At 70.5% G+C, this 57,671-nt stretch carries 47 protein-coding genes, 1 tRNA gene, 1 rRNA gene and 1 pseudogene (1 of these 50 running past the window's edge); 32 read left to right on the plus strand and 18 right to left on the minus strand.

From position 1 onward, the window contains the following. Together rrf and ABZY45_RS24420 are read left to right on the plus strand one after the other, a co-directional pair. Nucleotides 1-93 (plus strand): 5S ribosomal RNA (rrf, locus tag ABZY45_RS24415); the annotation flags it as partial. Between the two features lie 241 nt (nucleotides 94-334). Next, a tRNA-Thr gene (locus ABZY45_RS24420) sits at nucleotides 335-407 on the plus strand. A gap of 65 nt (nucleotides 408-472) precedes the next feature. Here the strand turns inward: ABZY45_RS24420 and ABZY45_RS24425 are convergent. Together ABZY45_RS24425 and ABZY45_RS24430 are read right to left on the minus strand one after the other, a co-directional pair. Next, entirely contained in the window at nucleotides 473-952 is a 480-nt protein-coding gene (locus ABZY45_RS24425) for a hypothetical protein (protein WP_356742978.1), read from the minus strand. Between the two features lie 121 nt (nucleotides 953-1,073). Continuing rightward, nucleotides 1,074-3,701: a SpoIIE family protein phosphatase gene (locus ABZY45_RS24430; RefSeq protein ID WP_356742980.1), complete on the minus strand. Its 2,628-nt coding sequence runs from the start codon at nucleotides 3,699-3,701 to the stop codon at nucleotides 1,074-1,076. Between the two features lie 402 nt (nucleotides 3,702-4,103). Here ABZY45_RS24430 and ABZY45_RS24435 point away from each other — a divergent pair, with 402 nt between their 5' ends. From ABZY45_RS24435 to ABZY45_RS24485, 11 genes are all read left to right on the plus strand, one after another. After that, nucleotides 4,104-9,536, plus strand: a complete 5,433-nt coding sequence (locus ABZY45_RS24435; protein WP_356742982.1) for a HAMP domain-containing protein — start codon at nucleotides 4,104-4,106, stop codon at nucleotides 9,534-9,536. A 245-nt stretch (nucleotides 9,537-9,781) separates the two neighbouring features. Beyond that, nucleotides 9,782-10,462, plus strand: coding sequence for a response regulator (locus ABZY45_RS24440; protein ID WP_356742984.1), 681 nt, complete (start codon nucleotides 9,782-9,784; stop codon nucleotides 10,460-10,462). Between the two features lie 123 nt (nucleotides 10,463-10,585). Then, complete coding sequence (locus ABZY45_RS24445) at nucleotides 10,586-13,360, plus strand: DNA translocase FtsK (RefSeq protein ID WP_356742986.1); 2,775 nt, start codon at nucleotides 10,586-10,588, stop codon at nucleotides 13,358-13,360. A 211-nt stretch (nucleotides 13,361-13,571) separates the two neighbouring features. Next, entirely contained in the window at nucleotides 13,572-14,372 is an 801-nt protein-coding gene (locus ABZY45_RS24450) for a RodZ domain-containing protein (protein ID WP_356742988.1), read from the plus strand. A gap of 156 nt (nucleotides 14,373-14,528) precedes the next feature. Continuing rightward, nucleotides 14,529-16,007, plus strand: a complete 1,479-nt coding sequence (gene rimO / locus ABZY45_RS24455) for a 30S ribosomal protein S12 methylthiotransferase RimO (RefSeq protein WP_356742990.1) — start codon at nucleotides 14,529-14,531, stop codon at nucleotides 16,005-16,007. Beyond that, entirely contained in the window at nucleotides 16,004-16,834 is an 831-nt protein-coding gene (pgsA, locus tag ABZY45_RS24460; RefSeq protein WP_356742992.1) for a CDP-diacylglycerol--glycerol-3-phosphate 3-phosphatidyltransferase, read from the plus strand. The genes rimO and pgsA overlap by 4 nt, the downstream gene beginning before the upstream one ends. Further along, complete coding sequence (locus tag ABZY45_RS24465; RefSeq protein ID WP_356742994.1) at nucleotides 16,834-17,343, plus strand: nicotinamide-nucleotide amidohydrolase family protein; 510 nt, start codon at nucleotides 16,834-16,836, stop codon at nucleotides 17,341-17,343. Before pgsA ends, ABZY45_RS24465 begins: the two co-directional genes overlap by 1 nt. Before the next feature lie 109 nt (nucleotides 17,344-17,452). Beyond that, a complete protein-coding gene (locus ABZY45_RS24470; protein WP_014153702.1) occupies nucleotides 17,453-17,836 on the plus strand; it encodes a helix-turn-helix transcriptional regulator in 384 nt (127 codons plus the stop codon). Nucleotides 17,837-18,060: 224 nt separating this feature from the next. Next, complete coding sequence (locus tag ABZY45_RS24475; RefSeq protein WP_356742997.1) at nucleotides 18,061-18,531, plus strand: DNA starvation/stationary phase protection protein; 471 nt, start codon at nucleotides 18,061-18,063, stop codon at nucleotides 18,529-18,531. A gap of 84 nt (nucleotides 18,532-18,615) precedes the next feature. After that, entirely contained in the window at nucleotides 18,616-18,807 is a 192-nt protein-coding gene (locus ABZY45_RS24480) for a CsbD family protein (RefSeq protein WP_356742999.1), read from the plus strand. 306 nt (nucleotides 18,808-19,113) lie between these two features. After that, nucleotides 19,114-19,332: a hypothetical protein gene (locus ABZY45_RS24485; protein WP_356743001.1), complete on the plus strand. Its 219-nt coding sequence runs from the start codon at nucleotides 19,114-19,116 to the stop codon at nucleotides 19,330-19,332. Nucleotides 19,333-19,372: 40 nt separating this feature from the next. Here the strand turns inward: ABZY45_RS24485 and ABZY45_RS24490 are convergent, their stop codons facing one another. After that, nucleotides 19,373-20,179: a DNA-formamidopyrimidine glycosylase family protein gene (locus ABZY45_RS24490; RefSeq protein WP_356743003.1), complete on the minus strand. Its 807-nt coding sequence runs from the start codon at nucleotides 20,177-20,179 to the stop codon at nucleotides 19,373-19,375. Between the two features lie 265 nt (nucleotides 20,180-20,444). Next, nucleotides 20,445-25,148: a DEAD/DEAH box helicase gene (locus tag ABZY45_RS24495; RefSeq protein ID WP_356743005.1), complete on the minus strand. Its 4,704-nt coding sequence runs from the start codon at nucleotides 25,146-25,148 to the stop codon at nucleotides 20,445-20,447. A 103-nt stretch (nucleotides 25,149-25,251) separates the two neighbouring features. Here ABZY45_RS24495 and ABZY45_RS24500 point away from each other — a divergent pair, with 103 nt between their 5' ends. Genes ABZY45_RS24500 through ABZY45_RS24510 form a run of 3 tightly spaced genes read left to right on the plus strand, consistent with a single transcriptional unit; the run spans nucleotide 25,252 to nucleotide 27,204 of the window. Next, nucleotides 25,252-26,112, plus strand: a complete 861-nt coding sequence (locus tag ABZY45_RS24500; RefSeq protein WP_356743007.1) for an AraC family transcriptional regulator — start codon at nucleotides 25,252-25,254, stop codon at nucleotides 26,110-26,112. Nucleotides 26,113-26,122: 10 nt separating this feature from the next. Next, nucleotides 26,123-26,902, plus strand: a complete 780-nt coding sequence (locus tag ABZY45_RS24505) for an AzlC family ABC transporter permease (protein ID WP_356743008.1) — start codon at nucleotides 26,123-26,125, stop codon at nucleotides 26,900-26,902. Beyond that, nucleotides 26,899-27,204 carry an AzlD domain-containing protein gene (locus ABZY45_RS24510; protein ID WP_356743009.1) on the plus strand — a complete coding sequence of 102 codons (306 nt, stop codon included), beginning with the start codon at nucleotides 26,899-26,901 and terminating at the stop codon, nucleotides 27,202-27,204. Before ABZY45_RS24505 ends, ABZY45_RS24510 begins: the two co-directional genes overlap by 4 nt. A 43-nt stretch (nucleotides 27,205-27,247) precedes the next feature. On the opposite strand, the gene ABZY45_RS24515 is transcribed toward ABZY45_RS24510, so the two are convergent. Beyond that, nucleotides 27,248-28,162 (minus strand): hypothetical protein, encoded by a 915-nt coding sequence (locus ABZY45_RS24515; protein WP_356743011.1) that lies wholly within the window; start codon nucleotides 28,160-28,162, stop codon nucleotides 27,248-27,250. A gap of 79 nt (nucleotides 28,163-28,241) precedes the next feature. On the opposite strand from ABZY45_RS24515, the gene ABZY45_RS24520 reads away from it, so the two are divergent. Together ABZY45_RS24520 and ABZY45_RS24525 are read left to right on the plus strand one after the other, a co-directional pair. Next, nucleotides 28,242-28,436, plus strand: a complete 195-nt coding sequence (locus ABZY45_RS24520; protein WP_356743012.1) for a DUF3046 domain-containing protein — start codon at nucleotides 28,242-28,244, stop codon at nucleotides 28,434-28,436. 222 nt (nucleotides 28,437-28,658) lie between these two features. Next, a complete protein-coding gene (locus tag ABZY45_RS24525) occupies nucleotides 28,659-29,780 on the plus strand; it encodes an AI-2E family transporter (RefSeq protein ID WP_356743376.1) in 1,122 nt (373 codons plus the stop codon). Nucleotides 29,781-29,793: 13 nt separating this feature from the next. Here ABZY45_RS24525 and ABZY45_RS24530 read toward each other — a convergent pair. Then, a pseudogene (locus ABZY45_RS24530) lies at nucleotides 29,794-29,904 on the minus strand (short-chain dehydrogenase); the annotation flags it as partial. Between the two features lie 428 nt (nucleotides 29,905-30,332). Between ABZY45_RS24530 and recA the strand changes: the two are divergent. Beyond that, complete coding sequence (gene recA, locus ABZY45_RS24535) at nucleotides 30,333-31,460, plus strand: recombinase RecA (RefSeq protein ID WP_356743013.1); 1,128 nt, start codon at nucleotides 30,333-30,335, stop codon at nucleotides 31,458-31,460. 3 nt (nucleotides 31,461-31,463) lie between these two features. Further along, nucleotides 31,464-32,159 (plus strand): recombination regulator RecX, encoded by a 696-nt coding sequence (gene recX, locus ABZY45_RS24540; protein WP_356743014.1) that lies wholly within the window; start codon nucleotides 31,464-31,466, stop codon nucleotides 32,157-32,159. A 403-nt stretch (nucleotides 32,160-32,562) separates the two neighbouring features. On the opposite strand, the gene ABZY45_RS24545 is transcribed toward recX, so the two are convergent. The 9 genes from ABZY45_RS24545 to ABZY45_RS24585 form a co-directional block, all read right to left on the minus strand. Beyond that, complete coding sequence (locus ABZY45_RS24545) at nucleotides 32,563-33,303, minus strand: hypothetical protein (RefSeq protein ID WP_356743016.1); 741 nt, start codon at nucleotides 33,301-33,303, stop codon at nucleotides 32,563-32,565. Between the two features lie 211 nt (nucleotides 33,304-33,514). After that, entirely contained in the window at nucleotides 33,515-33,928 is a 414-nt protein-coding gene (locus tag ABZY45_RS24550) for a rhodanese-like domain-containing protein (protein ID WP_356743378.1), read from the minus strand. Continuing rightward, nucleotides 33,919-34,500, minus strand: a complete 582-nt coding sequence (locus ABZY45_RS24555) for a cysteine dioxygenase (protein WP_356743380.1) — start codon at nucleotides 34,498-34,500, stop codon at nucleotides 33,919-33,921. The genes ABZY45_RS24550 and ABZY45_RS24555 overlap by 10 nt, the downstream gene beginning before the upstream one ends. Before the next feature lie 236 nt (nucleotides 34,501-34,736). Next, nucleotides 34,737-34,823, minus strand: coding sequence for a putative leader peptide (locus ABZY45_RS24560; RefSeq protein WP_311605579.1), 87 nt, complete (start codon nucleotides 34,821-34,823; stop codon nucleotides 34,737-34,739). Between the two features lie 32 nt (nucleotides 34,824-34,855). Continuing rightward, on the minus strand, nucleotides 34,856-36,490 hold the full coding sequence (locus ABZY45_RS24565; protein WP_356743381.1) for an FAD-dependent monooxygenase: 1,635 nt from the start codon (nucleotides 36,488-36,490) through the stop codon (nucleotides 34,856-34,858). Nucleotides 36,491-36,679: 189 nt separating this feature from the next. Then, the gene (locus ABZY45_RS24570; RefSeq protein ID WP_356743017.1) at nucleotides 36,680-37,594 is read right to left on the minus strand and encodes an amino acid ABC transporter permease; all 915 of its coding nucleotides are present in this window, start codon (nucleotides 37,592-37,594) and stop codon (nucleotides 36,680-36,682) included. Continuing rightward, entirely contained in the window at nucleotides 37,591-38,259 is a 669-nt protein-coding gene (locus ABZY45_RS24575; protein ID WP_356743019.1) for an amino acid ABC transporter permease, read from the minus strand. Before ABZY45_RS24575 ends, ABZY45_RS24570 begins: the two co-directional genes overlap by 4 nt. 102 nt (nucleotides 38,260-38,361) lie before the next feature. After that, complete coding sequence (locus ABZY45_RS24580) at nucleotides 38,362-39,204, minus strand: glutamate ABC transporter substrate-binding protein (protein WP_356743020.1); 843 nt, start codon at nucleotides 39,202-39,204, stop codon at nucleotides 38,362-38,364. Between the two features lie 65 nt (nucleotides 39,205-39,269). Next, the gene (locus ABZY45_RS24585; protein ID WP_356743022.1) at nucleotides 39,270-40,055 is read right to left on the minus strand and encodes an amino acid ABC transporter ATP-binding protein; all 786 of its coding nucleotides are present in this window, start codon (nucleotides 40,053-40,055) and stop codon (nucleotides 39,270-39,272) included. Between the two features lie 347 nt (nucleotides 40,056-40,402). On the opposite strand from ABZY45_RS24585, the gene ABZY45_RS24590 reads away from it, so the two are divergent. Then, nucleotides 40,403-41,095: a response regulator transcription factor gene (locus ABZY45_RS24590; protein WP_356743024.1), complete on the plus strand. Its 693-nt coding sequence runs from the start codon at nucleotides 40,403-40,405 to the stop codon at nucleotides 41,093-41,095. A gap of 15 nt (nucleotides 41,096-41,110) precedes the next feature. Next, entirely contained in the window at nucleotides 41,111-42,505 is a 1,395-nt protein-coding gene (locus ABZY45_RS24595; protein ID WP_356743026.1) for a HAMP domain-containing sensor histidine kinase, read from the plus strand. Between the two features lie 31 nt (nucleotides 42,506-42,536). On the opposite strand, the gene ABZY45_RS24600 is transcribed toward ABZY45_RS24595, so the two are convergent. After that, complete coding sequence (locus ABZY45_RS24600) at nucleotides 42,537-43,535, minus strand: TAXI family TRAP transporter solute-binding subunit (RefSeq protein ID WP_356743028.1); 999 nt, start codon at nucleotides 43,533-43,535, stop codon at nucleotides 42,537-42,539. Nucleotides 43,536-43,634: 99 nt separating this feature from the next. On the opposite strand from ABZY45_RS24600, the gene miaB reads away from it, so the two are divergent. Then, complete coding sequence (gene miaB, locus ABZY45_RS24605; protein ID WP_356743030.1) at nucleotides 43,635-45,155, plus strand: tRNA (N6-isopentenyl adenosine(37)-C2)-methylthiotransferase MiaB; 1,521 nt, start codon at nucleotides 43,635-43,637, stop codon at nucleotides 45,153-45,155. A gap of 14 nt (nucleotides 45,156-45,169) precedes the next feature. After that, nucleotides 45,170-45,889: a class III extradiol dioxygenase subunit B-like domain-containing protein gene (locus tag ABZY45_RS24610; protein ID WP_356743032.1), complete on the plus strand. Its 720-nt coding sequence runs from the start codon at nucleotides 45,170-45,172 to the stop codon at nucleotides 45,887-45,889. A gap of 169 nt (nucleotides 45,890-46,058) precedes the next feature. Here ABZY45_RS24610 and ABZY45_RS24615 read toward each other — a convergent pair whose 3' ends face one another. After that, the gene (locus ABZY45_RS24615) at nucleotides 46,059-46,304 is read right to left on the minus strand and encodes an antitoxin (protein WP_356743034.1); all 246 of its coding nucleotides are present in this window, start codon (nucleotides 46,302-46,304) and stop codon (nucleotides 46,059-46,061) included. Between the two features lie 140 nt (nucleotides 46,305-46,444). Here ABZY45_RS24615 and miaA point away from each other — a divergent pair, with 140 nt between their 5' ends. From miaA to hflX, 6 genes are all read left to right on the plus strand, one after another. Continuing rightward, nucleotides 46,445-47,383, plus strand: a complete 939-nt coding sequence (gene miaA, locus ABZY45_RS24620) for a tRNA (adenosine(37)-N6)-dimethylallyltransferase MiaA (RefSeq protein ID WP_356743036.1) — start codon at nucleotides 46,445-46,447, stop codon at nucleotides 47,381-47,383. A 107-nt stretch (nucleotides 47,384-47,490) separates the two neighbouring features. After that, nucleotides 47,491-47,928, plus strand: coding sequence for a hypothetical protein (locus tag ABZY45_RS24625; RefSeq protein WP_356743382.1), 438 nt, complete (start codon nucleotides 47,491-47,493; stop codon nucleotides 47,926-47,928). A gap of 57 nt (nucleotides 47,929-47,985) precedes the next feature. Continuing rightward, nucleotides 47,986-48,858, plus strand: a complete 873-nt coding sequence (gene dapF / locus ABZY45_RS24630; protein WP_356743038.1) for a diaminopimelate epimerase — start codon at nucleotides 47,986-47,988, stop codon at nucleotides 48,856-48,858. A 140-nt stretch (nucleotides 48,859-48,998) separates the two neighbouring features. Next, nucleotides 48,999-51,146: an HD domain-containing protein gene (locus ABZY45_RS24635; protein ID WP_356743040.1), complete on the plus strand. Its 2,148-nt coding sequence runs from the start codon at nucleotides 48,999-49,001 to the stop codon at nucleotides 51,144-51,146. A 99-nt stretch (nucleotides 51,147-51,245) separates the two neighbouring features. Then, nucleotides 51,246-52,736 (plus strand): M1 family metallopeptidase, encoded by a 1,491-nt coding sequence (locus ABZY45_RS24640; protein ID WP_356743042.1) that lies wholly within the window; start codon nucleotides 51,246-51,248, stop codon nucleotides 52,734-52,736. Between the two features lie 133 nt (nucleotides 52,737-52,869). Continuing rightward, nucleotides 52,870-54,390 carry a GTPase HflX gene (gene hflX, locus ABZY45_RS24645; protein ID WP_356743044.1) on the plus strand — a complete coding sequence of 507 codons (1,521 nt, stop codon included), beginning with the start codon at nucleotides 52,870-52,872 and terminating at the stop codon, nucleotides 54,388-54,390. Nucleotides 54,391-54,537: 147 nt separating this feature from the next. Here the strand turns inward: hflX and ABZY45_RS24650 are convergent, their stop codons facing one another. Beyond that, complete coding sequence (locus ABZY45_RS24650; protein ID WP_356743046.1) at nucleotides 54,538-55,758, minus strand: hypothetical protein; 1,221 nt, start codon at nucleotides 55,756-55,758, stop codon at nucleotides 54,538-54,540. A 337-nt stretch (nucleotides 55,759-56,095) separates the two neighbouring features. Here ABZY45_RS24650 and ABZY45_RS24655 point away from each other — a divergent pair, with 337 nt between their 5' ends. Then, nucleotides 56,096-57,487, plus strand: coding sequence for a diaminobutyrate--2-oxoglutarate transaminase family protein (locus tag ABZY45_RS24655; RefSeq protein WP_356743048.1), 1,392 nt, complete (start codon nucleotides 56,096-56,098; stop codon nucleotides 57,485-57,487). Between the two features lie 28 nt (nucleotides 57,488-57,515). Then, nucleotides 57,516-57,671 carry the 5' portion of an IucA/IucC family protein gene (locus tag ABZY45_RS24660; protein ID WP_356743050.1) on the plus strand. The gene runs 1,746 nt beyond the window's last position, so 156 of the gene's 1,902 nt are visible here — the first part of the coding sequence; it begins with the start codon at nucleotides 57,516-57,518; its stop codon lies beyond the right edge, outside the window.

The following is a 57,671-nucleotide window of genomic DNA, read 5'->3' on the forward strand; positions in this document are numbered from 1 at the left end:
ACGCCCGGTTACATTCCGAACCCGGAAGCTAAGCCTTTCAGCGCCGATGGTACTGCAGGGGGGACCCTGTGGGAGAGTAGGACGCCGCCGAACAAATATTACGGACTAGCCCCGTGCCCTTGTGGCACGGGGCTTTTCTGCATTCCATGGCAAGGCTCGACGGCAGTAGGCCGCCCTCAGCCTGTGGCGCCCACCGCCCGCCTGGCACAGCGGCGTTGGGCCGGCCCCGGTGCCCGGACCGCCGTTCGGCCCGAGGCGGACAGAAGGTCGAACCGATGGTTATGAGCACCCCGGAGTTCGGGGTATGCTTTACCTCGTTGCCGCAAGGTAGCAGGCCCCAATAGCTCAGTCGGTAGAGCGTCTCCATGGTAAGGAGAAGGTCTGCGGTTCGATTCCGCATTGGGGCTCAGCACAGAGAAAGGCCCCCGCCATCGGCGGGGGCCTTTCTGATTTCCAGGGCACCCCGGCCCGGCTACGAGGCCGTCTCCTGCTCGTCGGCAGGCATGAGCGACAGCACGTCGTCCGTGGTGCTGCCGTCCGGCCTCCGCCCGAAGGAGGCGGCAAGGACGGAGGGCAGGTCCGCCGCAGGGACCGTGGCGCGCAGCTCCTCGAGGACCCCCCGAAACTCCTCGTCACTTATCCCGCCCAGATACTCCTGCCGCAACCCGTGGACGACCTCGACGATCTCGGGGCGCAGCCGCATCCAGTAGCGGGACGTGCGGATCTCCGACTCGACGTGGTCCATGAACCGGCGCATCACCCGATACGGGATGTCCGCATGAGGTCCCGGCGAGTCGAAGCACACGGTGGGTTCACGCGCCGGGTCCTCGTCGGGGACGATCGCGGTCACCAGTGTTCGTCCAAGGCCGGTGAGCTCCAGCTCGACGTACCAGGCGTCGTCGGGCACCGAATAGATCGTGGTGATCGAGTAGTCGCTGTCGGGGCTCGCCATGGGGGCATGATGCCAGCCCGCACGGAGCCGATCCGCTCGATTTCCGCACCGGACGAGGGCAGGAGCCGGAAGGAGGCCGAGGCGGCGGGTGCCGGGGCCCGTGCGGGCCCCGGCGGAATCTCTAGAAGTTCTGCGGCTCCGGTACACGCATGGCCAGGATGGCCATGTCGTCGGAAGCCGGCTCCGCGGCGAAGCGCTCGACCGCCCGCAGGATGCGGCCCGCCACCGCGCCGGCGGTCAGGCCCGTACACATGGCCAGGACGTCGGCCAGGCCGTCGTCGCCCAGCATGCGGGTTCCCTCGCGTCGTTCGGTGACGCCGTCCGTCACGCACAGGAGCACGTCGCCCGGGTCCAGGGTGACCTCCTGCTCGTACAGTTCGAGGTCCTCGATGACGCCGAGCAGCGGCTGGGGCTCAGCCGCCGCCTCCACCGATCCGTCCTGGCGCAGCCGCAGCGGGAGGGGGTGTCCCGCGCAGACGACCTTCAGGAGGGCGCTGCCGTCCTCCTGGGGCCACAACTCCCCGTAGAGCAGGGTGAGGAAGCGGCTGCGTGCCCCCTCGTCCAGGATCGCGGCGTTGAGCCGCTCCAGCACTGCGGGGCCGCCGAATCCCTCGCGAGCCAGCAGGCGCAGCGCGTGCCTGGCGAGGCCTGTGACAGCCGCGGCCTCCGGGCCCGTACCGCACACGTCACCGATGGCGAAGCCGTAGGCGCCGTCGCGGATGGGGAAGACGTCGTAGAAGTCGCCGCCCACCTCGTTGCCCTCGCCCGCCGCGCGGTAGATGACCTCGATCTCGACGTTGGGCACGTCGGGCAGTCCCGGCGGGAGCAGGCTGCGCTGGAGCGACTGGCTGATGGCCATGCGCTCCGAGTACAGACGGGCGTTGTCGAGCGCCAGAGCAGCACGCCGGGACAAGTCCTCGGCGAGCTCCAGGATTTCCTGGCGGAAGTGCTCGTCGGACGGCTTGCCGAGCGTGAGCATGCCGATCACGCGATTCCTCGCCACCAGGGGGAGCACCACGGTCTCACCGCCCACGGCGGCCGCGGTGGCCAGGGTGGTGCGGGCTGCCGCCCCCATGCTCAGCGGCGCGTCCCTGCCCAGGGTGCGCTTGGAGGTGCGCAGCGCGGCCTGGTGACCGGCCTCCGTCGGGGCGGGCCAGAGACGGGCTCCCGGTGCCGGGACGGGGTCCGGTGGGTCGATGGAGGAGAGCAGGGCCTTCAGGCCGTCGATGAGCTCCTCGTCCTCGTGCAGCACGTAGGAGAGGTACGGCTCCGACGACTGGTCCGCGATCGTGTAGACGGCGCACCAGGTGGCCAGCGTGGGCACGGTCATCTGTGCCATCAACGCCAGCGTCTGGTCCCTGTCCAGCGTTCCGGCCAGCAGATCGGACGCCTCGACGAGGAAGGACAGGGAGCCGCGGCGCAGACGCTCCAGCTCGCCGAGTCTCGCGGACTCCACGGCGAGTGCGATGCGGTCCGCGGCGAACTGAAGTCGCAGCGCCTCCTCGTTGGAGTACCGCCCGGCTGCTTCGGCCGCGACCCCGAGGGAACCCGTGAGACGCCCCTCGACCTTGAGCGGGACCGTCACGACCGAACGCATCCCGGTGTCGCTGAGCAGCGGGACGGCTCCCGGTACGACGGTGAGGTCCTCGTGAACGGCCGGCATGCGGGCGGAGCCGTAGCGGCCCGTACCGGCCTCGACGGGCACCCGGGCGAAGCGCTGGCGCGCCGAGGGAAGACCGGTCGTCGCCCTGACCTCCAGCTCCGTCTCGTCGTCGGTGGCCAGCAGCAGGAAGGCGGCGTCGGCGTCCAGCATGTCCCGGGCGCGTTCGACCGTGCGCTGCAGCAGCCCGTCGAGGTCGTCCGGGGCGGGGGAACCGATGAAGATCTCGAAGGGGTCCGCGCTGCGGTTCTCGGCCGCGGCGTCCGAGACGGGGGCGCGGACCGGCGTCTGGAGCACCGCGCGCTCGTCGTCACGTACGAGGAGACACACGGTGGAGGGCTCGCCCTCGGTGTCCCTGACTCTGAGGTGCGACGCGTACACCGGGATCACCCGGCCGTCGGCGCCGCGGAGTCCGTAGCTGCCCTCCCAGCGGGAGAGTTGCAGGGCGTCGGCGATGCCTGTGCTGGTGCCCGGGGTGTGCGGCCATGCCACGAAGTCGGTGAACTGCTTGCCGTCGACCTGCTCCGGGGCGTGACCGAAGAGAAAGGCCGCGTCGTCGTTCCACGCGGCGATCGAGCCGGAGCCGTCGATCTGCACGACGGCCACCCGCACCCGCTGGTCCGCCACGGGGAGAAGGGCCGTGGGCAGGACCGGGCTCGCCGAGCGGATGCCCACCGGGCGCTCGGGAAGATCGAGCTGGAACCACACGTGCTTGTGGGTGGGGGTGTACTCGACGCCCCAGCGAGTGGCCAGAGCGGCGCAGAGCAGCAGTCCGCGCCCGCCCTCCCGGTCCGGGCTGCCGAAGTCGAGCCCGGAGCTCTGGAGCGGGACCTCCCGCTCCGGGTAGTGGTCGGCGACCTCTACGCGCACCCCGTCCTCGGTGCGCAGACAGAGCACATCGGCGGCCGTACCCGCGTGCACGACCGCGTTGGTCACGAGTTCACTCGTCAGGACGACGGCGTCGTCGACGACGTCGGTGTACCCCCACCCCTGAAGGGTGTCTCGTACGAATGCGCGGGCGGTCGCGACCGAGCGTCCGACCGGATCGAAGGTGGCAGCCGCGCGCGCGGTGATCACAGCACTCCCCATATGGTGTCTCGTCGCTTCCCCGAGTCCTGTGCCCGTTTCTCGCCTCTTCGATTCGCCTGCCAGGCTAGACGCTCGCCGGTTGTCCCGTGTACACGAGGGCGGACTTGGGCGGGTGGACCTGCTGCGGGCGTACGCCGGGCGCACAAATGTGGAGCCCACGGTGAGGGAAATGGGACGACCATGAGACCTTCCTCGTCCTCCCGTTCCGGCCTGGTACGTTTCAACGATTTGACGACCGCATAGTCACCCGTCGACGGTGTGCTGTGGCGGTGAGCCAAAGTGGAAGTGGGCAAGCTTCCGACAACGGCCCGAGCGATGACGGTCAACCCCTGCGGGAGGGACACGGTGGAGTCTGGCGTGGCGGCGCGGGGTTCAGGAACGCGCACAAAAGGCGGGCAGTCCGTGAAAAAGCAGCGCAATGGCACCATCGACGTGGACGCGGCAGCCCTGAACAGACTGCTGTCGGCTCTCGTGGCGATGCGTGACGGAAACTTCCGCAGGCGGCTGACCGTCTCCGGCGACGGCGTACTCACGGAGATCGCGGCGGTCTTCAACGAGGTGGCCGACCGCAATCTCCACCTCACGGGCGAGCTCGCCCGGGTCCGGCGTGTGGTCGGACGCGAGGGCAAGCTCACCGAGCGCCTGGAGACCGGCGCCTGTGAGGGCTCCTGGGCCGCCGCGATCGACGCCTCGAACGAACTCGTCGACGATCTCGCACGACCCGTCTCCGAGGTCGGACGGGTACTCTCCGCGGTCGCCGAAGGTGATCTCGAGCAGCGGATGGAGCTCCGGACCCACGCGCCGGACGAGACCGTACGTCCGCTGCGCGGAGAGTTCCTGAAGGTCGCCCGGACGGTCAACAACCTGGTCGACCAGTTGTCGGCGTTCACCGAGCAGGTGACGCGGGTAGCGGTCGAGGTCGGCACCGAGGGCAAGCTCGGCGGTCAGGCCCAGGTGCGTGGCATGTCCGGGTCGTGGAAGGACCTCACCGACTCCGTCAACACCATGGCGTACCGGCTGACCGCACAGGTGCGTGACATCGCCCTGGTGACGACAGCGGTCGCCAAGGGAGACCTGTCGCGCAAGGTCACCGTCCATGTGGCCGGCGAGATGCTCCAGCTCAAGAACACCGTCAACACGATGGTCGACCAGCTGTCGTCGTTCTCCTCCGAGGTCACCCGGGTCGCCCGCGAGGTGGGCACCGAGGGCGAGCTGGGCGGGCAGGCGACGGTGCCGGGGGTGGCCGGGGTCTGGAAGGACCTCACCGACTCCGTCAACACGATGGCGGGCAACCTCACCTCCCAGGTGCGCGGCATCGCCGAGGTGACGACGGCGGTCGCCAACGGCGACCTGTCCCAGAAGGTCACGGTGAGCGCCCGCGGCGAGGTCGCCCAGCTCGCCGAGACGATCAACCAGATGACCGAGACGCTGCGCACCTTCGCGGACGAGGTCACACGTGTGGCCAGCGAGGTCGGCGGCGAGGGCCTGCTGGGCGGGCAGGCCCAGGTGCCCGGCGCGGCGGGCACCTGGAAGGACCTCACCGACTCGGTGAACACGGTCTTCCGGAACCTGACCACGCAGGTGCGGGACATCGCCCAGGTGACCACCGCGGTGGCCAGCGGTGACATGACGCAGAAGGTCACGGTGGACGTGGCCGGCGAGATGCTGGAGCTGAAGAACACCGTCAACACGATGGTGGACCAGCTCCAGGCATTCGGTTCGGAGGTGACCAGGGTCGCCCGGGAGGTCGGCGTCGAGGGCCGCCTCGGAGGCCAGGCGGAGGTACCGGGCGCGGCGGGCACCTGGAAGGACCTCACCGACTCGGTGAACACCGCCTTCCGCAACCTCACGGGTCAGGTGCGTGACATCGCGCAGGTGACGACGGCCGTCGCCAACGGTGACCTGTCCCAGAAGGTCACGGTGGACGTGGCCGGCGAGATGCTGGAGCTGAAGAACACCGTCAACACGATGGTGGCCCAGCTGTCCAACTTCGCCGACCAGGTGACGCGCATGGCCCGTGACGTGGGCACGGAGGGCCGCCTCGGCGGCCAGGCGCGCGTCGACGGGGTCTCCGGTACGTGGAAGGAGCTCACCGACTCCGTCAACTTCATGGCCGGCAACCTCACCTCCCAGGTGCGCCAGATCGCCCAGGTGACGACGGCGGTGGCGCGGGGTGACCTGTCCCAGAAGATCGACGTGGACGCCCGGGGCGAGATCCTCGAGCTGAAGAACACCATCAACACGATGGTCGACCAGCTCTCCGCCTTCGCCGACCAGGTGACGAGGGTCGCCCGCGAGGTGGGTACGGACGGACGCCTCGGCGGTCAGGCGCAGGTGCCCGGTGTGGCAGGCGTATGGCGCGATCTGACCGACTCGGTGAACGGCATGGCCGGAAACCTCACCGCCCAGGTCCGTAACATCGCGCAGGTCGCCACGGCGGTGGCGCGGGGTGACCTGTCCCAGAAGATCGACGTGGACGCCCGGGGCGAGATCCTCGAGCTGAAGAACACCCTGAACACGATGGTCGACCAGTTGTCGAACTTCGCCGAACAGGTCACGCGGGTCGCCCGCGAGGTGGGCACGGAAGGCATCCTGGGCGGTCAGGCGGAGGTGCAGGGTGTCTCCGGTACGTGGAAGGACCTCACGCACTCCGTCAACGGCATGGCGAACAACCTCACCCTCCAGGTACGCAACATCGCCGAGGTGACCACCGCCGTCGCCAAGGGCGATCTCTCCAAGAAGATCACCGTCGACGCCAAGGGCGAGATCCTCGAACTGGTGACGACGGTCAACACGATGGTCGACCAGCTCCTCAACTTCGCCGACGAGGTGACGAGGGTCGCCCGTGAGGTGGGCACCGAGGGCATCCTCGGCGGGCAGGCCAGGGTCCGCGGCGCGACGGGCATCTGGAAGGACCTCAGCGACAACGTCAACCTGATGGCCAACAACCTGACCAGCCAGGTGCGCAACATCTCCCGGGTGTCGTCCGCGGTCGCCAACGGCGACCTGACGAAGAAGGTGACGGTCGAGGCACGCGGTGAGGTCGCCGAACTCGCCGACACCGTCAACACGATGGTGACGACCCTGTCCTCGTTCGCCGACGAGGTCACGCGCGTGGCCCGCGAGGTGGGCACCGAGGGCGAACTGGGCGGTCAGGCGCGGGTACCGGGCGTCTCGGGCACCTGGAAGGACCTGACCGAGTCCGTGAACTCGATGGCCTCCAACCTGACCGGTCAGGTGCGGCAGATCGCCACGGTCACCACGGCCATCGCGAAGGGTGATCTCACCAAGAAGATCGACATCGACGCCCAGGGCGAGATCCTGGAGCTGAAGAACACCATCAACACGATGGTCGACCAGCTCTCCTCGTTCGCCGAGCAGGTGACCCGGGTGGCCCGTGAGGTGGGCACCGAGGGCCAGCTGGGCGGGCAGGCGCGGGTCCGGGACGTCGACGGCACGTGGCGCGACCTCACCGAGTCGGTGAACGAGATGGCGGGGAACCTGACCCGTCAGGTGCGCGCCATCGCCGCCGTGGCCACTGCGGTGACCCGAGGCGATCTCAACCTCAAGATCGACGTCGACGCGGCCGGCGAGATCCAGGTGCTGCAGGACAACATCAACACGATGATCGCCAACCTGCGCGACACCACGCTCGCGAACAAGGAGCAGGACTGGCTGAAGGGCAACCTCGCCCGGATCTCCGGCCTGATGCAGGGCCGCCGCGACCTGGACGACGTCGCCTCGCTGATCATGAGCGAGCTGACCCCCGTCGTCTCGGCCCAGCACGGCGCGTTCTTCCTCGCCATGAGCACGGGGGACACCGACGAGGTCGGCTCGGACAACGGCAACGAGGGCTCCTACGAACTGCGTATGCGCGGCAGTTACGGCTACTCCGCGGGTTCGATGCCGACCTCCTTCCGGCCCGGCGAGACGCTCATCGGGACGGCGGCCGAGGAGAAGCGGACGATCCAGGTGGACAACGTTCCGCCGGGTTATCTGAAGATCTCCTCCGGGCTCGGCGAGGCGCCGCCGGCCCACGTGATCGTGTTGCCGGTGCTCTTCGAGGGCCAGGTGCTCGGTGTCATCGAGCTGGCCTCGTTCCAGCCGTTCACCCACATCCAGCGGGACTTCCTCAACCAGCTCGCCGAGATGATCGCGACGAGCGTCAACACCATCAGCGTCAACACGAAGACCGAGAAGCTCCTCGAGCAGTCCCAGGAGCTGACCGAACAGCTCAGGGACCGCTCGCAGGAGCTCGAGAACCGGCAGAAGGCGCTGCAGGCCTCCAACGCCGAGCTGGAGGAGAAGGCGGAGCTGCTGGCGCAGCAGAACCGCGACATCGAGGTGAAGAACACCGAGATCGAGGAGGCGCGGCAGGTCCTGGAGGAGCGCGCCGAGCAGCTCGCCGTCTCGATGCGCTACAAGTCCGAGTTCCTGGCGAACATGTCCCATGAGCTGCGCACCCCGCTCAACTCGCTGCTCATCCTCGCCAAGCTGCTCGCCGACAACGCCGAGGGCAACCTCTCGCCGAAGCAGGTGGAGTTCGCCGAGACCATCCACGGAGCCGGCTCCGACCTGCTCCAGCTGATCAACGACATCCTCGACCTGTCGAAGGTCGAGGCGGGCAAGATGGACGTCAGCCCCACCCGGATCGCGCTGGTGCAGCTGGTCGACTACGTGGAGGCGACGTTCCGGCCGCTCACCGCGGAGAAGGGGCTCGACTTCTCCGTACGGGTCTCCCCGGAGCTGCCCGCCACGCTGCACACCGACGAGCAGAGGCTGCTGCAAGTGCTGCGCAACCTCCTGTCCAACGCGGTGAAGTTCACCGACAGCGGGGCCGTTCAGCTGGTGATCCGGCCGGCCGGCGCCGACGTGCCGAACTCCATCAGGGAACACCTGCTGGAGGCGGGCTCGCTGCGTGACGCCGACGGAGAGCTGATCGCCTTCTCGGTCACCGACACCGGGATCGGCATCGCGTCCAGCAAGATGCTGGTGATCTTCGAGGCGTTCAAGCAGGCGGACGGCACGACCAGCCGCAAGTACGGCGGCACGGGTCTCGGCCTCTCCATCAGCCGTGAGATCGCCCGGCTGCTGGGCGGGGAGATCCACGCCGCGAGCGAACCGGGGCGCGGCTCGACGTTCACGCTGTACCTCCCGCTGCACCCCAGCGAACTGCCGCCCCAGGGCTATCCGCAGATGGGGCCCGGGCCGATCGAGGCCCACGCGCAGTCCGGCGAAGGGGCCCTGCACCTGGACGCGTCGCCGCGCGAGGGGACCGAGCCGCCTCTGGGCGACCCGGCCAACTCCGCCGGGGTGTTCAGGCGCCGTCGCAAGGCCCTGGGCGCAGCGGCACGCCGCCCGGCCCTGCCCGACGGCAGGTCCGGCGAGGAGGCCGCGGCGCCGGAGGAGTGGGTGCAGAGCGCGCAGGAGGAGCAGGAGCCCCGCAGGACGTTCCGCTTCCACGGGGAGAAGGTGCTGATCGTCGACGACGACATCCGCAACGTCTTCGCCCTCACCAGCGTGCTGGAGCAGCACGGTCTGTCGGTGCTGTACGCGGAGAACGGGCGCGAGGGCATCGAAGTCCTGGAACAGCACGACGATGTGACGATCGTTCTGATGGACATCATGATGCCGGAGATGGACGGCTACGCCACGACGACGGCGATCCGCAGGATGCCCCAGTTCGCCGGACTGCCGATCGTCGCGCTGACCGCCAAGGCCATGAAGGGCGATCGCGAGAAGGCGATCGACTGCGGCGCTTCCGACTACGTGACCAAGCCGGTCGACTCCGATCATCTGCTGTCGGTGATGGAAAGGTGGATGCGCGGAGAGTGATCAGCCGGTCGGCGCCTCGGCCCGGAATCCATCGCCTCCCTCCCGCCGGAAGGGTGTGAGGGAGCGATGACGGGGAACCTTCTGGACCTCGACCGCGTTTTCGCTCTGTGCACAGTGACATCGCGGTGACAGGGTGTGGTGACGGGCGGGGTGCGGCTACCATGACCGGCACAAGGACGGACGGCGTAAGGGAGTCGTCCCCTGGGGCGGCACCCGGTGCGATTCCGGGGCGAGGAGGACGGGCCATGGTGCAGAAGGCCAAGATCCTCCTGGTCGATGACCGGCCGGAGAATCTGCTGGCGCTGGAGGCCATCCTCTCTGCGCTCGATCAGACACTGGTACGGGCATCGTCAGGGGAGGAGGCGCTCAAAGCGCTGCTCACGGACGATTTCGCGGTCATTCTGCTGGACGTACAGATGCCCGGTATGGATGGGTTCGAGACGGCCGCGCACATCAAGCGGCGGGAGCGGACCCGGGACATCCCGATCATCTTCCTCACCGCGATCAACCACGGCCCGCATCACACCTTCCGGGGTTACGCGGCGGGCGCCGTGGACTACATCTCGAAGCCCTTCGACCCCTGGGTGCTGCGCGCCAAGGTCTCGGTCTTCGTCGAGCTGTACATGAAGAACTGCCAGCTGCGGGAACAGGCCGCGCTGCTCCGCCTCCAGCTGGAGGGTGGCGCCCATCACGGCGTCGACGAGAAGGAGCCCGCCGGTCTGCTCGCCGAGCTGTCCGCGCGGCTCGCCGCCGTCGAGGAGCAGGCGGAGGCGCTCTCCAAGCAGTTGGACGACGAATCCGCGGACGCCGCGGCGGTGGCCACCGCCGCCCATCTCGAACGCAAGCTCACCGGACTGCGCCGGGCACTCGACGCGCTGGAGCCAGGTGCCGGCGGCTCCACGACCGCGCTGCCCACACAGGGCTGACCCTGCGCCACGGGCCGGAGCGGTTGAGGGTGTGTCAGTTCGGCGCCTCCGCAAGGGCGACACGGACGGGTGATGCCGTGGGCACACGTGTCCACCGGCGTCGACACCGGTAACCTCAGTCACATGGCCTCACGTACGTCCGGCAAGGGTTCCCTGGGCACGGCGGGCACCGCGAAGCGCTCCGGCCGTACCCAGGGACCGGCGAAGAAAGCCGCGCCCGCCAAGAAGGCGGCGGCGAAGAAGACCGTGCCCGTCAAGAAGGTGCCCGCGAAGAAGGCGGCTGCGAAGAGGCCCGCGCCCAAACCCGCGCCGTCACCCACCGGAGGCGTGTACCGGCTCGTCCGCGCGCTCTGGCTGGGTACGGCGCACGGTGTCGGGGCGGTCTTCCGCTCCATAGGGCGCGGCGCCAAGGGACTTGACCCCGCCCACCGCAAGGACGGCCTCGCTCTGCTGCTCCTCGGTCTCGCGCTGATCGTTGCGGCGGGGACCTGGTCACATCTGCAGGGCCCCGTCGGTGATCTCGTCGAGATGCTCGTCACCGGCGCGTTCGGCAGGCTCGATCTGCTGCTCCCGATACTGCTGGGCGCCGTCGCCGTGCGGCTGATCCTCTATCCGGAGAAGCCGGAGGCCAACGGACGTATCGTCATCGGCCTGTCCGCCCTCGTCATCGGAGTGCTCGGGCAGGTCCACATCGCCTGCGGATCGCCCGGGCGCGACGACGGCACCGGCGCCATGCAGGACGCCGGAGGCCTGATCGGCTGGGCCGCCTCCCAGCCCCTGGTCTTCATGATGGGCGAGGTCCTCGCCGTTCCGCTCCTGCTGCTGCTGACCGTCTTCGGACTGCTCGTCGTCACCGCCACCCCGGTCAACGCCATCCCCCGGCGGCTGCGGCAACTCGGCGTCCGGCTCGGCATCGTCGATCCCGTGTACGTGCCCGGGGACGACGAGGAGAGCGACGACGAGCGGTACGACGAGCAGTGGCGTGACGCCCTGCCCGAGGGCTCAAGGCGCTCCCCGTCGCGCCGCTCCGCCGGGGACGGCGTCCATGACCCGGACCGGGCCGAGAGCGAGGCGCCGGCCAGGCGGCGCCGGCCACGCAGGACCTCCGCCCAGCCCGCGATGAACCGGAGCATGGACGCGGTGGACGTGGCGGCCGCGGCGGCTGCCGCGCTCGACGGCGCGGTGCTCAACGGCATGCCCCCCTCCCCGGTGGTCGCCGACCTGACGCAGGGCGTCTCCACCGAACGGGAACGGACCGGCACCCCGGTCCCCGGCGCCAGGGCAGGGGAGAGGCCGCCTTCCGGTGACGGCGGAACGGAGAGGACGGCGACGCCCTCGGCGGGCGTGCCCGACCTGACCAAGCCGGTCCCCGAGCGTTCGCAGCCTCTTCCCGCCCGTGCCGAGCAGCTCCAGCTCGCAGGCGACATCACCTACGCGCTGCCCTCGCTGGACCTGCTGGAGCGTGGCGGCCCCGGCAAGACGCGCAGTGCCGCGAACGACGCCGTGGTGGCCTCGCTGACCAACGTCTTCACGGAGTTCAAGGTCGATGCCGCCGTCACGGGCTTCACCCGTGGCCCGACGGTCACCCGCTACGAGGTGGAGCTCGGCCCCGCGGTCAAGGTCGAGCGGATCACCGCCCTCACCAAGAACATCGCCTACGCCGTCGCCAGCCCGGACGTCCGGATCATCTCCCCGATCCCGGGCAAGTCCGCCGTGGGCATCGAGATCCCCAACTCCGACCGCGAGATGGTCAATCTCGGCGACGTGCTGCGCCTCGCCGACGCGGCCGAGGACGACCACCCGATGCTGGTCGCGCTCGGCAAGAACGTCGAGGGCGGCTACGAGATGGCCAACCTGGCGAACATGCCGCACGTGCTGGTGGCCGGTGCGACCGGCTCCGGAAAGTCCTCCTGCATCAACTGCCTGATCACCTCGATCATGGTGCGGGCCACTCCGGACGACGTGCGGATGGTGCTCGTCGACCCGAAGCGGGTCGAGCTCACCGCGTACGAGGGCATTCCGCACCTGATCACGCCGATCATCACCAACCCGAAGAAGGCCGCCGAGGCGCTGCAGTGGGTCGTACGGGAGATGGACCTGCGCTACGACGACCTCGCGGCGTACGGCTTCCGGCACATCGACGACTTCAACCACGCCGTGCGCAACGGCAAGGTCAAGGCTCCGGAGGGCAGCGAGCGGGAGCTCTCGCCGTACCCGTACCTGCTGGTCATCGTCGACGAGCTGGCGGACCTGATGATGGTGGCGCCGCGCGACGTCGAGGACTCCATCGTCCGCATCACCCAGCTGGCGCGTGCTGCGGGTATTCATCTGGTCCTCGCCACGCAGCGGCCGTCGGTGGACGTCGTGACCGGGCTGATCAAGGCCAACGTGCCGTCACGGCTGGCCTTCGCCACCTCGTCGCTCGCCGACAGCCGGGTCATCCTCGATCAGCCCGGCGCCGAAAAGCTCATCGGAAAGGGTGACGGACTGTTCCTGCCCATGGGGGCGAACAAGCCCACCCGTATGCAGGGCGCCTTCGTCACCGAGAACGAGGTCGCGGCTGTCGTCCAGCACTGCAAGGATCAGATGGCGCCGGTCTTCCGCGACGACGTGACGGTCGGCACGAAGCAGAAGAAGGAGATCGACGAGGACATCGGCGACGACCTCGATCTGCTCTGCCAGGCGGCCGAACTGGTCGTCTCCACGCAGTTCGGCTCGACGTCCATGCTCCAGCGCAAGCTGCGTGTCGGCTTCGCGAAGGCAGGCAGGCTGATGGACCTGATGGAGTCCCGCAACATCGTGGGGCCGAGTGAGGGATCCAAGGCCCGCGACGTCCTGGTGAAGCCGGACGAGCTCGACGGAGTGTTGGCCGTCATTCGTGGGGAAACCGCTTCGTAAGAGTTTTGCGGGCAACCGTTTCGCCCGGTCGTACGTCAAGTTGAGGGAGGAGCAGGGGATGATCGGTCCAGTGCTTCGTCCCCCGCCCTGCCCGAGGGGCTGTCCGGCGAACCCGATGGCGTACAAAGTCGTCGCTCCCGGTTGCCCCACCCTTTCGTCCCACCCCTAGACTGAACGTCCAGCAGGTGGCTCACGCTCGAAAGGCGCCCCCGTGTCCATCGGCAACTCCCCCGAAGACGACCGGCCTTCGATCGGTCGCGCGCTTCAGCAGGCTCGAATCGCCGCAGGTCTGACGGTCGAGGAAGTCAGCAGCTCCACCCGGGTGCGCATCCCCATCGTGCACGCGATCGAGGAGGACGACTTCTCGCGCTGCGGCGGCGACGTGTACGCACGCGGCCACATCCGCATGCTCGCCCGCGCCGTCCGGCTCGACCCCGATCCCATGATCGCGGAGTTCGACGCCGAGCACGGCGGCCGTCCCGCACCCACGCCCGCGGCGCCGCTGTTCGAGGCGGAGCGGATTCGCTCCGAGCCCCGTCGGCCCAACTGGACCGCGGCCATGGTCGCGGCGATCGTCGTCGTGGTCGGCTTCGTCGGCTTCACGCTCTTCAGCGGCGAGGACGAGGGCTCGGGCTCGGCACAGGTCGCCGAAGGCTCGACCCCCGACAAGCCCACGTCCGAACCGACCACGTCCAAGCCCGCCGACCCCAAGCCGGCACCGTCCGAGAGCGCCATCGCCGCGGCACCCCGCGACAAGGTGACCGTCAAGCTCAGCGCCACCGAGGGCAAGAGCTGGATCTCCGCCAAGGACCACAACGGGCGGCTGCTCTTCGACGGGCTGCTGCTCGAAGGCGACTCCAAGACCTTCCAGGACAAGGAGCGGATCGACCTCGTCCTCGGCGACGCGGGCGCGATCGACCTCTTCGTGAACGGCAAGAAGGTCGACGACCAGTTCGAGCCGGGTCAGGTCGAGCGGCTCTCGTACACCAAGGGTGACCCCGAGGTCGGCTGACCCTCCTCACCCGTCACGTCGAACGGCGAGTGCCCGGCAGTTCCGCTGCCGGGCACTCGCCGTTTCCGTCCGTCCTCCGGCGCCATCCCGGTCACTCCCCGTAGCGGTGAACCCTGCACGGTGGGGCGAGTGCCCGGACAAAGTAGTCTTGAGCCCATGCCCGAACGCCGTACCGTCGCCCTTGTCACTCTCGGCTGCGCCCGTAACGAGGTGGACTCGGAGGAGCTTGCAGGCCGCTTGGCAGCGGACGGCTGGGAGCTCGTCGAGAACGCCACGGACGCGGACGTCGCCGTCGTCAACACCTGCGGCTTCGTCGAAGCCGCCAAGAAGGACTCCGTCGACGCCCTGCTCGAAGCCAACGATCTGAAGGATCACGGCAGAACCCAGGCCGTCGTGGCCGTCGGCTGCATGGCCGAGCGCTACGGCAAGGACCTCGCCGAGGCGCTGCCGGAAGCGGACGGAGTCCTCGGATTCGACGACTACGCCGACATCTCCGACCGCCTCCAGACCATCCTCAACGGTGGCATCCACGCCTCCCACACCCCGCGCGACCGGCGCAAGCTGCTCCCGATCAGCCCGGCCGAGCGCCAGGACGCGGCCGTCGCGCTGCCCGGCCACGCCCAGGAGATCGCGCCCGCACCGGCGGACCTGCCGGAGGGCGTCGCGCCCGTCTCCGGGCCGAGGGCTCCGCTGCGCCGCAGGCTGGGGACCAGCCCCGTCGCCTCCGTGAAGCTCGCCTCGGGCTGCGACCGGCGCTGCTCCTTCTGCGCCATCCCGTCCTTCCGCGGCTCCTTCATCTCCCGGCGGCCCTCGGACGTCCTCGGCGAGACCCGCTGGCTCGCCGAGCAGGGCGTCAAGGAGGTCATGCTCGTCTCCGAGAACAACACCTCGTACGGCAAGGACCTCGGGGACATCCGGCTGCTGGAGACCCTGCTGCCGGAGCTGGCGGAGGTCGACGGAATCGAGCGGATCCGCGTCAGCTACCTCCAGCCCGCGGAGATGCGGCCCGGACTCATCGACGTACTGACCTCTACGCCCAAGGTCGCCCCCTACTTCGACCTGTCCTTCCAGCACTCCGCCCCCGGGGTCCTGCGCGCGATGCGGCGCTTCGGCGACACGGACCGCTTCCTGGAACTCCTGGACACCATCCGGAGCAAGGCGCCGCAGGCCGGTGCCCGGTCGAACTTCATCGTGGGATTCCCCGGTGAGACGGAGGCCGACCTCGCCGAACTGGAACGCTTCCTGACCGGTGCGCGCCTGGACGCCATCGGCGTCTTCGGGTACTCCGACGAGGAGGGCACCGAGGCGGTCGGCTACGAGAACAAGCTGGACGCCGACGTCATCGCCGAGCGCCTGGCGCACATCTCGCAGCTCGCCGAGGAGCTGACCTCGCAGCGGGCGGAGGAGCGGGTCGGCGAGACCCTCCAGGTCCTCGTCGAGTCCGTGGAGTCCGAGGAGGACGGGCCCGTAGCGGTGGGCCGCGCCGCGCACCAGGCACCGGAAACGGACGGCCAGGTCGTCTTCACCGCACGCGAAGGGCTCGTGCCGGGCCTTATGGTCGAAGCGAAGGCAGTGGGCTCCGAGGGAGTGGACCTCGTGGCCGAACACCACGAGCTTGCGGAGGCAGCCAGATGACGGGAGCCCAGGCATCCGCGGCAGGGGGCTCCGGCGCTACGCCGACGCCCCGTGGCGGCAAGCTGGGCACGGCGGCCGTCAACCAGGCCGGCCTGTGGAACATCGCGAACATCCTCACGATGGTGCGGCTGCTGCTGGTCCCGTGCTTCGTCCTGCTGCTCCTGCACGACGGCGGCTACGACCCGGTCTGGCGGGCCTTCGCCTGGGCGGCCTTCGCCGTCGCGATGATCACCGATGTCTTCGACGGTCATCTGGCACGCACGTACAACCTGGTCACCGACTTCGGGAAGATCGCCGACCCGATCGCCGACAAGGCGATCATGGGTGCGGCGCTGATCTGCCTGTCCTCGCTGGGGGACCTGCCGTGGTGGATCACGGGTGTGATCCTGTTCCGCGAGCTCGGCATCACACTCATGCGCTTCTGGGTCATCCGGCACTCGGTCATCCCGGCCAGTCGCGGCGGGAAGATGAAGACGCTGGCCCAGGGCATCGCCGTGGGCATGTACGTCCTGGCGCTGACAGGGCCCCTGGCCACCCTGCGTTTCTGGGTGATGATGGCGGCCGTCGTGCTGACGGTCGTCACCGGTCTCGACTACGTGCGCCAGGCCGTCGTCCTGCGCCGCAGAGGGCTTGCGGCGGAACGGGCAGCCGTCCTGGAAGCCGTCGCGGCGGCGGCGGACGTGAAGGACACCGTCGCCGGACAGTGTGTCGCCGACGCGGCCGGCGGCGGCATGGAGCCGCTCGTGGACCCCGTGGCAGGCGTTCGGGGCGCCTCGGAAGCGGCGCCCGTGGCGGGTGTCAGAGGCGCATCGGAGGGCGAGCGGTGATGTCCGGGGCGGCCGAGGTGCTGCGACGGCTCGAGGAGCGCGGTGAGACGCTCGCCGTCGCCGAGTCCCTCACCGGCGGCCTGGTGGCCGCGGAGCTCACGTCCGTACCCGGAGCCTCGCGGTCCTTCCGCGGGTCCGTCACGGCGTACGCCACGTCCCTGAAGCGGGACGTGCTGGGCGTCGACGGCGCACTCCTGGCCGACCGCGGGGCCGTGGACCCCGATGTCGCAAGGGCGATGGCCGCCGGCGTGCGCCGGGTCCTGGGCGCCGACTGGGGGGTCTCGACCACGGGGGTCGCGGGGCCCGACGCTCAGGACGGCAAGCCCGTCGGAACGGTCTTCGTGGCGGTCTCAGGACCGGGCGGCGTGCAGAATGTCGCCGAGCTGAGGTTGAACGGCGGGCGTGCGGACATCCGTAAAGAGAGCGTACGGAGTCTGCTGGAACTGCTCTCGGGCGAACTCGGCGAAAATGCGAGGGCACAGGATACGGAACAGAACGGGGGGAATTGATGTTTGCAGCCCTGAGTGAACACGACATCGCTCCCCGCACGGCCGCAGCGCGAGGCGGTACGGTGGGGCGTGAAGGATGCGGCTACGCGGTCCGAGGAGGGAGCCACCGATGATTCTGCTCCGTCGCCTGCTTGGTGACGTGCTGCGTCGGCAGCGCCAGCGCCAAGGCCGTACTCTGCGCGAAGTCTCCTCGTCCGCCCGAGTCTCGCTCGGCTATCTCTCCGAGGTGGAGCGGGGGCAGAAGGAGGCATCCTCCGAGCTGCTCTCCGCCATTTGCGACGCGCTGGACGTACGGATGTCCGAGCTCATGCGTGAAGTGAGCGATGAACTGTCGTTGGCCGAGCTGGCCGAATCGGCAGCAGCCAGTGATGCGGTGCCTGTACCAGTACGCCCGATGCTCAATTCCGTCTCCGTAGCGTCGGTCGCCGGCGTACCGACGGGACGGGTGACCATCAAGGCGCCTGCGGAAGCGGTGGATGTCGTCGCCGCCTGACCGCGCGGTTCGTGGTGAACGAAGCCCCGGCCGGCCCCCTCGGGGGTCGGCCGGGGCTTTTGCGTGTGGGGTGTGTGCGAGGCGTGGAGCCGGGCAGGCGAAGTTCAGGCCGGGTGGAAGCCCTCACCGGGGAACCCACCCGAATGACTGTTTTGCGTCATTTGTGCCATCGTGGACGGGTGGTAGGCCCGAACAGCTGAGCAGCTATCCGATCGGAGAATTGCATGTCTGTCGTGAAGAGCGCGTTGACCGAAGGCGATCGCAAGGTCGTGGGAGACGCACTGCAGGGTGCGCTGGTGGACCTGATCGACCTTTCCCTGGCGGCCAAGCAGGTCCACTGGAATGTCGTCGGCCCGCGGTTCCGGTCAGTCCATCTGCAGCTCGACGAGGTCGTCGACACGGCGCGGCAGCACTCCGACACGGTCGCGGAGCGGGCTTCAGCGGTGGGCGTCAACCCGGACGGGCGGTCCAAGACCCTCGCCAAGACCACGGCCATCGATTCCGTGCCCGACGGCTGGATCAAGGACGTCGACGCGGTGAAGGCGCTGGTCGAGGCGCTGCGCGTGGTCATCGACCGGATGAGGGAGCGGATCGAGGCGACCGCGGACCCGGATCCCGTCAGCCAGGACATCCTGATCACTCTGACGGCTGACCTCGAGAAGCACGCCTGGATGTTCCAGGCCGAGAGCGCCTGACGCGACACAGCGGGTGACCCGCCGGAGCGGATCTCCGGCACAGGACCCGGTCCAGGTGCCCGGCAACCAGTGAGGGAGTTCGAGATGACTGACGACAAGGCCAAGAACAAGATCAAGGGCAAGGCGAAGGAAGCGGCCGGCAAGCTCACCGGAGACCGCCGCAAGGAGTCCGAGGGCAAGGCCGACCAGGCGAAGGCCAAGGCCGAGGAGACACTGGGCAGCGCCGGTGATCGCGCCAAGGGTGTGAAGGACTCCCTGAAGGACGACCGGAGCTGAACGACCGGCCGTTCTGCCGGGCGCTTCTGCCTGGCGTTCGCCCCAGCGTGTGCCCCCGCCGACGCGTTCGGCGGGGGCACAGGGCTGTGCCGGTGAGTACGTGTGTGTGGGCTGTCCTCGCCGGGCGCGGATGCAGTCGGTGGCGGCCCGGGGGAGACTGCGAGGAAGGGCCGGGGCCCTTCCCGACGGGAATTCCTGGCAGCGCGCGCTCTGGCCGTCCGCTCTCACCGAGTACGCCGGTGGTGCATCGATGCGCCCTCCCGCCAGGAGATCGTGCCGTACTAACGTCGGCCGGAGGAGGCAGCCATGGTGCGGCGATGTATACCGGCGCTCGTACTCGGCGGCCTGTGGTGGTGGGCCGTGATGCGGCTGCTCCTGGAGCCGGAACACGCGGGAGTGATCGAGGGAGCGGTCGCGGCCGGGGGGTGGGGGCTGAGCCTCCTGCCCGTGCACGTGACAGCCGCCGCCCGGGCCGAACCCGCTGTCGACGAGCCGGGCGCAGACCGGACGGACATATCCACCTGACCTCTCTCGACGGACGGGGCCGGCACCGGCGCGGGCTCCCTCAGGCGGTGGGCCCGGACTGGCAGTGCGGGCACCAGTAGGCGGGGCGATCATTCCGCTCAGCCACCCGGATGGGCGTACGGCACCGCAGGCAGGGCCGGCGAGCTCTGCCGTAGACGAACATCCGTTCACGCCCGTAAGCGCGGCGCATGGCCTCGGTCGTGCCGGTGGTGATCCGCACAGGACGTGCGCGGTTGGCCTCCAGCAGCTGCTTGGCGGTGCTGACCAGGCGGGTCGCGAGAAGCAGGGGCAGTTCGCCCACGGGCACCCAGGGCGTCACCCGGGCCATGAAGCAGAGTTCGCACATGTAGACATTGCCGATGCCCGCCAGATTGCGCTGGTCCAGCAGCGCTTCCCCCACGGGTCGTGCCGGGTCGGCGAGCAGATTACGCAGGGCGGTCTCCGGGTCCCAGCCGGGTCCGAGCAGATCGGGGCCGAGATGACCTACTGCCTGTTCCTCGTCCTCGGTGCGGAGCAGCTCCAGTACGGGCAGCCGGTATCCCACCGCCGTGTGCTCGGCGGTGGCGAGGACGGCGCGGATCTGATGGGCCGCGCCGCCCCTCCAGCGCTCGCCGGGATCGTAGATGCGCCAGGCGCCTTCCATCCGCAGATGGCTGTGGAGCGTCAGGCCGCCCTCGAAACGGGTCAGCAGGTGCTTGCCGCGCGCGGTGGCCTCCAGAACCGTCCGGCCTGTCAGATCGGCCGTGGCGAACCTCGGAACCCGCAGATCGGAGACCGTCAGCACCTGACCCGCGAGCGCCGTGTGGAGGCGTGCGGCGGTCTGGAGGACGGTGTCACCTTCGGGCATGCCTCCATCATGCGCGAAGGAGCCGTCCGTGTCGGTCTCCGGGCCACGTGGGGGGCGGTCCACGACTCCGGTGCGAGGGCGCGCCATCGTGCCCTCCCGCCGCCTGCCATCAGTTGCCGGGCCGTCCGCCGTCTGCGGTCTGCCGCCTTCCGTTTGTTGCCGGGCCGTCTGCCGTCCGCCGGCGGCTGCCGTGGCCGGTGTGGGTCCGTCCGCGCAGGCGGGAGTCCGCGGCCTCTCCGGGGCCTCGCGCCCTCGGTGGTCCGTGTCAGGCGCGCAGCCGCAGACCGCGCGGAGTGGCCAGGAAACCCGCTTCTTCCAGGGTGCGGCCCAGCGGGGAGGTGAGGGAGGAGGCGCCGTTGGTGCGCTCCACAGTGACCGTGCCGAGCGTCCCCGCGCGGGCGGCCGACGCGAGTGCCTCCGCCGCCGCGCGGAGCGCCGGGTCAGCAGGGTCGGTGGGCCAGGCGAGAAGAGACTTGCCGCCCCGCTCCATGTAGAGCGTCAGCTCGCCGTCGACGATTACCACCAGTGCGCCTGCCTTGCGGCCCGGTTTGTGTCCAGCGCCGTCCGGTGACTCGGGCCAGGGCAGGGCAGCGCCGTACGCGTTGGCGGGGTCGGCCGCCGCGAGGACCAGGGCGCGGGAGACCGTGCCGGGGTCGGCGCGGTCGCGCGCCGTGGAGGCGGCCCTGAGCCGGTCCACGGCACCTTCCATCGCGAACTGGGCGGCGCCCAGCCCTTCGACGACGTAACCACGGCGAGCCTGTCCGCTGTCCTCGAACGCGGCGAGGACTCGGTAGACCGCGGAGAATCCGCCCTCGACGCCCTCGGCCTGGACCGCCCCCCGCGTCACCACGCCGTGGCGGTCCAGGAGGGTCCGGGCCAGGGCGTGTGCCCGGTGGGTCGGCTCCGGCTCGGCCTGGGGCAGCAGCGACCAGCGCCCCGAGACGGTCGGCGGACCCGTGCGGGAGGCGGGACGCGCCGCCGCGGTCAAGGACCCGTAACGGCCGCGCGGCACATTGCGTTTCGCCCGGTGCGCGGTGGAACCGGCCGTGCGCCCCGAACCGAGGAGCGAACGCAGCGGGGCGAGAGTGTCGTTGGTGAGCAGTCCGGCCCAGACCAGATCCCAGAGGGCGTCCGCCAGTTGCGGATCGGTGCAGTCCGGATGAGTGGTGGCACGGACCTGATCGGCGATCTGACGGAAGAAGAGGCCGTACCCTCCGGCGAGGACGGTGAGCAACGACTCGTGCAGGGCGCTCTGTTCCAGCGGCAGAGGCGGTGGGAGGAGCAGCGGAGCACTGTCGGCGAGGTAGACCGAGAGCCAGCCGTCCTTTCCGGGCAGGGCGCCCGCTCCGGCCCAGACGACCTCGCCGGTGGTCGTGAGCTCGTCGAGCATGGCGGGGGTGTAGCCCATGACGCGGCTCGGGAGGATCAGCTTCTCCAGCGCGGACGCGGGGACCGGTGCGCCCTGCAACTGCTCGATGGCGCGGGCCAGTCCGTCGATCCCACGCAGACTGTTGTCGCCGATGTGCTGCCACTGGGGGAGGAAGCCCGCCAGGGCTGCGGGCGGGACCGGCTCCAGCTCCTGACGCAGCGCGGCGAGCGAACGGCGGCGCAGCCGCCTCAGGACCGTGGCGTCACACCATTCCTGTCCGATGCCGGCCGGATGGAATTCGCCCTGGACGACACGACCCGACGCGGCGAGCCGCTGCAGGGCCCCGTCCGTGACGGCGGTGCCGAGACCGAAGCGATGCGCGGCCTGGGTGGTCGTGAACGGGCCGTGCGTCCGGGCATATCGGGCGAGCAGGTCGCCGAGCGGATCCTTGACCGGCTCGGTGAAGGCCTCGGGGACCCCCACGGGAAGCGCGGTGCCGAGTGCGTCGCGCAGCCGCCCTGCGTCCTCCACGGCCGCCCAGTGCGCCGACCCGCCGATGCGGACCTGGATGGCCCGCCGGGCCGTTGCCAGCTCCGGCGCCCAGGTCTGTTCCGCACCGCGCTCCACCAGCTCGGCGTCCGTGAGGGGGCCGAGCACACGCAGCAGATCGGCGACACCCTCCGCGTCCTTGATCTTCCTGTCGTCGGTCAGCCACTGCAGCTCCCGCTCCAGTTCACCGAGGACATCGGCGTCGAGCAGCTCGCGCAGCTCAGCCTGGCCGAGCAGCTCGGCCAGCAGATGGGAGTCGAGCGACAGAGCGGCCGCCCGCCGCTCGGCGAGCGGGGAGTCGCCCTCGTACAGGAACTGAGCGACATAGCCGAAGAGGAGCGAGCGGGCGAACGGTGACGGCTCGGGGGTGGTCACCTCGACCAGCCGGACGCGGCGCGCTTCCAGATCCCCCATCAGTTCCGTCAGGCCCGGGACGTCGAAGACGTCCTGGAGACATTCCCGGACGGCTTCCAGGACGATCGGGAACGAGCCGAACTCGGAGGCGACCTGGAGGAGCTGGGACGCGCGCTGGCGCTGCTGCCAGAGGGGCGTGCGCTTTCCCGGGCTGCGCCGCGGCAGCAGAAGGGCGCGCGCCGCGCACTCGCGGAACCGGGAGGCGAACAGGGCGGAGCCGCCGACCTGTTCGGTGACGGCCTGCGCGATCTCGCCCTTGTCGAAGACCACATCGGCAGCGCTCACGGGGGGCTGCTCGTTGTCGTGACCGGCGGTGGGGAAGGCAGGAGCCGGCGTGCCGCCCGCGGACGCACCGCCCGGGTCCGCCTGGACCGGGTCGAAGTCGAGCAGGTCGAGGCCCATCAGATCGGCGTCGGGCAGCCGCAGCACGATGCCGTCGTCCGCGTGCATCACCTGGGCGTCCATGCCGTAGCGCTCGGCGAGCCGAGCTGACAGGGCGAGCGCCCAGGGGGCGTGGACCTGCGCGCCGAACGGCGAGTGCACGACCACCCGCCAGTCGCCCAGCTCGTCCCGGAACCTCTCGACGAGGACGGTCCGGTCGTCGGGCACATGGCCACAGGCCCTGCGCTGTTCGTCGAGGTACGCCAGGATGTTGTCCGCAGCCCAGGCGTCGAGTCCCGCGGCGAGCAGCCGGAGCCTCGCGTCCTCGGCAGGCAGCCCTCCGATCTCCCGGAGGAACGCTCCGAGCGCACGGCCCAGCTCCAGGGGGCGCCCCAGCTGGTCGCCCTTCCAGAACGGCAGCCGGCCCGGGACCCCGGGGGCGGGGGAGACCAGGACCCGGTCCCGGGTGATGTCCTCGATCCGCCAGGACGTGGTCCCCAGGGTGAAGACGTCGCCCACCCTGGACTCGTACACCATCTCCTCGTCCAGCTCGCCGACGCGGCCGCCGCCCTTCTTCGGGTCGGCGCCCGCCAGGAAGACGCCGAAGAGGCCGCGGTCAGGAATGGTGCCGCCCGAGGTGACGGCGAGCCGCTGGGCGCCCGGGCGGCCCGTGACCGTACCGGAGACGCGGTCCCACACCACCCGGGGGCGCAGCTCCGCGAAAGCGTCCGACGGATAGCGCCCGGCGAGCATGTCGAGCACGGCCGTGAAGGCGGACTCCGGCAGCGAGGCGAAGGGAGCGGCACGGCGGGCCAGGGCCAGCAGGTCGTCCGCCTGCCAGCTGTCGAGCGCCACCATGGCGACGATCTGCTGGGCCAGCACGTCCAGGGGGTTGGACGGGATCCGCAGGGCCTCGATGGCACCCTGACGCATCCGCTCGGTGACGACCGCCGCCTGCACCAGGTCACCGCGGTACTTCGGGAAGACGACACCGGTGGACACGGCGCCGACCTGGTGCCCCGCGCGGCCGACCCGCTGCAGCCCCGAGGCGACGGACGGCGGCGACTCGACCTGGATCACCAGGTCGACCGCGCCCATGTCGATGCCCAGCTCCAGACTCGAGGTGGCCACCACGGCGGGCAGCCGCCCCGCCTTGAGGTCCTCCTCGACCTGCGAGCGCTGTTCCTTGGACACCGAACCGTGGTGCGCGCGGGCGAGGAGCGCCGGAGCCCCCTTGGCGGCCCCGGACTGCGCCATGATCTCGGCGGGGGAGTGGGCCTCCGGCAAGGGGGCGCCGTCCGCGGTCTGTTCCTCGAACGCGGTGCCGGTCGCCCGCTCGTAGGCGATCTCGTTCAGCCGGTTGCACAGGCGTTCCGCCAGCCGCCGGGAGTTGGCGAAGACGATCGTGGAGCGGTGGGACTGGACGAGATCGGCGATCCGCTCCTCGACATGGGGCCAGATCGACGGCTTCTCGGCCTGGCCGCTCTCGCCCTCCGTGGCCGGGGACCCGCCCAGCTCGCCGAGATCCTCCACCGGAACGACGACGGAGAGGTCGAACTCCTTCGCCGACGGAGGCTGGACGATCTCCACCTTCCGCTGCGGGGACAGGAACCGCGCGACCTCGTCGACCGGGCGGACCGTCGCCGACAGCCCGATACGCCGCGCGGGCCGCGGCAGCAGCTCGTCCAGACGCTCCAGCGACACGGCGAGATGAGCCCCGCGCTTGGTGCCCGCGACGGCGTGCACCTCGTCCACGATCACCGTCTCGATCCCGGCCAGCGCGTCACGGGCGGAAGAGGTGAGCATCAGGAACAGCGACTCGGGTGTGGTGATCAGGATGTCCGGCGGCCTCGTCGCCATGGAACGGCGCTCCGCCGCAGGAGTGTCCCCGGAGCGGATGCCCACCCGCACCTCCGGCTCGGGCAGGCCCAGGCGCACCGACTCCTGACGGATCCCGGTCAGCGGCGAACGCAGATTGCGCTCCACGTCTACCGCCAGAGCCTTCATCGGCGACACGTACAGCACACGGCAGCGCTTCTTGGCCTCGGCGGGCGGCGGGACGGCCGCCAGCCGGTCCAGGGAGGCGAGGAAGGCCGCGAGCGTCTTACCCGAACCGGTCGGTGCGACGACCAGCACGTCCGACCCCTCGCCGATGGCCCGCCACGCACCCTCCTGCGCCGCCGTGGGCGCGTCGAAGGCGCCCGCGAACCATCCGCGGGTCGCGGGCGAGAACGAATCGAGTGCGGAACCGGCCATGCCCCCCATCGTGCACCCCGGCACCGACAACGGCCGGGAACGTGCCCGGATACCTACCTGTCCGGACTGCGGCCACCCGCCCGGACCTGCGAGAATGCCGAGTATGACGGCGGGCGCGGAACAGGAGTGGGCGAGGTACTGGCAGTACGCGGAGCTTCCCGACCTCGATCTGCTCCGTGCCCGCTACGTCCGCCACACCTTCCCGCGCCACAGCCACGAGGGCTTCGTCTTCGGCACGATCACCAGCGGCGTCGAGGACGTCGGACTCCCCGGCGGCACCGTGCACGCGGGTCCCGGCACCGTGGTCATGATCAATCCCGAGGTACCGCACACCGCCCGCGCCGGAGTGCCGGAGGGATGGGTGTACGCCACGCTCTACCCCTCGGCCCAGGTGATCAACGACATCGCGGCGGACCTGACGAGCCTGCGCGGCACGGTCGGCTTCGCCGAGACCGGCGTACGGGACCCGCACGCCGCCAGGCTGATCACCGAGGTCCACAGGGCCGCCGAGGAGGGCAACGCGCTGGCCGCCGACAGCGTCCTGCGCGTCATGGTCGCCCGCCTGCTCGACCGCCACGGCAGCGTGCTGCCGACCAGGGCGCCCCATTCCGCCGGTGCCCGCGCCGCGGCACGCGCGCGGGCCATACTGGAGGAGCGGATGGAGCGGCCCCCCACCCTGGCGGCGCTCGCCGCGGAACTGGGTACCAGTCCGTTCGCCCTGCTGCGGGCCTTCAAGAAGCACTACGGAATGCCCCCGCACGCCTGGCTCACCGACGCCCGAGTGCGCCGTGCCCGCCGCATGCTCGACGCCGGAACCGCGCCCGCCGCAGCCGCCACCGCCGTCGGCTTCACCGACCAGCCGCATCTCAACCGTCACTTCACCCGGATCGTCGGGGTGCCTCCGGGCGCCTACCAGCGCGACCGTGCAAGAACGTACAAGACCGGCCCGGCCCCCTCCCCGTAACGTTCCGGCCGTGGCAGAACAGACAGCACCCCCTCAGAGCACCGGCGCCCCCGACGCGCCGGTCACGGGCCCGCACAAGCCGGACTCCGCGGTCGTCCGGGACGCACTCGGCGTGGGCATAGCCGTGGGTCTCTCCGGCTTCGCCTTCGGAGTGACCTCGGCAGGCTCCGGACTGACCCTCCTCCAGACCTGCGCGCTGAGCCTCTTCGTCTTCACCGGCGCCTCCCAGTTCGCCCTGGTGGGAGCTCTCGCCGCCGGCGGCAACCCCTACACCGCCGCGGCCGGGGCGTTCTTCCTGGGCATCCGCAACGCCTTCTACGGACTGCGGCTCTCCCAGCTCCTCGCGCTGCCGCGCGCACTGCGCCCTCTCGCGGCCCAGTGGGTCATCGACGAGACGACGGCCGTCACCCTGCCCCAGCCCACCCGCCGTGCCGCACGCATCGGTTTCACCGTCACCGGGCTCACCCTCTACGTCCTGTGGAACCTGACCACACTGGCCGGCGCGCTCGGGGCCGAGGCACTCGGCGACACCGGTGCCTGGGGGCTGGACGCCGCCGGTCCCGCGGTCTTCCTCGCCCTGCTCGCGCCGATGCTCCGGAGCAGCACGGAGCGCGTCACGGCCGGCCTGGCGGTCCTGCTGCTCCTCGGCCTCCTGCCGGTGCTGCCGGCGGGCGCGCCCGTACTCGTGTCCGCGCTGGCGGCTCCCGTGGTCCTCTTCCTGCGGGGCCGGGGCAAGGACCCTGACGAGGCACGCTCCGAAGCCCCCACGACACCCCGGGAAGCGCGATGAACATCTGGATCGCCATAGGTCTCACCGCGGCCGGCTGCTATCTCGCGAAGCTCCTGGGACTGCTGGTGCCCGCGGGAGTGCTGGAACGCCCCCTCGTGCAGAGGCTCGCCGCGCTCCTGCCGGTGGCGCTGCTCGCGGCCCTCACCGCCCAGCAGACCTTCGGCCACGGGCAGCACCTGGTGCTGGACGCGAGAGCGGCCGGGCTCGCGGCTGCGGCCGTCGCCCTCATGCTGCGGGCCCCGTTCCTGGTCGTCGTCGGCTCCGCCGTCGTGGTCACCGCGGTGCTGCGCGCCCTGCTGTGAGACGGGGTGGCCGGGCTTCGCGCTCCGGGCCCCGCGCTCCGGGTCAGCTGATGTCGCGTCCGTACGCCCGCAGCGTCTGCAGCGCCTTCAGCGTCACGATCGGACGCCCTTCCAGGGCCGTTCCGGGTGCCCACTGACGCCAGTTGACCGGCCAGCCGCCGTCCGCCTGCTGCTCGGCCGCCAGATGGTCCAGGGAGCGCTCCAGTTCGGCGTCGCTGAACCAGCGGCGGGCGAGGGAACCGGGGGTCCTGGCGTAGTCGTGAGGGAAGTGGTGCTCATCAGGGGCGTAACCGGGCGCCACCGGGTAATCGGCGCGGTGCCTCGGATCCAGCACCACCAGCCGCTGGTCACGGACCAGTTGCCCCAGCCGTTCGGCGGCGGATTCGGCGCGGGCCCGGTCGGGGACACCGTCCAGGAAGGCGACGGCCGCCTCGATCTCGTACGGATGGGACCGTGCCAGTGAGTCGACGGCGGCCCAGCAGAAGTCGGTGGCCCTGAACAGCCAGGCGTGCCACACCTCGTTGCGGTGGAGCAACCCCACCACCGGACCCGTCGCCAGCAGTTCGGCGGGCGGGTCGTCCACCACGGGGACGAAGGGCGCCGCGGGGTAGCCGCGTTGCGAGGGGTGCAGCGCGGGCAGCGCGCCTTCCTTGGTCGACACGTCGGTGAGGTAGCGGCAGACCCGCTCCACACGCGGGCCACCGCAACGGCCGATCGAGTCGAGGACGCTCAGCGCGTGAGCGGTGTGCAGCGGCTGGCTCACGGGCCCCCGCAGATCGGGTTCGAGCGCGTGGCCGTAGCCCCCGTCGTCGTTCAGATAGGCGGCGAGCGCGGTTTCGACGGGATCCGCACCGCCTTCCAGGAAGAGATGGGCGAACCGCCGCTGTTCGAGGACACGTGCGGTGAGCCAGACGAACTGCTCGGCGCGGGCGAGGGCATGTGCTCCGGTTCCAGCCATGGACAGACCGTAGAGGGGAAAGCGCCCTCCGCAGTGGGCTCCCGGCCCGGCTGCACCCGTAGAGCGGGATACTGGGGGCATGCGGTTGACGATTTTCTGGGAACGGATGGCAGAGCACTTCGGCGAGGCGTACGCGGATTCCTTCGCGCGCGACCACGTCATGTCCGAGCTCGGCGGCCGCACGGTGCACGAGGCCCTGGCCGCGGGGTGGGAGGCCAAGGACGTGTGGCGGGGCGTCTGCACGGCGGTCGGTGTACCCCCCGACAAGCGCTGACGGGCACAGAAGGATGACGGGCGCCGAACCGGCTGACGCAGGGGGCGTCGGCCCCCGTACGGCCACCTCGGCGCCACCTGCCGGTGCCGGGCTGTCACAGCGGTGAGCGAGACTTGTCCCGTGGCACCGACAGACGAGACCGCCCAGACCCAGCCGCCCGCCTCCCCACCCGTCCCGCCGGCCGCTCCACCCGGTCCGCCACCCGGCGCCGGCCCCGCCCGCATGCCCGCCTGGCTGCCCCGCGCCATGGTCATGGCCCTCGCGCTCTACGGGTGTTTCCAGCTGGGCAGCTGGGCCTTCGACCAGCTCATCGGGCTGCTGACCAACATCCTGATCGCCTTCTTCCTGGCGCTGGCGATCGAACCGGCCGTCGGCCGTATGGCCGGACGGGGGATGCGGCGTGGACTCGCCACCTTCCTGGTCTTCCTCGGTGTGCTCGTCGCCGGGGTCGGTTTCGTCGTCCTGCTCGGCTCGATGCTCGCGGGGCAGATCGTCGACATGGTCGAGGAGTTCCCCAAGTACCTCGACTCGGTGATCAACTGGGTCAACCAGACCTTCCGCACCGAGCTCTCCCGGGTCGAGGTGCAGGACAGCCTGCTGCACTCGGACTGGCTCCAGCGCTATGTGCAGAACAGCGCGACCGGCGTGCTCGACGTCTCCACGACAGTGCTGGGCGGCCTGTTCAGGCTGTTGACGATCTTCCTGTTCTCGTTCTACTTCGCGGCCGACGGCCCCAGGCTGCGCAGGGCGCTGTGCTCCGTGCTGCCGCCCGCCCGGCAGGCGGAGGTCCTGCGCGCATGGGAGATCGCCGTCGACAAGACGGGCGGCTACATCTACTCACGCGGGCTCATGGCACTGATCTCGGGAGGCGCCCACTACATCCTGCTGGTGGTCCTGGGCGTGCCCTACGCACCGGCGCTCGCGGTCTGGGTGGGCCTCGTCTCGCAGTTCATCCCCACGATCGGCACCTACCTCGCCGGTGCGCTGCCCATGCTGATCGCCTTCACCGTCGACCCCTGGTACGCGCTGTATGTTCTCGGTTTCGTGGTGGTCTACCAGCAGTTCGAGAACTACGTACTCCAGCCCAAGCTCACGTCCAAGACGGTCGACATCCACCCTGCGGTCGCCTTCGGATCGGTGGTCGCCGGTACCGCGCTCATGGGGGCCGTCGGGGCGCTGGTCGCCATCCCGGCGGTGGCGACGCTCCAGGCATTCCTGGGCGCGTACGTGAAGCGCTACGCGGTGACGGACGACCCGCGGGTGCAGGGCGGCCACCGCTCGCGCCGGGGCGAGCCGGTGCTGTCGAGGATCCGACGGGCGGTGCGCGACCGGATCCGGCGGTGAGGCGTGCGCGTCGCCGGTATCCGTTGACATCGGCCGGGAGGCCCCGGTCCTGGACCTCCAGGAGATATCTCCAGGCTTCCTGGCTGCTGGCGTCGAGACCGGTGAATCCGTAGACCGGCGCCAGTTCCGCGGCGCGAAAGCCGTCCGGTTCACCGACGTCTTCGCCAGGTCGTAGAAGAAGGACACCCGGTAGGGCCCAGCTGGACCGCGACTCCCCGGCCGCGCCGCGGGTGCCTCCGGCCACCGGGGCGGCTCTTCCTGACGGGTCGCGCGTTTTTTGTCCCTATATAGGCAGAATTTAACAGGGCGACTGTGGGCCTTTGGTGCGCTCGTTGCCGGCCGGTGCGAGCCACTACCCTCGGCTGTGTCGGCCCGGCGTGGTGCGCTTGACACTAAAATCGAACATCCATTCTCATGGGATTCCGGCCGGGTTTTCCCGGGCCCGACCGTGGAGTTGTCCACAGGCCGGGAGGACGTCGAGGCCCATTGTCAGTGGCAGGGGTTAGCGTCTGTGACGTGAAGCGATCGACTCAAGCAAATCGGGTGGAACCCATGGCAGGAACCGACCGCGAGAAGGCGCTGGACGCCGCACTCGCACAGATTGAACGGCAATTCGGCAAGGGCGCGGTGATGCGCCTCGGTGAGCGGCCGAACGAGCCGATCGAGGTGATCCCCACAGGGTCCACCGCGCTCGACGTCGCACTCGGCGTCGGTGGTCTGCCGCGCGGCCGCGTGGTGGAGGTGTACGGACCGGAGTCCTCCGGTAAGACGACGCTGACGCTGCACGCAGTGGCCAACGCGCAGAAGCTCGGCGGCTCGGTGGCGTTCATCGACGCGGAGCACGCTCTCGACCCCGAGTACGCGAAGAAGCTCGGCGTCGACATCGACAACCTCATCCTCTCCCAGCCCGACAACGGTGAGCAGGCGCTGGAGATCGTGGACATGCTGGTCCGGTCCGGCGCGCTGGACCTGATCGTCATCGACTCCGTCGCGGCCCTGGTGCCCCGTGCGGAGATCGAGGGCGAGATGGGCGACTCGCACGTGGGTCTGCAGGCCCGTCTGATGAGCCAGGCGCTCCGTAAGATCACCAGCGCGCTCAACCAGTCCAAGACGACCGCGATCTTCATCAACCAGCTCCGCGAGAAGATCGGGGTGATGTTCGGCTCCCCGGAGACCACGACCGGTGGCCGGGCGCTGAAGTTCTACGCCTCGGTGCGTCTGGACATCCGCCGGATCGAGACGCTCAAGGACGGCACCGACGCGGTCGGTAACCGCACACGCGTCAAGGTCGTCAAGAACAAGGTCGCGCCGCCGTTCAAGCAGGCCGAGTTCGACATCCTCTACGGCCAGGGCATCAGCCGTGAAGGCGGTCTGATCGACATGGGCGTGGAGCACGGCTTCGTCCGCAAGGCCGGTGCCTGGTACACGTACGAGGGTGACCAGCTCGGCCAGGGCAAGGAGAACTCCCGCAACTTCCTCAAGGACAATCCCGACCTGGCCAACGAGATCGAGAAGAAGATCCTCGACAAGCTCGGCGTAGGGGTCCGTGCGGAGGACGCGGCCGAACCCGCCGCCGACGCTGCGGCTGCCTCAGGTGCTCCGGCCGACGGTGCCGCGAAGTCGGTGCCGGCTCCCGCGACCAAGGCCAAGACCACCAAGGCCGCGGCGGCCAAGAGCTAGGCCGTGACACGTCGCACGGAGTGGCCGGACGCCGGTGATGCCGGTGCGGGTTCCGGCCCCGAGTTCGCCGCAGAGCCCTCCGGGGACGCGCCGGAGCCCGGCCGGGGGGCCGGGTTCGGCGAGGGGGCGGGCCGTCGTTCCCGCTCCCGCTCCAGAAGCCGCGGTTCCCCCTCCTCGTCGAGGGCCGAGAAGGGGGAACCGCGAGACCCGGTCGAGCAGGCGCGCAACATCTGCCTGCGGCTGCTGACCGGGACCCCGCGGACCCGGAAGCAGCTGGCGGACGCACTGCGCAAGCGAGAGATCCCCGACGAGGCGGCGGAGGAGGTCCTGTCGAGGTTCGAGGACGTCGGGCTGATCGACGATGCGGCGTTCGCGGACGCATGGGTCGAGTCCCGGCACCACGGCAGAGGGCTCGCTCGCCGCGCTCTCGTAAGGGAGCTGCGTACCAAGGGGGTGGACTCCGCGGTGATCGACGAAGCGGTCGGGCAGCTCGATTCGGAACAGGAGGAGGACACCGCGCGGGAGCTTGTCGCCCGGAAGCTCCGCTCCACCCGAGGGCTGGACCGCGACAAGCGACTGCGCCGACTCGCCGGCATGCTCGCCCGCAAGGGGTACGGGGAGGGGATGGCCCTTCGTGTGGTGCGTCAGGCGCTCGAGGCTGAGGGGGAGGACACGGAAGGGCTGGACGAACCGTTCTGACGCGAGCGGGAGCGGGTGACCGGACGGCGGGAAACCCGGACGGGGGGACGGGGTGAGATCGAGGGGCGCGAGGGGCGGGCAGCCGGGACCTGATCGACGGGAAGGCCGACGCGGCGCGAACGCGGGCGGGGGAAAGCGCCGTGCTGTGCGAACGGGGGTCGGGGGGTCGTAGCCGAGCCGGTGCACGGGCGGGCGGGGCAGTTGTCGAATCGCATATGAGCGACGGTGCGGCCCGCAGCGGCACGGGTTGTGACGGTGGCGGAGGGGGCTACCGTCACAACCGGTGGGCGCCGTGACTGCCTGAGACGCTCAGGGGGCGCCATGACTCTGTGAGACGCCCAGTGCGCGCCGTGACTGCCCGGGACGCTCAGTGAGTGCCGTGAACACCTGCGATTCCGGGGGCTTAATGGCCTGCCTGAGCTGCCCGGCGGATCGTGGCGTCCAGGAGGGCCAGAGCCTCGGCGGCAGTGCGACCGGGCTGGCGGTTCCAGGGGCCGATCAGGCCGGTCCATCCCTGGGAGCGCAGCTCGGTGATGAGCCAGGCCCCGGCGCGGTCCACTGTGTCGAGGGACCCGTAACCGAGCCGGTGCGCGGTCAGCATGGCCCCGCAGAGGCAGCGCGCACCGCGGGCGTTTCGCAGGCGGTAGGGGGTGTTCTGCCAGCCCCACTCGGTGAGGATCCGCCGTGCGTGGCCGAGGTGGGTGGACGGGGGCACATCGGGTTGTCCGATGCGGCGCCACGCGTGGAAACGTTCGGGCAGTACGGCGCCGAGGCGTCCGGGCAGGGGCCGCTCCCGGGGGGCTGGAGCGGGTAGTGCCCGCAGGGACTCGTCGATCAGCTGGTCGACGGGCACGGACAGCAGGCCCCGCCAGTCGGCCGGAGGTACGGGCCTCGCCCCACCGCCCTGCACGGCAACGACGGGAGGCGGGCCGGCAGGCGCCGCCGCAACGGCCGGCGGGCTCGCAGGCTCGGGATCCGCAGGCTCCGGATCGAGCAGCAGGGGCGGTGGGCCCGCATGGTCCGGGCTCGCAGGCTCCGGAGCGGTGCGGTCCCAGCCTGTGACGATGCGCTGCCAGGCCTCCGTCGCGTGCAGGCGGGAGACTTGTGCGTCGAGCTGGTCCGGGGTGAGCTGAGAGGTTTCCATCGGCGCGACATCTCCGTACATTCCGGTCCTCAGTGATGAGGAGAATGTCCGTCGCGCGCGGCGATTGCTCCACCGGGGAGCAGCGTTCGGGTGTGTCAGGTGCTCATTCGGGTTGACGAAGGCGGGGGAGGCCGACGGGGGCCGCGACCACGTGCAGGCCGGTATCGGGATGACCGGTACCGGACTGCACGGGGGAAGCCGCGCGCTCCTGTCAGGGAGTGACCGGGAGCCCGGCGGCGCGCCAGGCCTGGAAGCCGCCGGTCAGATCGGTGGCCCGGTGGAGCCCCAGCTGGTGCAGGGAGGCGACCGCGAGACTCGACGCGTAGCCCTCGTTGCAGATCACCACGATCCGCAGATCGTGGCTCACCGCCTGCGGGGCACGGTGACTGCCCTGGGGGTCGAGTCGCCATTCCAGCTCGTTGCGCTCGACGATCAGCGCCCCGGGGATCACGCCGTCCTGCTCACGGAGAGCCGCGTAACGGATGTCGACGAGCAGGGCGCCCTCCGCAGCCTCGGCGGCGGCCTGTTCGGGGCCGATGCGCTCGTAATCCTCCCGGACCCGTTCCAGCAGTTCGTCGATGCCTGACGGCTTCGGCCGGTTCTCTTCCACGGAGCTCACTGCCAGTCCTCGGGGCGCTCGGTCTGCTCCAGGCGCAGCACCGCACCCGTGCGGCTGTACCTGCGGATCTGCGGAAGCGGCGGGTAGTAGGCGTGCACCGACACGGCGTGCTCGTGCCCGGACTCGTTGAGCACTTCGTGCACGTGGTGCCGCCCGAACGCCCTGCCCTGACCGGTCGCCAGCAGCCGGGTCCGGTCGACGCCCTCGCTCAGTTCGAGGGTTTTCCAGCCGTCCGTGGGGAGCCGGGCGGCCAGCGAGAGTTCCCTGAGGGCACCGGCGGCGACGGTGAACGCCCCCGTCGACTCCGCGTGGTCGTGCCAGCCTGTGCCCGTGCCGGGCGGCCAGCTGATCAGCCACGCCTCGCTCCCGCCGGGGCCGTCGAGCCGTAGCCAGGTACGCCCCTCAGGGTCGAGCGGCAGCGAGGAGATGAGTGCGGTGTCCTGCGCGGTCCGGCGGACGAAGTCGAGCAGTTCCGCGGCGGTAGGTGCCGGAACACGGGCGCTGCCCTCCGTGGCGGCGGCACTGCTCGTGCCGCCGGGGCCAGGGGCGGGGGCCGCGACTGCGGAAGTGGCGTCCAGGGGTGTGGCATCCGCACCGGTGGCGTCCGCGGGCGTGGCATGCGCGGCAGTGTTGTCCACGCGTGTGGCGTTGCGGGCGGTGCCGTCCACGGGGGTGCTCGCGGGCCTGTCCACGCCGACGGTGGATGCGGGTGTGGCGGAGGAGGGAGAGGGTGCAGACACAGGGGCCGTCCTGAGAAGTTCGCAAGGAAGCACGGCCGCGCGGAGAACAGCACGACGTGCCGGAGGGAAGCGATTCAGCAGGACGGGCGACACACGCAGCCCGCATAGCGGACGAGGTCCATATGGACCCTCCGCCACAGGCGCACATCGGTGTCGGTCATGATCTGGAGTACACCATGCGCGCCTGTGGCGGTCAATTGACGTCCGCGGTCCGGTCGGAGCGCGTGGTGGTGCGGGCCCCGTCCGCGTGCGCCGGGCCCGCACCACCCCCGCGCACGGCGTCGGCCGCGGCGAAGAGCTCCGCCGGCCGCACGCCGCTGAAAGCAGCCACGAGATGCCCGTCCGGCCTGACCAGCAGGACCGTGTGGGCGGTGGCTCCGGGGTAGCTCTCGGTCACCAGCAGCTCGGCCTTCACCGGCAGGGCGTCCACCGCCTCGACGAGCCGGGGCATGACACCCGCGGTCAGCCAGTGCCTCCGGTCCCACACCCCGGTGCCCGGTGCGATCAGGATCACCAGCAGGTGCCCCTGGTCCAGCCGCTCGCGCAGCCGGACCGCCGTCCCGTCGGGCGCGGTCACCCGCACATCCGCGACCGGCGCACCAGGGGCCGTACCCACCGCGACGTGGCCCTCGGCGGGTTGAGGCGAAAGGGGGGATTGCGTGTACGAAGGGGGCGCGCCCAGAGGGCCGCACCCCAGATGCCCGTCTGCCAGCAGGGTGTCGTGCCCGCGCGCGCTGCCGGGCACGAGCGTCCGGAGGCCCGCACCGCCCCGCAGTATCGGCAGCGACTGGTCGGCCGCCCGGAGCCTGGAGGCCACTGCGGCCCGTCGCTCGGCCTGGTAGCTGTCGAGCAGCAGCTCGCCGGCGTCCTGATGCCAGGCCCGCGCGAGCTTCCAGGCCAGGTTCTCGGCGTCCCGCAGCCCTTCGTCCAGCCCCTGGGTTCCCAGCGCACCCAGCAGATGCGCGGCGTCCCCGGCCAGGAAGGCACGCTTGGACCGCCAGCGCCGGGCCAGCCGGTGGTGCAGCGTGTAGACGCCGGTGTCCAGCAGTTCGTAGGCGGGCGTCTCACCGCACCAGCCCGCGAGCGTGTCGCGGATGCGCGTGATCAGGGCGTCGGGGGTGACGAGTTCGCCGCGTGGCGGAAGGAGCCAGTCCAGCCGCCAGACACTGCCTGGCAGCGGCCGTGCGGTGACTTCCGCGCCCCCGGAACGCCAAGGCGGAGCCCGGTGGAGCACGGCCTCGCCGGGCCAGGGCAGCTCGGCGCGGAGCGCGGCGACAGCGTGCCGTTCCACCGCCGTACGGCCGGGAAACCTGATGTCCAGCAACTTGCGTACGGTGGATCGAGCCCCGTCGCAGCCCACGAGGTAGCTTCCCCGCCACCAGGTCGACCCGGGCTCCCGGGTGTGCACCGTGACTCCGTGATCGTCCTGCTCCAGGGTGTCGATCCTGCTCAGCGGCACCATGCTGACCAGATCCCGCGCGGCGACCGCGGCGCGCAGCCCCCGGGTCAGCGCGTGCTGGGGAAGGTGTACGGGTGAGGGGAGCGGGACGGTGCCCTGCTCCTCGCCCAGCGGAACGGCCCGCACCAGTTGCTTGCGGCGGACCGAGCGCCAGCCGGTCCAGCGCAGACCCTCGCCGGGCAGGGACGAGCAGCCGAGGCGTTCCATCAGGTCCGCGGTGTCCTCGCGCAGGACCACGGTGCGGGCGGGGCGGAGCTCGTCGTTGCCCGGGCCTTCGTCGAGCACGACGGACGGGACGCTCTGGGCGGCGAGGGCGAGCGACAGCGACAGGCCGACCGGCCCGGCGCCGACGATGATCACCGGGTCCACGGTGTGAACCCTCCGGCGCCGTTCGTCGAGGTCGAGGGGGAGGAGGGGGTTGCGGCGGCGGTGGTTCGGGGCGGGATCACAGAACGTATGCAACCTACTGACGGTGCATGCGTCAAGTGACCAGGGAACGTGGCGGGGGGCGCGGCGTGAGCGCCGCGCCCCCCGGGTGGAGACGGTGTGGACCGGCCGTCAGACCTTGTCCACACCACCGGACTTGACCGGCGGGGCCTCGATGGTCTGGAGGCCGCCGCCGGGCGCGGCACCGACGACGGCACCCGTGCCCTTCTTGGCCCGTCGCAGCCTGCTCTCCAGCCAGCTCGCGAAGGAGGTCAGAGCGAAGTTCAGCGCGATGTAGATCAGCGCGATGATCGTGAAGCACGCGATGGTGTTCGCGCCGTAGTTGGCGCTCATCGGACGGACCGAGGCCAGCAGCTCGGGGAACGTGAGCACGGCGCCGCCGAGGGCGGTGTCCTTCACGATGACCACGATCTGGCTGACGATGGCGGGCAGCATCGCGGTGACCGACTGAGGCAGCAGCACATACCGCATGGTCTGGCCCTTGCGCATGCCGATGGCCTTCGCGGCGTCGGTCTGCCCGTGCGGAAGGGAGAGGATTCCGGCCCGCACGATCTCGGCGAGCACCGAGGCGTTGTACAGCACCAGTCCCGTGACGACCGCGTACAGCAGGCGCTGGTCGGTGGCGATGTCGGTGAACTCCGCGTAGGCGGCGTTCGCCGTGATCATCAGGATCAGGACGGGGATGGCGCGGAAGAACTCCACCACGACGCCGGCGGGCATGCGCACCCAGCGGTGGTCGGAGAGCCGGCCGATGCCGAACAGTGCCCCGAGAGGCAGGGCGATGAGCAGGGCGAAGAACGCCGCCTTGAGCGTGTTCTGGAACCCGGGCCAGATGTAGGTCTCCCACGGCTGCGGGCTCGTGAAGAACGGCTCCCACTTGACCCAGTCGAGCTGGTGCTTCTCGTCGAGACTGGTGTAGACCCACCACGCCACCGCGGCGAGGACCGCGAGGAAGACGACGGTGTACAGGATGTTGCGCTGCTTGGCGCGGGGTCCCTGTGCGTCGAAGAGGACGGACGTCGTCATCGCTTCACCGCCACCTTCTTGCTCACCCAGCCGAGCAGAAGCCCGGTCGGGAGGGTGAGGCAGACGAATCCGAACGCGAAGACGGCGGATATGAGGATCAGTTGGGCTTCCGCTTCGATCATGTCCTTCATGAGGTACGCCGCTTCGACCACGCCGATCGCCGCAGCGACGGTGGTGTTCTTGGTCAGCGCGATCAGCACGTTGGCCAGCGGGTTCACGACCGAACGGAATGCCTGCGGGAGAATGATCAGTCGCAGGACCTGGGTGAAGTTCAGCCCGAGCGCGCGCGCCGCCTCGGCCTGTCCGGTCGGCACCGTGTTGATGCCCGACCGCAGCGCTTCGCACACGAAGGCGGCGGTGTAGAGGGCAAGCGCGAGAACGGCCAGCCGGAAGTTGATGACCTCGAAGTCCCCGCCGCCACCGAGTTCGACCTGCAGGGTCTGGAAGAGGCCCAGCGAGGCGAAGACGATGATCACGGTCAGGGGGATGTTGCGGATGATGTTCACATAAGCGGTACCGAAACCGCGCATCAGGGGGACCGGGCCGACCCGCATACCGGCCAGCAGCGTTCCCCATATGAGGGAACCGAGGGCGGAGTAGACGGTGAGCTTCACCGTCACCCAGAAGGCCCCCAGTAGGTCGTAACCTTCAAGAAAGTCGAACACGATCTCCCGTGCTTCCACGTGTGGGGAGGGCTCGGCGCGCCGCCGTCTCTGCGGCGGCGCACCTCGTCAGCCCGTCTTCGGACCGCCTGGCGGGCGGGAGACCTACTTGACGACGTCGCCGATCTTCGGCGCGGCCTCGTTCTTGTAGTTGGCGGGGCCGAAGTTGGTCTCGACCGCCTTGTCCCAGGAGCCGTCCGAGACCATCTTGGTCAGCGCGGCGTCGATCTTCTTCTTGAGGTCGGCGTCGCCCTTCTTGAGGCCGATGCCGTAGTTCTCGTTGGTCATCTTGAAGCCGGCCAGCTTGAACTTGCCCTTGTGGACGTCCTGCGCCGCGTAGCCGGCAAGGATCGAGTCGTCCGTCGTCAGGGCGTCGATGGCCTTGTTCTCCAGGCCGGTGAGGCACTCGGAGTAGCCGCCGTAGTTCTGCAGCTGGGCCTTCGGGGCCAGCTTCTCCTTGACGTTCTTCGCGGAGGTCGAACCGGTGACGGAGCAGAGACGCTTGTCGTTGAGGTCCTCGGGCGACTTGATGGAGTTGTCGTCGGCGCGGACGAGGACGTCCTGGTGCGCGAGGAGGTACGGACCCGCGAAGTCGACCTTCTGCAGGCGCTCGTCGTTGATCGAGTACGTCGCGGCGATGAACTTCACGTCGCCGCGCTCGATCGCGGTCTCGCGGTCCGCGCTCTTCGTCTCGACGAACTCGATGTTCTTCGCCTCGTAGCCGAGCTCCTTGGCGACGTACGTCGCGACGTCCACGTCGAAGCCGGTGAACTTGCCGTCCGGCGTCTTCAGGCCGAGACCGGGCTGGTCGATCTTGATGCCGATGGTGATCTTCTCGCCACCACCGGAACCCGCGGCGTCGTCCTTCTCGTCGGAACCACAGGCGGTGGCGGTGAGGGCGAGGGCGAGCACGGCGGCCGAGGCGGCGGTGACCTTACGAAGCTGCATGATGGGATTCCCCTGGGTTGGAACGATGTGAGTGATCAGCTGGTCCTGAGCCCAGCCGTGCGGGATCAGTGGTGAAGGATCTTCGACAGGAAGTCCTTCGCCCGGTCGCTGCGCGGGGCACTGAAGAACTGGTCCGGCGTGGCCTCTTCGACGATCTTTCCGTCGGCCATGAAGACGACCCGGTTGGCCGCCGAGCGGGCGAAGCCCATCTCGTGGGTGACGACGACCATCGTCATCCCCTCCCGGGCCAGCTGCTGCATGACCTCCAGGACCTCGTTGATCATCTCCGGGTCGAGCGCCGACGTGGGCTCGTCGAAGAGCATGACCTTCGGGTCCATCGCCAGCGCCCGGGCGATCGCCACGCGCTGCTGCTGACCGCCGGAGAGCTGCGCCGGGTACTTGTCGGCCTGCACCCCGACGCCCACGCGGTCGAGCAGCGCCCTGGCCTTCTCCTCGGCCAGCTTCTTGTCCGTCCTGCGGACCTTGACCTGGCCCAGCATCACGTTCTCGAGCACCGTCTTGTGCGCGAAGAGATTGAACGACTGGAAGACCATGCCGACATCGGCACGCAGCCTGGCGAGCTCCTTGCCCTCCTGGGGAAGCGGCTTGCCGTCGATCGAGATCGCGCCCGAGTCGATCGTCTCCAAGCGGTTGATCGTGCGGCACAGCGTGGACTTCCCGGACCCGGAGGGCCCGATGACTACGACGACCTCGCCGCTGGCGATGGTCAGGTCGATGTCCTGGAGCACATGCAGCGCGCCGAAGTGCTTGTTGACGTTGCTCAGTACGACAAGGTCGTCACCCGCGGGTGCGGCATCCTCGGCGGCCTTGTTCACTGAAACTCCGCTCATCGGCTTCTTGCTCCGTCCTCCTCGGTTAGGGAAGGACCCTAGTGACGCAGTGCGATCAGCGTCATTACATCTGAGCGGAAATTGAGCATAACGATCCGGCCGCAACCGGACACACCGCGTGAACGGGACGCCACGGGCTGCTCGGAGGCGTACCGGGTGGGTAACGGAAACCTGGTGGTAACGGGCCGGGGCTTGACTGTCGTACCCGTCATCGGCGTGGATGCCTGGTGCGGGATGACGTGAATCGTCGGCGTACGGGAAGATTCGCCGGGCTGAACAGGGTGTACGGTCACGCACGGTTCCCGGACCGCGTGAGGACCTTCGAGAACGAGGCGGAGAGGGGACCCATGAGACTGCTGCTCGTCGAGGACGACGACCATGTCGCGGCGGCCCTGTCCGCCGTGCTCGCACGGCACGGCTTCCAGGTCGTCCACGCCCGCAGCGGCGAGGAGGCCCTGCAGGCGCTGCTGCCGGCCGAGCGTGAACCGTTCGGAGTCGTGCTCCTCGACCTGGGGCTGCCCGACCAGGACGGCTACGAGGTGTGCGGGAAGATCCGCAAGCGCTCGGCGATCCCCGTGATCATGGTGACCGCCCGGTCCGACGTCCGCTCACGGATCCACGGCCTCAACCTCGGCGCCGACGACTACGTCGTGAAGCCCTACGACACCGGTGAGCTCCTGGCCCGCATCCACGCGGTCGCCCGGCGCAGGCCGTCCGGTGAGGACACCGGCCCGACCCCGCTCGCCGCCCTGCTGCTCGGCCCCGTCCGGATCGAACTGCCCACCCGCAGGGTCAGCGTCGGCGATCACGAGGTCCAGCTCACCCGCAAGGAATTCGACCTGCTCGCGCTGCTCGCGCAGCGCCCCGGTGTCGTGTTCCGCCGCGAGCAGATCATCAGCGAGGTGTGGCGGACCAGCTGGGAGGGGACGGGCCGCACCCTCGAGGTGCACGTGGCGTCGCTGCGCTCCAAGCTCAGGCTGCCCGCCCTGATCGAGACCGTACGGGGCGTCGGCTACCGGCTCGTCCCGCCGCCGGCCTGAGGACGTACGTACCCGGTGCGCACCCGCCTGCTTCCCCTGCTCCTCATCCTGATGGCCGCCGTGCTGCTGGCCCTCGGCTTCCCGCTCGCCGTGCGGGTGGCCGCCGCCGAACAGCAGCGGGTCGTCATCGACCGCATCGACGACACTGCGCGCTTCGGCGCACTGGCCCAGTTCGTCAGCGAACCCGTCGGGGGGACCGACGACCGCCATCGGACCCTGCAGACCGAACTCGAGGCATACGACTCGGTGTACGGAATCCGTGCCGGGGTCTTCTACCGGGACGACCGCGCCCTCGCCAAGGCCCCCGCCACCTGGTCCCTGCCCGCCGAGGGTGAGGGGCGCGAGGCGTTCCAGGAAGCCCTGCTCGGCCGCCGTTCGCACGATCCGCCGCAGGTCTGGCCCTGGCAGAGCGACCGCATAGCCGTCGCCTCCCCGGTCGTACGCGACGGTGACGTGGTCGCCGTCGTGGTGACCGACTCACCCACCGGGGACATGCGGTCCCGCATACTCCGCGGCTGGCTGCTCCTCGCCCTCGGCGAGGCCCTGGCGCTGCTCGTGGCCGTGGGAGCCGCCTTCCGCCTCACCGGATGGGTACTGCTGCCCGTACGCATCCTGGACGCGGCCACCCACGACATCGCCAGCGGACGCATGAGGTCCCGCGTTGTCGCCTCCGGCGGGCCCCCGGAACTGCGCCGGCTCGCTCGCTCCTTCAACGAGATGGCCGACAACGTCGAGCAGGTGCTGGAGCAGCAGCGCGCCTTCGTCGCCGACGCCTCGCACCAGTTGCGCAACCCGCTGGCCGCGCTGCTCCTGCGCATCGAGCTGCTCGCCCTCGAACTCCCCGAGGGCAACGAGGAGATCGCCTCCGTCCGCACGGAGGGCAAGCGCCTCGCCCAGGTCCTCGACGACCTGCTGGACCTGGCACTGGCCGAACACGCCGCGGCGGATCTCCAGGTCACGGACATCGGCGCGCTCACCGGTGAACGCGTCGCCTCGTGGAGGCCGCTGGCCGAGGAGAAGGGCGTACGGATGACGCTGGACGGTACTCCCGCGGTGACCGGCTGGGCCGATCCGATCGCCCTGTCCAGCGCCCTGGACGCCGTCATCGACAACGCGCTGAAGTTCACCCCGGCAGGGGAGGAGGTCCGTGTCACGGTGGGTACGGACGGCACCACCGCCACGATCGTCGTCGCCGACCGCGGGCCCGGGCTGACCGAACAGGAGCTGGAGCGCGTCGGTGACCGGTTCTGGCGCAGCGGCCGGCACCAGAACGTCAAGGGGTCGGGGCTCGGACTCTCCATCTCGCGCGCCCTGCTCGCCGCGGGCGGCGGATCGATCGGCTACTCCACGCACGAACCGCACGGCTTGCGCGTCACGGTCACCGTGCCGCGCCACCCCCTGCACGCGTGAGCCGGGCAGCAGCAGCAGCGGCGGCGGGCGGTCAGGGCTTGGCCGAGCGGTAGTAGCGCTTGGCGCCCTCGTGCAGCGGCAGCGGATCGGTGTAGATCGCCGTCCGCAGATCCACCAGCTGCGCCGAGTGCACCTCACGCCCGATCTTGTCGCGGCTGTCTATCACGGTGCGGGTGAACGCCTCCGTGGTCAGCGCCTCGGTGCGGTCGGTGGTGATCAGCAGGTTGGAGACCGCGACCGTCTGCACCGCCTGCCCCTGCTGGGCGTCGTGGTAGGCGTCGGCCGGCATCACGGCCGAGCGGTAGTAGCGGGTGGATCCGCCGGCCGCCTGGAGCTTGCTGATCACCGGGTCCTCCAGCGGGACCAGCCGGATCGCGAACTTCTCCGACAGGTCCTGGACCGCGGCGGTGGGCAGCCCGCCGGACCAGAAGAACGCGTCCAGCCGGCCGTCCGCCAGCCTCTTGGGCATCGTGTCGATCCCGGCATGGACCGGGGCGATGTCCGCCGCCGGATCGAGCCCCGCAGCCTTCATCAGCCGGTCGGCGACGAGCAGGACCCCGGAACCCTTCTGCCCCACGCCCACCCGCTTGCCGCGCAGATCGGCGGTCCGGCGCACGTCGGAGTCCCTGGGCACGACCAGCTGGACGTAGTCGTCGTACAGCCGGACACAGCCCCGCAGCCGCCCTGCGCCCGGCTTCCCGCTCTGCAGATACGTGGCGACGGCGTCGGCGGTGGCTATCGTGAAGTCCGCCTTGCCCGTCGCGACCCGCTCGACGTTCTGCTGGGAGCCCTCGCTGTTCTGCAGCTCTATCGAGACCTTGGGCATGTCCTTGGCCAGCGCGCGCTCCAGCCGCTGGCCGTAGCGCTGGTAGACCCCGCTGCGCACGCCCGTGGAGAACGTGAGCGAACCGCTCGGCTCGTCCTCGCCGATCGGGAGGACCCACCACAGCAGCAGTCCGAGCACGACGGCGACGGCGGCGCCTCCCCGAAGGGTGCGTCGCCGGCCGAACCGGGACAGTGCGTGCAGCATGGCGCGATCCTGCCAGCCCGTGCTCCCTCCTGGCCAGGCCGGATCATGGGCACGGGCTCCGGCGGAGGGACAGGCGCCGTCACCGCCTACCCTTGTTCCATGACCAGCGGCAACCGGAGCGAAGCAGTGGACGTCCAGAAGAGCTACGAGGTACGCACTTACGGGTGCCAGATGAACGTCCACGACTCCGAACGCTTGTCGGGGCTGCTGGAGGGCGCCGGATACGTGCGCGCCCCCGAGGGCTCCGACGGCGACGCCGACGTGGTCGTCTTCAACACCTGCGCGGTGCGTGAGAACGCCGACAACAAGCTCTACGGCAACCTCGGCCGTCTCGCCCCCATGAAGACGAAGCGCCCCGGGATGCAGATCGCCGTCGGGGGCTGCCTGGCCCAGAAGGACCGCGACACGATCGTCGAACGCGCTCCATGGGTGGACGTCGTCTTCGGCACGCACAACATCGGCAAGCTGCCGGTCCTCCTGGAGCGCGCCAGGGTTCAGGAGGAGGCGCAGGTCGAGATCGCCGAATCCCTGGAGGCGTTCCCCTCCACGCTGCCCACCCGCCGCGAGTCCGCCTACGCGGCCTGGGTCTCGATCTCCGTGGGCTGCAACAACACCTGTACCTTCTGCATCGTCCCGGCCCTGCGTGGCAAGGAGAAGGACCGCCGCACCGGGGACATCCTCGCCGAGATCGAGGCGCTCGTCGCCGAGGGCGTCAGCGAGATCACCCTGCTCGGCCAGAACGTGAACGCCTACGGCTCCGACATCGGCGACCGCGAGGCGTTCTCCAAGCTGCTGCGCGCCTGCGGCACCATCGAGGGCCTGGAGCGCGTCCGCTTCACCTCGCCCCACCCGCGTGACTTCACCGACGACGTGATCGCCGCCATGGCCGAGACGCCGAACGTCATGCCCCAGCTCCACATGCCGATGCAGTCCGGTTCGGACACGATCCTCAAGGCCATGCGCCGGTCGTACCGCCAGGAGCGGTTCCTGGGGATCATCGACAAGGTGCGCGCCGCGATGCCCGACGCCGCCATCTCCACCGACATCATCGTGGGCTTCCCCGGCGAGACCGAGGAGGACTTCGAGCAGACCATGCACGCGGTGCGTGAGGCGCGCTTCGCCAACGCCTTCACCTTCCAGTACTCCAAGCGTCCCGGGACCCCCGCGGCCGACATGGAGGGACAGATCCCCAAGGAGGTCGTCCAGGAGCGCTACATGCGCCTGTCCGCCCTCCAGGAGGAGATCTCCTGGGAGGAGAACAAGAAGCAGGTCGGGCGTGTGCTGGACGTCATGGTCGCCGAGGGCGAGGGCCGCAAGGACGGCGCGACCCACCGGCTGTCCGGCCGGGCTCCCGACAACCGGCTCGTCCACTTCACCAAGCCCTCCCAGGACGTACGTCCCGGGGACGTGGTGACCGTCGAGATCACCTACGCCGCCCCCCACCACCTGCTCGCCGAGGGTGCGCCCCTGGGCGTCCGGAACACCCGGTCGGGAGACGCCTGGGAGAAGCGCACTGCGGCTCCCGCCGCCCGGCCCGCCGGAGTCATGCTCGGCCTGCCCGGCGTCGGCGCCCCCGCGCCGCTCGCCGCGACCGCCACCCCGGGGTGCGGCTGCGACTGAGTACGCTGACCGGCATGCTTGTCGCCGCCGCCGTCTGCCCCTGCCCGCCGCTCCTGGTCCCGGAGGTCGCCGAGGGCGCCGGGCCCGAGCTGGACACGGCGAGAGCCGCGTGTCTCGACGCCCTGGGTGTGCTCGCCGCCGCGGAACCGGATCTGCTGATCGTGACCGGGCCCGCCGGGCCGGAGGGACGCGGTCCGTTCCCCCAGGGTTCGGCGGGCTCCTTCGCCGGATTCGGCGTCGGCCGCACCGTACGGCTGGGGGACGCCCCCGCCGGGTCGCCCGCACCGGAGCGTGCGCTGCCGGCGTCCCTCGCCGTCGGGGCCTGGCTCCTGGAGCACGCCCGGTGGGCCGCCGCCCCCGTCGAGGGGCTCGGAGTGGCTGAGCCGCTGGCCGCCGGCCGCTGCCTGACGGCCGGAGCGGACCTGGCGGCCAGGGCGGAGCGTGTGGCCCTGCTCGTCATGGGTGACGGCAGCGCCTGCCGCACGGTCAAGGCACCCGGCTACCTCGACGAGCGGGCGGTGGACTTCGACGCGGCGGCGGCCCGTGCGCTGGGCAACGCCGACCTGACCGCGCTGAAGGCCCTGGACGAGTCGCTCGCGTACGAACTGAAGGCGTCGGGCCGGGCGCCCTGGCAGGTCCTCGCGGGCGCGGCCGAGGGCGCCGGCCTCGACGGGAAGCTGCTGTACGAGGACGCTCCGTACGGCGTGGGATACATGGTCGCCGCCTGGTCCTGAGCCGACGCCGGGACGGACCGGCTCCGATCCCCGCACCGGACGGACCGGCCCGGTGCCCTGCCTGTCCGGGGAACGGAGCCCGCACGGGGACGACCGAGCCTCCAGGAAAACGGATGAGGGCCGTGGAGCGGTGATCGCTCCACGGCCCTCGACTCCGTCGATACCCGGGTCAGGAGGCGGGCGGCGGCGGTGGCGTGCCGCCCTCGTTCTTGTGCCCCAGGCGGTCGACCGCGTCCTTGGCCTTCTGAGTGCCGGACACGATCTTGTCGCTGTACTTTCCCTTGGTCCTTTGGTCGACCGTGCGTGCGGCCTTGTCGAGGCCCTGGTCGATCTTGCCCCCGTGCTGCTGCGCGAGGTCGCCGACCTTCTCCTTGGCCGGGGCCAGCTTGGCCTTCAGGTTGTCCAGGAAACCCATGGGTCACCTTCCGTGCTGGGGGGACTGTCGTCACATTTTACTCGCCACAGGGCGAACGCGCGTGACTCGCCGTGTCCGCGCGCGTGGGAGGAGTGTGCGGTCCGGTCGGGACGGGTGTCGAAGTGCGGGAGACTGTGCGGGTGAGAAGACCAGCTGCCGCCCCCCGCGTGATCACCGTCGTCGGTCCCACCGCGGCCGGAAAGTCCGATCTGGGGGTCTTTCTCGCCCAGCAGCTCGGCGGCGAGGTCGTCAACGCCGACTCCATGCAGCTCTACCGCGGCATGGACATCGGCACGGCGAAGCTCACCCTCCCCGAGCGTGACGGAGTCCCGCACCACCTGCTGGACATCTGGGACGTGACCGAGGCCGCGAGCGTCGCCGAGTACCAGCGCCTGGCCCGTGCGGAGATCGACCGGCTGCTGGCGGAGGGGCGGACGCCCGTCCTGGTGGGCGGTTCCGGCCTCTACGTGAAGGGCGCCATCGACGCACTGGACTTCCCGGGTACGGACCCCGGCGTGCGCGCCAGACTCGAACAGGAACTGACCGAACAGGGCTCCGGCGCCCTGCACTCCCGGCTCGCGGCGGCGGACCCCGGGGCCGCCCGCGCGATCCTGCCCAGCAACGGGCGCCGTATCGTGCGGGCACTGGAGGTCATCGAGATCACCGGAAAGCCCTTCACGGCCAACCTCCCGGGCGACGAACCCGTCTACGACGCCGTGCAGATCGGGGTGGACGTCGAGCGGCCCGAACTCGACGAGCGGATCACCACCCGGGTGGACCGGATGTGGGAAGCCGGGCTCGTGGACGAGGTGCGCGCACTGGAGGCCGAAGGGCTGCGCGAGGGCCGTACCGCCTCCCGCGCGCTCGGCTACCAGCAGGTGCTGGCGGCGCTCGCGGGGGAGTGCACGCAGGACGAGGCGCGCGCCGAGACCGTACGGGCCACCAAACGCTTCGCGCGCCGTCAGGACTCGTGGTTCCGGCGCGACCCGCGCGTCCGGTGGCTGAGCGGTGCCGAGGAACAGCGTGCGGAACTCCCGCACCGGGCGCTGGCGTTGGTCGAACGAGCGGTCACAGCCTGATCACGTGATGGCATCGGGAAGCTCCGCCCGTCATTTCGGCGGCCGGGACCGTGCCATCATCGAGCATCGATCGACCAGTGGAGTCCGAGTTGGGAGGGCGCGTGGCGATGGAGGCCGGCCCTCGCGACACAGACCGAGACGCACCGGATGTGCGGCACGAGGCAGGACGTCTGAGCCCTGACGGGCCCGACGAGCACGACGTGGCCCCCGAGGTCGAGGTCGAGCTCCGTCCCGCCCGCCGCCTGCGCATCTGGCAGATCGCGCCGATCGTGGTGCTGGCGGCTGTCGGCTCCCTGATGTTCGCCTTCCCGCTCGCTTTCGAGTTCGGTGACGGCGGTGCCGTCGTGGCGATGCTGGGACTCCTGATCAGCTCCTGCGCCGCAGGCTGGGGCATGATGGCGGCCCGCCGCGTGGGCCACACCTGGCCCGGCTTCACGGACAAGGAGACGGGCGGACGCCCCGACTGGCGCGTGATCACGCTGTACGTGATCCTCTGCGCGGTTCTCGTCGCCCTGGCCGTCTGGCGCGTGGCACGCCTGCGCTGATGCGCGGGTGCGGGGCCGGACCGGCGGGCCGCCGGCGGAGCCTCGTACAGTTGCCTCGTGAGCACTTCGCAGATCGCCTTCCTCAAGGGTCATGGGACCGAGAACGACTTCGTGATCGTTCCCGACCCCGACAACGCCCTCGACCTGCCGGTTCCCGTCGTCGCCCGGCTCTGTGACCGCCGCGCGGGCATCGGCGGCGACGGCCTGCTGCACGTCGTGCGGTCGGCGGCCCACCCCGAGGCGCGGGACATGGCCGGCGAGGCCGAGTGGTTCATGGACTACCGCAACGCGGACGGCTCCGTCGCCGAGATGTGCGGAAACGGCGTGCGCGTCTTCGCCCGCTACCTGCAGCGCGCCGGGCTCGTCGCCGAAGGCGATCTGGCCGTCGCCACCCGGGGCGGCGTCAAGCGGGCGCACCTCGCGAAGGACGGCGACGTCACGGTGTCCATGGGGCGGGCAGCGCTGCCCGAGGACGGCGTCACCGTCTCGGTGGACGGCCGCAGCTGGGACGCCCGCAACGTGAACATGGGCAATCCGCACGCGGTCGCGTTCGTCGAGGACCTCGACCACGCCGGTGACCTCCTCTCCGTACCGCCGTTCAGCCCGCCGTCCGTCTACCCCGACGGCGTCAACATCGAGTTCGTCGCGGACCGGGGCCCACGGCACGTCGCGATGCGTGTCCACGAGCGCGGCTCCGGCGAGACCCGCTCCTGCGGCACGGGCGCCTGCGCCGTGGCCGTCGCCGCCGCACGCAGGGACGGCCTGGACCCGGCGCTGACCGGCGCTCCCGCGACGTACACCGTGGACCTCCCCGGCGGCACCCTGGTGATCACCGAACATCCGGACGGCGGGATCGACATGACCGGGCCTGCCGTGATCGTCGCCGAAGGCGTGATCGACTCCTCCTGGCTCGAAACGATGATCGGTTAGAGCTTCGCTCGAATGGGTGATCCGTTTCACGCTGGGCGAGAGCTGGACTGCGCCACGTGGTGGGGTCGATAGCATCAAGCACCGGCCCGGGGGTGTATCCGCACCTCTCCACCGCCGGTCGACGTTGCCGGAGGTGCCCCATGAGCGCAGAGGCCACCAATCCAGGTGCTCCCCTTCGCAAGCGCGGTCGTCCACGGATCGATCTGCGCAGGCTGGGCCGTGTCGCCCTGCTCGGGCCGGTCTCCCGTGACCGGCTGCCCGATGCCATCGGGCACGTCGCGGAGGCCCACCGGGCACACCATCCGGACGCCGACCTGACCATCCTGCACAGGGCCTACGTCCTGGCCGAGTCCTCCCATCGCGGCCAGATGCGCAAGAGCGGCGAGCCCTACATCACCCATCCGCTCGCGGTGACCCTGATCCTCGCCGAACTCGGCGCGGAGACGACCACTCTGACCGCCTCCCTCCTCCACGACACGGTCGAGGACACGGATGTGACGCTCGATCAGGTGCGGGAGGAGTTCGGCGACGAGGTCTGCTACCTCGTGGACGGCGTCACCAAGCTCGAGAAGGTCGACTACGGAGCCGCCGCCGAGCCGGAGACCTTCCGCAAGATGCTGGTCGCCACCGGCAACGACGTGCGGGTGATGTCCATCAAGCTGGCCGACCGGCTGCACAACATGCGCACCCTCGGTGTCATGCGCCCCGAGAAGCAGGCCAGGATCGCCAAGGTCACGCACGACGTACTCATTCCGCTCGCCGAACGCCTCGGGGTGCAGGCGCTCAAGACCGAGCTGGAGGACCTCGTCTTCGCGATCCTCCAGCCGCGGGAGTACGAGCGGACCCAGGCTCTGATCGCCGCGTGGGCCGACGCGCAGGATCCGCTCACGGACATCGCCGACAGTGTCAGGACGACCCTCCGTGAAGCCGGTATCAGCGCCGAAGTCCTCATCAGACCGCGGCACTTCGTCTCGGTCCACCGGGTGCGGGCCAAACGTGGCGAGATGCGGGGCACCGACTTCGGCCGGCTCCTGGTGCTCGTCGGCGACGACGCCGACTGCTACGCGGTCCTGGGTGAACTGCACACCTGTTTCACACCGGTGATCTCCGAGTTCAAGGACTTCATCGCGGCCCCCAAGTTCAACCTCTACCAGTCGCTGCACACGGCCGTCGTCGGACCCGAGGGCGCCGTGGCCGAAGTCCTCATCCGTACGCACCGGATGCACAAGGTCGCCGAGGCCGGTGTCGTCGCCCTCGGCAATCCCTACACCCAGGACGGCGGCACCGCCGCCCACCAGGCGGAACCCGCCGACGGCGAGCGGGCCGACCCGACCAGGCCCGGATGGCTCTCCCGGCTCCTGGACTGGCAGGAGTCCGCCACCGACTCCGACACCTTCTGGACCACCCTGCGCGCCGATCTCGCACAGGACCGGGAGATCACCGTCTTCCGGACCGACGGAGGGACCCTCGGGCTGCCCGCGGGCGCCAGCTGCGTCGACGCCGCCTACGCGCAGTACGGCGACGAGGCGCACACCTGTATCGGTGCCCGCGTCAACGGGCGGCTGGCCACGCTGAGCACCGTGCTGAACGACGGCGACACCGTGCAGCTGCTGCTCGCCCAGGACAGTTCGTCCGGCCCCTCCCCGGAGTGGCTCGACCATGCCCGTACCCCGGCCGCCCGGATCGCGATCACCGCGTGGCTCGACGCCCATCCGGCCACCGCACAGGGGTCCCACGGAAACCGCCCCGCGACCCCGAGGCCGCAGAGCCAGCCGGCCGACGAGGCGCCGAACGGCCGGGGCAGGGCGGGCGGCCCGCCTCCCAGCGTGGTCGTGGACGCCCCGGGCGCGCAGGCCCGGCTCGCCGGCTGCTGCACCCCGGTCCCGCCCGACGTCGTCGTCGGCTTCACGGTCCGCGGCGGGGCCGTCACCGTCCACCGCGAGGAGTGCCCGGCGGTGGGGCGCATGCGCGCGCTCGGCAGGGCGGCCGTCGGGGCCCGGTGGAACGACCCGGGCGAGTGGAGCGCCACCACCGACTACCGGGTCACCCTGGTCGCCGAGTCCTTCGGACGCCCCCGGCTGCTCGCCGACCTCACCGAGGCCATCGCCACCGCGGAGGCGGCCATCGTCGCCGCGACTGTCGAACCGCCCAGCGAGCAGCGCGTCCGGCACACCTACACGCTGCAACTGCCGGACGCCGCCGGACTGCCCGGACTCATGCGGGCGATGCGTGACGTGCCGGGGGTCTACGACGTCAGCAGGGCACAGCAGCCCGCCGCGACTGGCTGAGCCCCTCCCGCCGCTTCTTGCCGGTCCCCGGGCACCCCGTTCGGGTGGTGCGGCGCGCGCCACCTCGGTGCGGACGGTGCGCGCTGGTAGCCGTAGTCCATGCCGCTCACCTCCCGCCGCCTGCGCGCCGCTCTCCTGGCCACCGCATCGGTCACCCTCGTCGCCGCCACCCTGCCCGCACCCGAGCCGCTCGGCATCGGCGACCGTCTCTTCCCCCACCTCGGCAACCCCGGCTACGACGTGCTCGCGTACGACGTCTCGCTCACCTACAAGGGCAGCAACAGCAAGCCGCTCGACGCGGTCACCACCATCGAGGCGCGGAGCACGGCGCCCCTGGAGCGCATCAACCTCGACTTCGCCCGGGGCACCGTCCGTTCCGTCGAAGTCGACGGGCTGGAGGCGGAGTTCGCCTCGGCGGGGGAGGACCTGGTCGTCGACACCCCCGCCCGGCTACCGGCCGGTGCGCCCGTGCGGATCACCGTCCGGCACACGAGCGACCCCTCGGGGGACGAGGCCAACGGGGGCTGGGTCCGGACCTCGGACGGGCTCGCGATGGCCAACCAGGCCGACGCCGCGCACCGGGTGTTCCCGGGCAACGACCACCCCGCAGACAAGGCGTACTTCACCTTCCGGGTGACCGCGCCGAAGGACCTCACGGTCGTGGCCGGAGGCCTCCTCGCGGGAAAGCGTGACGCGGGGGGCGCGACCACCTGGACCTACCGGACCCATCACCCCATGGCGACCGAGCTGGCCCAGGTGTCCATCGGCCGCTCCGCCGTCCTGCGGCGCACCGGGCCCGGCCGACTGCCCGTACGCGACGTGGTTCCCGCCGCCGACCGCGCGAAGCTGGAGCCCTGGCTGCGGAAGACCCCGGGGCAGCTCGCGTGGATGGAGGAGCAGGTCGGGCCCTACCCCTTCGAGACGTACGGACTGCTGGTCGCGGACACCGAGACGGGCTTCGAGCTGGAGACCCAGACGCTCTCCCTTTTCGAACGCTCCCTGTTCACCGGGACCGGTCACCCCGAGTGGTACGTCGACTCGGTCATGGTGCACGAGCTCGCCCACCAGTGGTTCGGCAACAGCGTCTCGCCGATGTCCTGGTCCGACCTGTGGCTCAACGAGGGACACGCCACCTGGTACGAGGCGCTCTACGCTGAGCAGCACGCCCGCAAGCCCATGGAGCGGCGGATGCGCGAGGCCTACGCGCGCTCCGACGCCTGGCGCGCCGCCGGAGGTCCGCCGGCCCGTCCCCAGGTACCGTCGCCCGACCACAAGATCAGCCTGTTCAGGCCGGTCGTGTACGACGGCAGCGCGCTCGTCCTCTACGCGCTGCGTCAGGAGATCGGAGCGGCCGCGTTCGACCGCCTGGAGCGGACCTGGGTGCGTGCGTACCGGGACACGTCGGCGACGACGCGGGAGTTCACGACCCTGGCTTCGGGGATCGCGGGCCGGGACCTGTCGGCGTTCTTCGACGGCTGGCTGTACGGGACGAAGACCCCGCCGATGCCGGGGCACCCGGACTGGCGCAGCGGGACGCCCCGCGCCGCGACGGCCCCGCAGAGCCCGGCCCGTGCACCGAAACCGGAGTGACGGGGCGGGCGGGGACATGCCACTATCGACGCGTCGGCACGGCGGCCGGCCGGTGGCTCCCAACCTCGGGAATCATCCGGCGGCGTCACGCGTTGTGACTGACGTAACGGACTTCTATCGACGTAAGGATCCAATGACCTCCTCTTCTTCCCTTCCCCAGGACGCGCGGGACGCGCAGAGCGCCACGGAAGCCAACTCCGAGAGCCTCACCGAGAGCCTTCGGGCCGACGCCCTGATGGAAGAGGACGTCGCCTGGAGCCACGAGATCGACGGCGAGCGGGACGGCGACCAGCTCGACCGCTCCGAGCGCGCGGCCCTGCGCCGCGTGGCAGGACTCTCCACAGAGCTCGAGGACGTCACCGAGGTCGAGTACCGGCAGCTGCGCCTGGAGCGCGTGGTGCTCGTCGGTGTCTGGACCTCCGGGACGGTCCGTGACGCGGAGATCTCCCTGGCGGAGCTCGCGGCGCTCGCCGAGACGGCGGGTGCCCAGGTGCTCGACGCGGTGTTCCAGCGTCGTGACAAGCCCGACCCGGCCACCTACATCGGCTCGGGCAAGGCGATGGAGCTGCGCGACATCGTTCTCGAATCAGGGGCCGACACCGTCGTCTGTGACGGTGAGCTCAGCCCCGGCCAGCTGATCCATCTGGAGGACGTCGTCAAGGTCAAGGTGGTCGACAGGACCGCACTGATCCTCGACATCTTCGCCCAGCACGCCAAGTCCCGTGAGGGCAAGGCGCAGGTCTCGCTGGCACAGATGCAGTACATGCTGCCGCGGCTGCGCGGCTGGGGCCAGTCGCTCTCCCGGCAGATGGGCGGTGGCGGTTCCAGCGGTGGTGGCGGCATGGCGACCCGTGGTCCCGGTGAGACCAAGATCGAGACGGACCGGCGGCGGATCCGCGAGAAGATGGCGAAGATGCGCCGGGAGATCGCGGAGATGAAGACCGGCCGCGAGATCAAGCGCCAGGAGCGCAAGCGCAACAGGGTGCCCTCGGTGGCGATCGCCGGATACACCAACGCGGGCAAGTCCTCGCTGCTCAACCGGCTCACCGGTGCGGGCGTCCTGGTGGAGAACGCCCTGTTCGCCACCCTGGACCCGACCGTGCGCCGGGCCGAGACCCCGAGCGGCCGGATCTACACCCTGGCCGACACCGTCGGCTTCGTCCGCCACCTCCCGCACCACCTGGTCGAGGCGTTCCGCTCCACCATGGAGGAGGTCGGGGAATCCGACCTGATCCTGCACGTGGTGGACGGCTCGCACCCGGTGCCCGAGGAGCAGCTCGCCGCGGTGCGGCAGGTGATCCGCGAGGTCGGCGCCGTGGACGTCCGCGAGGTCGTCGTGATCAACAAGGCCGACGCGGCGGACCCGCTCGTGCTCCAGCGCCTGCTGCGCACGGAGAAGTACGCCATCGCGGTGTCGGCGCGGACCGGCGCCGGGATCGACGAACTGCTCGCGCTCATCGACGCCGAGCTGCCGCGGCCGTCCGTCGAGATCGAGGCCCTCGTTCCTTACATCCAGGGCGCGCTCGTCTCCCGGGTGCACGCCGAGGGCGAGGTCATCTCCGAGGAGCACACCCCGGAGGGCACGCTGCTCAAGGCGCGGGTCCACGAGGAGCTGGCGGCGGAACTCGCGGTGTTCGTGCCGGTGGCGCACTGACGCAGGACGGCTCTGCACGCCGAAGGCCGGGCTCCCCTCGCGAGGGGAGCCCGGCCTTCGGCGTGGGGCACGCCGGCAGGTTCACACATGGACGAGCCGGGCCCCGGCACGGCCTCTGCCGTGCCGGGGCCCGATGTGTGGGCGGCCCTACTGACCCGCGTACTTCTCGCTGACGGCCTCGTAGATCCCCTTGGCCTCGTCGCCGAGCCTGGGCCCTGCCAGCCATCCCGCCGTCACCGGACCGATGGACGTGTTGGAGACGAGTGCGGGCTTTCCGTCCTGGCCCTTCGCCACCCAGCCACCGCCGGAGGAACCGCCGGTCATCGTGCACCCCACGCGGTACATCATCGGCTGGTTCTCGAAGACGGTGAGGCGGCCGGGCTTGTCGGTGCAGCTGAACGCCTTCTGGCCGTCGTACGGCGGTGCCGCCGGGTAACCGGTGGCCTTCATGCTGTCGATCTCCGGCACGGCCGGGGCGTTGAACTCGACCGGAAGGGCCGAACCGACCGTCTCCTCCAGGGACTTGCCCGTGGAGCCCTTCTCCGGGGCGACCTGCAGCACGGCGAAGTCGTAAGGAGCGCCCTGGCCGCCGGTCGAGGCACCCTGGTCGATCCACTGCTGGGAGGTCTGTGCCCACTGGCCCCACCACACGCCGTAAGGAGCGATCTCCTCCTTGGAGGCGCTCTCCAGTTCGGCCGTCGAGAGGTTGCTGTCGTTGTAGGACGGCACGAAGGCGATGTTGCGGTACCAGCCGCCGTTCTTGCCCGCGTGCACACAGTGCCCGGCGGTCCACACCATGTTGGACTTGCCCGGGTGGGCCGGGTCCTGCACCACGGTCGCCGAGCAGACCATCGATCCGTCGGGGCCGTCGAAGAGGAGCTTCCCGGACTCGGGGGTGTCCTCGTGGTAGGGGGAGTTCAGCGCCGCCGCCTCGACCGCGTCCGGGGTCGGGTCCGTCACGCCGTTGTCACCGGAGATGTCGGGGGCGACCGGGTTCTCCGGGGGCTTGTCCGCCTCCCGCATCCGGTCGGGGTCCCAGAGGTCCTCGATGATCGGGTTGACGTAGTCCTTGGCCTCCCGCAGCCAGGTGTCCTTGTCCCAGTTCTTCCACTCGCCGTCCCGCCACTTGTCGAGGTCGATCCCGTGCTCCTTGAGCCGCTCCTTCAGATCGTCCGGAATGACGACCTTCCCGTCGGAGGACTGGCCGGCGGAGCTGCTGGGCTCGCTGATCGCCCCGTCCTCCTCCGGTCCGCACGCCGTGGCGGTGAGCGTCAGGACAGCGGCGAGGGCTGCCGCGGCGAACACCCGGGGAGCCCGGCGGGCGCTCCTCCCCCGGAGTGCGGTGTCGATCGGGCGGATGGGTCGCATCTGGTGATCCCCCTGGGACTTCGTCACTGACTTCGTTACCGCACCGAGGACGTGGAGCCGGCCTCGCCGTCCGGCGAACCGCGGCGGCTCCCGAGGACGTCGGAGCGACGGCTCCCGTCCCGGGTGCGGCACCCACTATGCCGGTGCCGTGGGGGACGGTGCGCGGCAGGGCCACGGTTCCGCGCGCGCAAGGATCTTCCGATTTACCCGTGATCTCCCGCCTTCCACGTCGTTGGTACGTACGGGGGACACCAGGACGGCGTTCATCCGCGCGGTCCGGCCCCGTGGGGCCGCATCGATGTGCAACGCAACTGTTACAGCAGGAGGACCGACAGCCGTGGCCGTGACCGAACCAGCTCCGGTGGCACTTCCCGCTGTGCACGAGGGGATTCTGAGGCGGCAGGCGCAGCGGGAATCGTCCGCCCGCACCTATGCGCGGTCCCTGCCGATCGTCCCCGTACGCGCGCGGGGCATGACCATCGAGGGCGCGGACGGGCGGCGTTATCTCGACTGCCTGTCGGGGGCGGGCACTCTGGCGCTCGGGCACAACCACCCGGTGGTGCTCGAAGCCGTGCGGAAGGTGCTCGACTCCGGGGCGCCGCTGCATGTCCTCGACCTCGCCACACCCGTCAAGGACGCGTTCACGACCGAGCTCTTCGCCACCCTGCCGCGTGAGTTCGCCGACGACGCCAGGATCCAGTTCTGCGGCCCGGCGGGGACGGACGCCGTCGAGGCGGCGTTCAAACTGGTCCGCGCAGCCAGCGGGCGCAGCGAACTCCTCGCCTTCACCGGCGCCTACCACGGCATGACCGCCGGGGCGCTGGCCGCATCGGGCGGCGCCCAGGACGTGCGGGTGACGAGGCTGCCCTTCCCGCAGAGCTACCGCTGCCCCTTCGGAGCCGGCGGCGAGCGGGGTGCCGACATCGCCGCGCGCTGGACCGAGCATCTCCTGGACGACCCCAAGGGCGGTGTCCCCGCCCCGGCCGCCATGATCGTGGAGCCCGTCCAGGGCGAAGGCGGGGTGAATCCCGCCCCGGACGGCTGGCTGCGCAGGATGCGGGAGATCACCCGGGAGCGTTCCATCGCGCTGATCGCCGACGAGGTGCAGACCGGGGTCGGCAGGACCGGCACGTTCTGGGCCGTCGAGCACAGCGGTGTCGTGCCCGACGTGATGGTGCTCTCGAAAGCCATCGGCGGCTCGCTGCCCCTCGCCGTGATCGTCTACCGCTCGGAGCTCGACCTCTGGCAACCGGGCGCCCACGCGGGCACCTTCCGGGGGAACCAGCTCGCCATGGCGGCCGGCGCCGCGACCCTCGCGTACGTACGGGAGAACCAGCTCGCCGAACGCGCGAGGACGCTGGGCGCGCGCATGCTCGCCCGTCTCCAGGCGCTGAGCTCGGACCATCCGTCCATCGGCGACGTACGGGGCCGCGGTCTGATGATCGGTATCGAGCTCGTCGACCCCGAGTCCGAGCCGCTCACCGTGACCACCGAGAACGGCTCGGCGCCGCCGCCGAATCCCGCCCTCGCCGCGGCAGTTCAGCAGGAATGCCTGCGCCGTGGTCTCATCGTCGAACTCGGCGGACGCCACAACGCCGTGGTCCGGTTGCTCCCTCCCCTCACTCTCACCGACGAACAGGCGACGGCGGTCGTCGACCGTCTCGCCGACGCGCTGAGAGCGGCGGAGCGCACTCCGTACCACCGGGCCGCTGCCGGGCCGACCCGCTGATCCCGGACCCCTCACAAGGAAGACCGCCGTGAACCCCACCCCCGCGCCCGAGGGCGACGGCCCTCTCACCAGCCAGCAGCGAGGACAGGACCTGCCGGACGGCGCCCTCGCCGTCGAGTCGACGACCGTGCCGCGGCAGAAGGCCGGTCCGCACGGAACCCCGAGTGCCGGGCTGGACACCGTC

The organism is Streptomyces sp. NPDC006516 (assembly GCF_040611875.1).
Lineage (GTDB): Bacteria > Actinomycetota > Actinomycetes > Streptomycetales > Streptomycetaceae > Streptomyces.

Bases quoted from the DNA above. Each gene is read 5' to 3' on its own strand.
- ABZY45_RS24580 (WP_356743020.1), bottom strand. From the start codon at position 39,204: ATGCAGCTTCGTAAGGTCACCGCCGCCTCGGCCGCCGTGCTCGCCCTC.
- ABZY45_RS24425 (WP_356742978.1), bottom strand. From the start codon at position 952: ATGGCGAGCCCCGACAGCGACTACTCGATCACCACGATCTATTCGGTG.
- ABZY45_RS24610 (WP_356743032.1), top strand. From the start codon at position 45,170: ATGCTTGTCGCCGCCGCCGTCTGCCCCTGCCCGCCGCTCCTGGTCCCG.
- ABZY45_RS24560 (WP_311605579.1), bottom strand. From the start codon at position 34,823: ATGACCGACACCGATGTGCGCCTGTGGCGGAGGGTCCATATGGACCTC.
- ABZY45_RS24465 (WP_356742994.1), top strand. From the start codon at position 16,834: ATGTCCGGGGCGGCCGAGGTGCTGCGACGGCTCGAGGAGCGCGGTGAG.
- pgsA (WP_356742992.1), top strand. From the start codon at position 16,004: ATGACGGGAGCCCAGGCATCCGCGGCAGGGGGCTCCGGCGCTACGCCG.
- ABZY45_RS24545 (WP_356743016.1), bottom strand. From the start codon at position 33,303: ATGGAAACCTCTCAGCTCACCCCGGACCAGCTCGACGCACAAGTCTCC.
- ABZY45_RS24485 (WP_356743001.1), top strand. From the start codon at position 19,114: ATGGTGCGGCGATGTATACCGGCGCTCGTACTCGGCGGCCTGTGGTGG.
- ABZY45_RS24640 (WP_356743042.1), top strand. From the start codon at position 51,246: ATGCCGCTCACCTCCCGCCGCCTGCGCGCCGCTCTCCTGGCCACCGCA.
- ABZY45_RS24475 (WP_356742997.1), top strand. From the start codon at position 18,061: ATGTCTGTCGTGAAGAGCGCGTTGACCGAAGGCGATCGCAAGGTCGTG.
- ABZY45_RS24510 (WP_356743009.1), top strand. From the start codon at position 26,899: ATGAACATCTGGATCGCCATAGGTCTCACCGCGGCCGGCTGCTATCTC.
- ABZY45_RS24625 (WP_356743382.1), top strand. From the start codon at position 47,491: ATGGAGGCCGGCCCTCGCGACACAGACCGAGACGCACCGGATGTGCGG.
- ABZY45_RS24480 (WP_356742999.1), top strand. From the start codon at position 18,616: ATGACTGACGACAAGGCCAAGAACAAGATCAAGGGCAAGGCGAAGGAA.
- ABZY45_RS24490 (WP_356743003.1), bottom strand. From the start codon at position 20,179: ATGCCCGAAGGTGACACCGTCCTCCAGACCGCCGCACGCCTCCACACG.
- ABZY45_RS24430 (WP_356742980.1), bottom strand. From the start codon at position 3,701: ATGGGGAGTGCTGTGATCACCGCGCGCGCGGCTGCCACCTTCGATCCG.
- ABZY45_RS24600 (WP_356743028.1), bottom strand. From the start codon at position 43,535: ATGCTGCACGCACTGTCCCGGTTCGGCCGGCGACGCACCCTTCGGGGA.
- ABZY45_RS24635 (WP_356743040.1), top strand. From the start codon at position 48,999: ATGAGCGCAGAGGCCACCAATCCAGGTGCTCCCCTTCGCAAGCGCGGT.
- ABZY45_RS24500 (WP_356743007.1), top strand. From the start codon at position 25,252: ATGACGGCGGGCGCGGAACAGGAGTGGGCGAGGTACTGGCAGTACGCG.
- ABZY45_RS24570 (WP_356743017.1), bottom strand. From the start codon at position 37,594: ATGACGACGTCCGTCCTCTTCGACGCACAGGGACCCCGCGCCAAGCAG.
- ABZY45_RS24585 (WP_356743022.1), bottom strand. From the start codon at position 40,055: ATGAGCGGAGTTTCAGTGAACAAGGCCGCCGAGGATGCCGCACCCGCG.
- ABZY45_RS24495 (WP_356743005.1), bottom strand. From the start codon at position 25,148: ATGGCCGGTTCCGCACTCGATTCGTTCTCGCCCGCGACCCGCGGATGG.
- ABZY45_RS24470 (WP_014153702.1), top strand. From the start codon at position 17,453: ATGATTCTGCTCCGTCGCCTGCTTGGTGACGTGCTGCGTCGGCAGCGC.
- ABZY45_RS24520 (WP_356743012.1), top strand. From the start codon at position 28,242: ATGCGGTTGACGATTTTCTGGGAACGGATGGCAGAGCACTTCGGCGAG.
- ABZY45_RS24440 (WP_356742984.1), top strand. From the start codon at position 9,782: ATGGTGCAGAAGGCCAAGATCCTCCTGGTCGATGACCGGCCGGAGAAT.
- ABZY45_RS24515 (WP_356743011.1), bottom strand. From the start codon at position 28,162: ATGGCTGGAACCGGAGCACATGCCCTCGCCCGCGCCGAGCAGTTCGTC.
- ABZY45_RS24445 (WP_356742986.1), top strand. From the start codon at position 10,586: ATGGCCTCACGTACGTCCGGCAAGGGTTCCCTGGGCACGGCGGGCACC.
- ABZY45_RS24525 (WP_356743376.1), top strand. From the start codon at position 28,659: ATGCCCGCCTGGCTGCCCCGCGCCATGGTCATGGCCCTCGCGCTCTAC.
- hflX (WP_356743044.1), top strand. From the start codon at position 52,870: ATGACCTCCTCTTCTTCCCTTCCCCAGGACGCGCGGGACGCGCAGAGC.
- ABZY45_RS24650 (WP_356743046.1), bottom strand. From the start codon at position 55,758: ATGCGACCCATCCGCCCGATCGACACCGCACTCCGGGGGAGGAGCGCC.
- miaB (WP_356743030.1), top strand. From the start codon at position 43,635: ATGACCAGCGGCAACCGGAGCGAAGCAGTGGACGTCCAGAAGAGCTAC.
- ABZY45_RS24615 (WP_356743034.1), bottom strand. From the start codon at position 46,304: ATGGGTTTCCTGGACAACCTGAAGGCCAAGCTGGCCCCGGCCAAGGAG.
- recA (WP_356743013.1), top strand. From the start codon at position 30,333: ATGGCAGGAACCGACCGCGAGAAGGCGCTGGACGCCGCACTCGCACAG.
- rimO (WP_356742990.1), top strand. From the start codon at position 14,529: ATGCCCGAACGCCGTACCGTCGCCCTTGTCACTCTCGGCTGCGCCCGT.
- ABZY45_RS24590 (WP_356743024.1), top strand. From the start codon at position 40,403: ATGAGACTGCTGCTCGTCGAGGACGACGACCATGTCGCGGCGGCCCTG.